General features: G+C 71.8%; 27 protein-coding genes and 1 pseudogene (2 of these 28 running past the window's edge). 25 read left to right on the top strand and 3 right to left on the bottom strand.

The genetic code is table 11. The features are described from left to right. The 3 genes and pseudogenes from ACFYY7_RS07195 to ACFYY7_RS07185 form a co-directional block, all read left to right on the top strand. Positions 1-344: the 3' end of a class I SAM-dependent RNA methyltransferase gene (locus tag ACFYY7_RS07195; protein WP_376625490.1), read on the top strand. Its footprint begins 985 nt before the window's first position; 344 of the gene's 1329 nt are visible here — the last part of the coding sequence; the start codon falls outside the window, past its left edge; the stop codon is at positions 342-344. Positions 345-663: 319 nt separating this feature from the next. Continuing rightward, positions 664-1008: pseudogene (locus ACFYY7_RS07190) on the top strand (transporter); the annotation flags it as partial. Between the two features lie 367 nt (positions 1009-1375). Next, positions 1376-3961, top strand: a complete 2586-nt coding sequence (locus ACFYY7_RS07185; RefSeq protein WP_388658139.1) for a DUF262 domain-containing protein — start codon at positions 1376-1378, stop codon at positions 3959-3961. Positions 3962-4145: 184 nt separating this feature from the next. On the opposite strand, the gene ACFYY7_RS07180 is transcribed toward ACFYY7_RS07185, so the two are convergent. Then, positions 4146-4271 carry a hypothetical protein gene (locus ACFYY7_RS07180; protein WP_388658437.1) on the bottom strand — a complete coding sequence of 42 codons (126 nt, stop codon included), beginning with the start codon at positions 4269-4271 and terminating at the stop codon, positions 4146-4148. A 201-nt stretch (positions 4272-4472) separates the two neighbouring features. On the opposite strand from ACFYY7_RS07180, the gene ACFYY7_RS07175 reads away from it, so the two are divergent. The 6 genes from ACFYY7_RS07175 to ACFYY7_RS07150 all read left to right on the top strand — a co-directional run bounded on the left by ACFYY7_RS07175 (position 4473) and on the right by ACFYY7_RS07150 (position 16351). Beyond that, a complete protein-coding gene (locus ACFYY7_RS07175; protein WP_388658136.1) occupies positions 4473-5666 on the top strand; it encodes a serine/threonine-protein kinase in 1194 nt (397 codons plus the stop codon). Between the two features lie 76 nt (positions 5667-5742). After that, a complete protein-coding gene (locus tag ACFYY7_RS07170; RefSeq protein ID WP_388658411.1) occupies positions 5743-8805 on the top strand; it encodes an SNF2-related protein in 3063 nt (1020 codons plus the stop codon). Between the two features lies 1 nt (position 8806). Continuing rightward, complete coding sequence (locus ACFYY7_RS07165) at positions 8807-11449, top strand: hypothetical protein (protein ID WP_388658133.1); 2643 nt, start codon at positions 8807-8809, stop codon at positions 11447-11449. Positions 11450-11531: 82 nt separating this feature from the next. Continuing rightward, positions 11532-13448, top strand: coding sequence for a Zn-binding domain-containing protein (locus tag ACFYY7_RS07160; RefSeq protein WP_388658409.1), 1917 nt, complete (start codon positions 11532-11534; stop codon positions 13446-13448). Then, positions 13445-15709, top strand: coding sequence for a UvrD-helicase domain-containing protein (locus tag ACFYY7_RS07155; protein ID WP_388658130.1), 2265 nt, complete (start codon positions 13445-13447; stop codon positions 15707-15709). The genes ACFYY7_RS07160 and ACFYY7_RS07155 overlap by 4 nt, the downstream gene beginning before the upstream one ends. Positions 15710-16006: 297 nt before the next feature. Further along, positions 16007-16351, top strand: coding sequence for a DsrE family protein (locus tag ACFYY7_RS07150; RefSeq protein ID WP_388658127.1), 345 nt, complete (start codon positions 16007-16009; stop codon positions 16349-16351). A 1098-nt stretch (positions 16352-17449) separates the two neighbouring features. Here ACFYY7_RS07150 and ACFYY7_RS07145 read toward each other — a convergent pair. Next, the gene (locus ACFYY7_RS07145) at positions 17450-17680 is read right to left on the bottom strand and encodes a MerR family transcriptional regulator (RefSeq protein ID WP_388658125.1); all 231 of its coding nucleotides are present in this window, start codon (positions 17678-17680) and stop codon (positions 17450-17452) included. Further along, positions 17677-18003, bottom strand: coding sequence for a hypothetical protein (locus tag ACFYY7_RS07140; protein WP_388658122.1), 327 nt, complete (start codon positions 18001-18003; stop codon positions 17677-17679). The genes ACFYY7_RS07145 and ACFYY7_RS07140 overlap by 4 nt, the downstream gene beginning before the upstream one ends. Positions 18004-19080: 1077 nt before the next feature. On the opposite strand from ACFYY7_RS07140, the gene ACFYY7_RS07135 reads away from it, so the two are divergent. From ACFYY7_RS07135 to ACFYY7_RS07060, 16 genes are all read left to right on the top strand, one after another. Next, positions 19081-20622, top strand: a complete 1542-nt coding sequence (locus ACFYY7_RS07135; protein WP_388658119.1) for an MFS transporter — start codon at positions 19081-19083, stop codon at positions 20620-20622. Between the two features lie 64 nt (positions 20623-20686). Beyond that, complete coding sequence (locus ACFYY7_RS07130; protein WP_388658116.1) at positions 20687-21295, top strand: TetR family transcriptional regulator; 609 nt, start codon at positions 20687-20689, stop codon at positions 21293-21295. A gap of 347 nt (positions 21296-21642) precedes the next feature. Beyond that, positions 21643-22098: a type II toxin-antitoxin system RatA family toxin gene (locus ACFYY7_RS07125; RefSeq protein ID WP_388658113.1), complete on the top strand. Its 456-nt coding sequence runs from the start codon at positions 21643-21645 to the stop codon at positions 22096-22098. Beyond that, the gene (locus tag ACFYY7_RS07120) at positions 22095-23378 is read left to right on the top strand and encodes an aspartate aminotransferase family protein (protein WP_388658111.1); all 1284 of its coding nucleotides are present in this window, start codon (positions 22095-22097) and stop codon (positions 23376-23378) included. Before ACFYY7_RS07125 ends, ACFYY7_RS07120 begins: the two co-directional genes overlap by 4 nt. A 6-nt stretch (positions 23379-23384) precedes the next feature. After that, positions 23385-23687 carry an acyl carrier protein gene (locus ACFYY7_RS07115; RefSeq protein ID WP_388658108.1) on the top strand — a complete coding sequence of 101 codons (303 nt, stop codon included), beginning with the start codon at positions 23385-23387 and terminating at the stop codon, positions 23685-23687. A 14-nt stretch (positions 23688-23701) separates the two neighbouring features. Continuing rightward, complete coding sequence (locus ACFYY7_RS07110) at positions 23702-24910, top strand: beta-ketoacyl-[acyl-carrier-protein] synthase family protein (protein WP_388658105.1); 1209 nt, start codon at positions 23702-23704, stop codon at positions 24908-24910. A gap of 28 nt (positions 24911-24938) precedes the next feature. Beyond that, the gene (locus ACFYY7_RS07105; protein ID WP_388658102.1) at positions 24939-25961 is read left to right on the top strand and encodes an NAD-dependent epimerase/dehydratase family protein; all 1023 of its coding nucleotides are present in this window, start codon (positions 24939-24941) and stop codon (positions 25959-25961) included. Positions 25962-26024: 63 nt separating this feature from the next. Then, positions 26025-26891, top strand: a complete 867-nt coding sequence (locus ACFYY7_RS07100) for a 3-hydroxyacyl-CoA dehydrogenase family protein (RefSeq protein ID WP_388658099.1) — start codon at positions 26025-26027, stop codon at positions 26889-26891. Beyond that, the gene (locus ACFYY7_RS07095; protein WP_388658096.1) at positions 26891-27571 is read left to right on the top strand and encodes an O-methyltransferase; all 681 of its coding nucleotides are present in this window, start codon (positions 26891-26893) and stop codon (positions 27569-27571) included. The genes ACFYY7_RS07100 and ACFYY7_RS07095 overlap by 1 nt, the downstream gene beginning before the upstream one ends. Further along, positions 27568-27843: an acyl carrier protein gene (locus ACFYY7_RS07090; protein WP_388658093.1), complete on the top strand. Its 276-nt coding sequence runs from the start codon at positions 27568-27570 to the stop codon at positions 27841-27843. The genes ACFYY7_RS07095 and ACFYY7_RS07090 overlap by 4 nt, the downstream gene beginning before the upstream one ends. Further along, positions 27836-28936, top strand: a complete 1101-nt coding sequence (locus ACFYY7_RS07085; RefSeq protein WP_388658091.1) for an acyl-CoA dehydrogenase family protein — start codon at positions 27836-27838, stop codon at positions 28934-28936. Before ACFYY7_RS07090 ends, ACFYY7_RS07085 begins: the two co-directional genes overlap by 8 nt. Beyond that, entirely contained in the window at positions 28933-29895 is a 963-nt protein-coding gene (locus tag ACFYY7_RS07080) for a 3-oxoacyl-[acyl-carrier-protein] synthase III C-terminal domain-containing protein (protein WP_388658088.1), read from the top strand. Before ACFYY7_RS07085 ends, ACFYY7_RS07080 begins: the two co-directional genes overlap by 4 nt. Before the next feature lie 35 nt (positions 29896-29930). Further along, positions 29931-31055: an HAD-IIIC family phosphatase gene (locus tag ACFYY7_RS07075; protein WP_388658086.1), complete on the top strand. Its 1125-nt coding sequence runs from the start codon at positions 29931-29933 to the stop codon at positions 31053-31055. A 52-nt stretch (positions 31056-31107) separates the two neighbouring features. Then, the gene (fabD, locus tag ACFYY7_RS07070) at positions 31108-34440 is read left to right on the top strand and encodes an ACP S-malonyltransferase (RefSeq protein ID WP_388658083.1); all 3333 of its coding nucleotides are present in this window, start codon (positions 31108-31110) and stop codon (positions 34438-34440) included. Beyond that, positions 34437-53435, top strand: a complete 18999-nt coding sequence (locus ACFYY7_RS07065; protein WP_388658080.1) for an SDR family NAD(P)-dependent oxidoreductase — start codon at positions 34437-34439, stop codon at positions 53433-53435. The genes fabD and ACFYY7_RS07065 overlap by 4 nt, the downstream gene beginning before the upstream one ends. Next, positions 53425-57671, top strand: the 5' end (the start) of a protein-coding gene (locus ACFYY7_RS07060) for an SDR family NAD(P)-dependent oxidoreductase (RefSeq protein WP_388658077.1). 9070 nt of this gene lie beyond the right edge of the window; 4247 of the gene's 13317 nt are visible here — the first part of the coding sequence; it begins with the start codon at positions 53425-53427; its stop codon lies off the right edge, out of view. Before ACFYY7_RS07065 ends, ACFYY7_RS07060 begins: the two co-directional genes overlap by 11 nt.

Here is a 57671-nt window from a genome sequence, read left to right as displayed (position 1 = left end):
CCGTCGAGGACGCCCGCCACAACCTGAAGGACCTGGACCGCGTCCGCATCGAACACGGCAAGGTCGACCAGATCCTCCCGCGCACCGGCATCACCGAGTGCGACCTGATCGTCCTCGACCCGCCCCGCGCCGGCGCCGGCAAGCAGGTCGTCAAACACCTCACGGGCCTGGGCGCCCGCCGCATCGCCTACGTCGCCTGCGACCCGGCGGCACTGGCGCGCGACCTGGCGTACTTCCGGGACGGCGGGTACCGGGTGCGGACGCTGCGGGCGTTCGATCTGTTTCCGATGACGCATCATGTGGAGTGTGTCGCGATCCTTGAGCCTGCCGAAAAGGGCCGCTGACCTGCAGGTTTGTTGAGTGTGCATTATGGGCGCTATGTGCGTTACGGGCGATATCTTGACGCATATCTGACGCACGTTTGACGCACGTCTGACGCACGCCCGGCTCGTTTGCTGACGCGTCGTCAGCAGCAGAGAGCCGCCCTTTCAACCGGTATGACATCCGGGCTGGAAGGGCGGCTTTCTGCTGTGCGGATACCCGTCGCGCTTCGTCTCTTGCTGCATCCGCGGTCAACGGAGACCCGCCACGCTCTGTAGTCGCTTCCCCGTGGGGAAATATGCCTGCGGTGCTGAGCGTTGGGGCCATCCACGGAGAGGGGAGGTGTCGGAGCTGCGGTTGTTCCAGACGGCGCACGGGGACGTGCGTGAGCTCGCACCACGGCTTGCTGAGGCCGAAGCGGACGTGCAGCGCCTTGTCGAGGCGAACGTGGAAGCTCTGTTGGGGGTCCGGTTCCTGGCATCCGAGTACGGCACGGGACCGGTCCATGCCGGCCGTATCGACTCGCTCGGGATCGACGTGAACGGGGCTCCCGTTGTGGTCGAGTACAAGCGCGGAACGGATCCGGGCGTGATCAACCAGGGGCTTTTCTACCTGAGCTGGCTCGTGGACCATCGCAGCGAGTTCGAGCAACTGGTCCGCGACAAGCTCGGGTTCCGCAGCGTCTCACGGGACCCGATACCGAGCTTCTCGGTCACCGCCTGCAAAGCGGCCGTCTCGTTCGGGTGGTCGTCGCGCACCTCGGCGACCATGCGCACCGCACGGCGGCGGAGCTCAAGCGGGTAGCGGGAAGGCCGTGCCATGACTCGATCCTTTCATGCAATCGAGCCTCTACTCGAACCCGGGCGGTTCACTCGTGGACCCGCTTCTGGACGGGCTTCTCCAGCTTGGCGAACTCCAGGAGGAAGTCCTTGTGGATTCCCGAAGTCGCCATGTGTGCCCCCGGGTTGTGCGCGTGCCGACGTTTCGACTGATCACCGTGCGGTATGGGGCGACAATGGCGGCTAGGCGTCGAGGGTTTGGGGAGAGGACGGGCGTGCACGCTCAGGAGACCACGTTCAGCAAGCTGGTCCAGGGGGAGCAGCAGTTTCAGGTACCGCTCTACCAGCGCACCTACAGCTGGCAGCGCGATGAGCTGCAGCAGTTGTGGGACGACGTGCAGGAGCTGGTCGAGGACCGGCAGGAAGGGCGTGCGGGCTCGGGTCACTTCCTCGGTTCGGTCGTGCTGGCGCCCGAGCGCGTCGTCGCGGGCGGGATGCAGCGCTGGCTCGTCGTCGACGGTCAGCAGCGGATGACCACCCTGATGCTCGCGTTCACGGCTCTGCGGGACCACCACCGGGACCGGGGCTCGGCGAAGAAGGCTGCCCGAATCAACGACCTCATCCTGGTCAATACCTACCAGGACGGCCACGACAGCTACCGGCTGCTGCCGACGCAGGCGGACCGTGAGGCGTACACGGCCTGCGTGGACAGCCTCCCGAAGGCCGGCGGTGCCGGGAACGTGGGCGCTGCCTACCGCTTCTTCGTCGCCGCCCTGGCCGACGGGGCGGAGAGCGGTGGTGAGGCCTGGGTGGACGCGGTCGAGTCCGTTCTCGGCGACTGCCTCTCGATCGTTGCGATCACCGCCGCCGAGGGCGACAACGTCTACCGCATCTTCGAGTCCATCAACAACACCGGCGTGGGGCTCAGCCAGAGCGACCTGCTGCGCAACTACCTCTTCATGTGCCTGCCGAGCAGGGGCGAGGACGTCTACCGTAAGCGGTGGCTCCCCATGCAGGAGTTGCTCGGTCCCGCTCATCTGGAACTGCTGGTCTGGCTGGACCTCGTCGTCGGAGGGAACAGCCGGGCCCGGCAGAGCGAGATCTACCGGGATCAGAAGAAGCGCCTGGAGCCGCTGAGCGGCGACGAGGCGGCGCTGGAAGTCGAGATCGCCCGGTTCGCCCTGCGCGCCGACCGTCTCATGCGGATCCTGGAGCCCGAGAGGGAAGGTGACCCCGGGCTGCGGGCGGTACTGGAGCGCTTGTTGCGTTGGGGCGGCCAGACTCACTACCCGCTGGCTCTGCACCTCCTGGACCTTGTGGACGAGGGCAGGACCACGGCCTCGGAGGCGGCGGAGGCGCTCGGGTTCGCGGAGAGCTACATGGTGCGGCGCCTGTTCGCGGGCCTGTCCACGACGGGCAGCAACCGGGTGTTCATGGAACTCCCGAAGGAGCTGGACAAGGACGGCTCCCCGGCCGAGGCGGTACGCCGGTTCCTTTCGCGCCCCCGTACGGGCGCTCGCGTATGGCCGGGCGACGACGCGGTCCGTGAAGCCGTCCGCACCCGTCCCTTCTACAAGACCGGACGCAGCAACCAGCGCTTCCAGATCCTGCGCCGACTGGAGGAGAGCTACGGTTCGAGCGAGCCCGTCGACTACGACAAGGCGCCGCTCACCGTCGAACACGTCCTTCCCCAGAGCCCGGCCCAGCAGTGGTTCGACCTGCTGGCCGAGGAAGTCGCGGACGGTGAGAGCCCCCAGGAGATCCACAACCTGCTCGTGCACACCCTCGGAAACCTCACTCTGTCGGGTGAGAACGCACGGCTCTCCAACCACCCCTTCCACCGCAAGCAGGAGCTGCTCGACTCCAGCGCGCTCCGGATGAACCAGGAGATCGCCGCACAGGAGCGCTGGGGCCGCAGGGAGGTCCTCGCCAGGGCCGAGGAACTGGCCGACCGGGCCGTGGGGCTGTGGCCAGGGCCTCTGGACGGAGTCGTGCAGTCGGACGACGAATGGGCCGGCTGGCGGGAGTTGAGGGAGATCCTGCTCGCCTTGCCGGCCGGGACCTGGACGTCGTACGGGGAGCTCGCCGCCCTCATCGGTACCAGCGCCATCGCGGTCGGCAACCACGTGGCTGCCAGGACGGGATTGCACTGCGCGTACCGCGTGCTGACCGCCGACGGCCGGATCGCGGGCGGGTTCCGGTGGACCGACGACCGGCACTCCGGGGACCCCAAGGTCGTCCTGGAAGCTGAGGGCGTGCCCTTCGACGAGAACGGCCGGGCCTCGAAGGCCCACAGGCTGAGCAGCACCGACCTGGCCGTCCTGGTGGGCAAGGAGCTGCCGGAAGAGACCCCGGCGGGGTCGGCCGCGTCGCAGACCGACGACGAGGCCGACACCCGCTTCGAAACGCTGCTGCGCGCCAACCAGACACCGGAGGTCGTCGAAGGCGTCCTGGCTGCACTCCGCTTCTGGGAGGAGCAGGGCGGCCACCAGGTCTACGGCAAGGCGAACGAGACCAGCTGCTTCCCGACCGTGGACGCGGGCGGGCCGGGCTCGCCGCGTGCTCTGTGGCCGATCGGTATCTACCCGGTGACCGGGACGGCGGAGGTCGTCTTCCAGTACCTCAAGCGGCGCCCGCCATTCGATGACGAGCCGCTGCGCCGCGCCCTGATGGAGCGGTTCAACGCCATCGACGGTATCGACCTCGCCGAAGCGAAGCTCGATCTGCGCCCCTCCTTCCCGCTGGAGGTCTTTGCCGCGCACACCGAGGAGATCCGTTCCGTACTGGAGTGGTTCATCCACGAGGTCGCCTTGGCGGAAGCCCGCCGTCCGATCGACGAGGACGCGCCGGCGGTGTTCTGACACGGCGGCGGCCGGGGCCAAAACGGCGTGAGCTTCGCGGGCCGGCACTGCTGCGCGTCAGCTCGGGACGACGTCGGCTACGAGACGTGGCTGGAGCGGGATCGGCTGATCTTGATGGACCGCGATCCGGAGGTGGTGGGGGTCGCCTCGCAGCCGTTCTGTGCCGGCAGGATGGCACTCGGCCTCACGCCCGCGCTTGCTTCGGCACGGTGAGGATCTCCGCTCCGTCGTCGGTGACGAGTCGGGCGGTGTCCGCCATGACCCGATCAGCGGGGCCGAACGCGTCGTCGGGCTCGTCGGCTCCACCCACCGCTCCCCGGAACGGCTGGCGTCCTGAGCGATGCCGCAGCGGCCCTGACGGCCGGGGCGGCGCCCGCCGCTCCCGTCGCGCGGGTACCCGCCCGAAGAGGCAGCACAGGGGAAGTGCGGCCTTGCATAGACTGACTCCGGTCCGGGTCTGCCCGCAGTCCGGAGCAGTGGTTGCAAGCCATACAGGGGGAGGCGTTGCGCCGTGGAACCACTTGGAGACAACGACCCGAAGTCGATCGGGGGCTTTGCGCTCGTCTGCCGGATCGGGGCCGGCGGCATGGGGCAGGTGTATCTCGGAGAGTCCGCGGCCGGCCATCAGGCTGCCGTGAAGGTCATCAAGGCCTCCGTGCTCGACGAGGACACCCGTGCCCGGTTCCTGTCCGAAGTGGACAGCATGCGTACTGTTTACGGGCCGTTCGTCGCCGGCTTCGTGGGCGCCGACGCGGCAGCGGAGCAGCCCTGGCTCGCCGTGGAATACGTCCCCGGCCCGGATCTGCGCACCTACGTCGCCGGGCACGGCCCCCTCCCTCTCGTCGAGACCGCCAGTCTCGGGGCGCTGCTGGCCGAGGGCCTCGGCACGGTCCACGATGCGGGACTGCTCCACCGCGACCTGAAACCGCAGAACATCCTGCTGTCCGAGTACGGTCCCAAAGTGATCGACTTCGGCCTCGCCGTGCTCGCCGAGCGTCGCACCATGCTGACGGCGACCGGCTTCGTCGTCGGCAGTGTGTTGTGCATGCCGCCGGAACAGGCCCGGGGCGAGCACCAGCTGGACCGGCCGGCCGACGTCTACGCGCTTGGCGCGGTGCTGCTGTTCGCCGCGACCGGACACTACCCGTACGAAGGGCCGACCTGGCAGGCCGTCGCGCTGAAGATCGAGGACCCCGCGACGCCGCCCGACCTGACCGGCCTGCCCCCGGAACTGGAGGGCCTGGTCACGGACATGCTGGCGCCGGCCCCTGCGGCCCGGCCGACGCTGCCGCAGGTCATCGAGAGACTCGTGCGGGTCATCCACGGGCTGGGCCTGACCGCCCTCCAGGCCAAGCGCCGGCTCGCCGGCCTGACCCCTGAGATCGTGGTGCCTCACCTGCCCCCACCCGCTTTCGAACCCGGTGGCGGTGACGCGGCCTACACACCCACGGTCGTCGACGCGGCAGCGGCCGAGGACGACGAGGAGACCGGCGCACCGGCGCCGACCGGGGCCGAGCGGCTCGGCCCCGGTGCAGAGCCTGACGAAGAGCCCGAGGACGCCGTCCCCGCCGCACCGACGGGGACGGTTTCCGAGCCTCGTGGAATCCCGCCCCGAGGCCGCGCGGCCACCGCAGTCCGCCCCGCGGCGCCCCTGCGGATCGCCGAGCGGATCCGTGCCTCCTACGCCCGGGAGGCACGCTTCTGAGCTGTGGCGTCACACCTCTCCGAAGCACGGCGGGCCGCCTCTGCCTCACGTGAAAGACTTGGCGTCGCAGGGCCGCATGCCGCAGGTGACGACGGAGGGACGACGGGTGACCGACCAGGGGGCGGAACCGAGGGAGACCCGGTTCCCGCCGGGGGCGCAGATCCTCGTACGCGACGAGGAGTGGCTGGTCCGCAACACCGCCCCGACCGATCACGACGGTGAGCGGATCGACGCGGTCGGCGTCTCGGAGTTCGTCCGCGACGAGGAAGCCGTCTTCTTCAGCGGCATCGACCGCGTGGAGCTGCTCGACCCGGAGAAGACCCGCCTGGTCCCCGACACGTCGTCGTACTTCCGGCGCAGTCGCCTCTTCCTCGAAGCGATCCTGCGCAAGACGCCGCTGCCCCAGTCCGAGCGGGGTCTGGCCCTCGCCGACCGCTTCCTACTCGACCCGCTCGTCTACCAGCAGCGTCCCGCCGAGCTCGCCCTGTCCATGCGCAACCTCCGGCCCCGGGTCCTGATCGCCGACGTCGTGGGCCTCGGCAAGACGCTGGAGATCGGGCTCACCCTCGCGGAACTCATCCGCCGCGGCCGGGGCGAGCGCATCCTGATCGTGACCCCGCAGAGCATCCTGGAACAGTTCCAGCACGAGCTGTGGACCCGCTTCTCGATCCCGCTCGTGCGGCTCGACTCCCTCGGCATCCAGCGCATCCAACGCGAGATCCCGGCCGGCCGTAACCCGTTCACGCACTACAAGCGCGTGATCATCTCGGTCGACACGCTCAAGAACATCGGCCAGTACCGGCACCACCTGGAGCGCATCCGCTGGGACGCCGTCGTCATCGACGAGTCGCACAACCTGATCAACCCCGGCAGCCAGCGGCGCGCCCTCGCCGAGATCCTCGCCCCGCGCACGGACGCCCTGCTGCTCGCCAGCGCCACCCCGCACAACGGGGACAAGCGCTCCTTCGCCGACCTGATCTCGCTCCTCGACCCGGCCGCCATCGCCGACCCCGACCACTACGACCCGGCCGAGGACCTCGGCCACCTCTACATCCGGCGGACCAAGATCAGTCCCGAGGTACGGGACGAGATGGGCACCGAGTGGCCCGACCGCGGCCCCACCGTCTCCCTCCACTGCGCCGCCGGTGAGGCGGAGGAGCGGATCTTCGCCGAGCTCGCCGAGCACTGGCTCCCCGCCCCTCGGGCGAGTACGGAGTTCGGCTCGGCCGACCAGGACCGCACCTCGGTCGCCACCGAGCAGCTCTTCGCCTACAACCTGCTCAAGACGTTCCTGTCCTCCCACGTCGCACTCGGCGAGACGGTCGACAACCGTGTCGCCACGCTCGGCGAGCGGGTCCGCAAGGCCGGGGAGAAGGGGCTGCGGCCCAACCCGGCCATCGCCCCCGAGCAGGCTGCCCTGGGTCGGCTGCGGGAGATCGTCGCGGGCATGGGCGACGGCACCGCACCCGGTGACTCCGCCAAACTCGACGCACTCGTCGAGCAGTTGAAGGACATCGGCGTGGGCCCCCGGTCCGCGACCCGGGCCGTGGTCTTCTCCGAACGCGTCCGCACGCTCACCTGGCTGGCCGAGGTCGTCCCGGCCCGCCTCGGCTTCCCGGTCGGGGCCGACGGCACGGCGAAGGCCGTCACCGTCATGCACGGCGGCCTCAGCGACGACGAACAGGCCAAGGTCCTGGAGGCATTCGGCCTGGCCGACAACCCGGTCCGGCTGCTGTTCACCGGCGACGTCGCCTCCGAGGGCGTCAACCTGCACCGGCAGTGCCACCACCTGATCCACTACGACATCCCGTGGTCGCTGATCCGCATCGAGCAGCGAAACGGCCGTATCGACCGGTACGGGCAGAAGCACGAGCCCCAGTTCCGCGCCCTGATCCTCACCTCCGCGATCCCCGGTGCCAAGGACGACCGCACGGTCGCCGAGAAGCTGCTCCTGAGGGAGGAGGAGGCGCACAAGCTGGACGGGACGGCCGAGGCCGTGTCCGGTCTCTACCGGGCCGAGGAGGAGGAGCGCCGACTCATCAGGGAACTGGTCCGCGGCGGCACGGTCGAGGACTTCCTGGAGTCCGCCCCGGCCGAGGACACCGCCCTCGCCGACCTGTTCGGCCAGGTGGGCACGATCACCGAGCAGGAACTGCCCGCACGCGCCGAGCTGATCTCGCTCTTCGAGGGGGACACGTCCGACTTCGTCGGCACCGCTCTCGACGAGGTCTACGAGGACCGCGCCGAGGGCCTGATCGGCTTGGCGTCCGGCACCGACGCCAAGGGCGGCGCGTACTTCTCGCTCTCCCCGGCCATGGCCCCCGACCTGCTGCACCGCCTCAAGGCCCTGCCGCCTTCCTACCTGAAGGAGCAGCGTGTCGCCGAGCGGATGCTGGTCACCTTCGACCGCACCCTCGCGCAGCGCAAGCTCACCGAGGCCAGGGAGAGCAGCGGCACCATGTGGCCGGAGGTCTCCTTCCTCACCGACATCCACCCGGTGGTGGAGTGGCTGACGGACAAGGTCCTCGTCGAGTTCGGCCGGCAGGAGGCCCCGGTCATCACCACTCCCCACGTCGAGGGGCCCGTGTTCCTCGTCCAGGGCATCCATTCCAACGCTCTCGGCCGCCCCACCGTGGTGCGGTGGATGGCCGTGACCGGGCTCGGCGCCGACGGCACCGGGACACCCGTGGTGCGCCCCATGGCGGAAGCGCTGCGGGACGCGAAGGTCGGCCCGAGGCTCGCCCGCACCGGCGGACCGCGCGACCCTGACCGGCTCCAGGCCCTCGTGCCGGCCGCCGTCGCCGCCGCCCGCGCACACCTGGAGACGGGAAGGGCCGCCTGGGAGGAACAGATCAGCGAGCCGCTCGCCACCTACCGCGACCATGTCGCCCAGTGGCGTACGGAGTCCCTGCTGCCCGGCATCACCGGCCGCCGCGAACGCCTCGTCGAGGAGACCGCCGACGAACTGGCCCGGCTGCTCGACCAGTTGCACACCACCGGCCGTCCGCTGCTGCGCGTCCTGGCCGTCCTCGACCGCCCCGGCGACCCGGACGCCCCCGGCACCGGGAACGACGCGGACTCCTTGGCCGAGCCGTTCACTTCCCACCCTCACCCGTCCGACGCCCAGGCGGAGAACTGACGTGACGTACGACTCGCTGGTCAACCACGGCGACTACCTCTCGGCCCACTATCTCGCCGAGGTCCTCCCGAAGGACCTCAAGGCCAAGGACGGCCTCCTCGCCCGCTGGGCCGCCTTCGAGGAGGAGGAACGCCGCCGCCACGCCGACGCCGTCGCCGAGGCGAAGCGCCAGGGCCTCGACCCCGCCTCCGTACCCCCGCGCGCCCGCACCCCCCGCGAGGGACTGCGCGCCCTGCGCGGCCCCTACTTCGCGGGCCGCGCCGCCCTCGCCGAGGACGCGGAAGCGCTCGCCGAACCCGACGCGCCCGAGCCCGAGGGCTGGCGGAAGCGGTACACCGAAGTCCATCTGGACACCCTGCACGCCCTCGGCTACACCGCCGCCCACGAGCAGACCGTCACCGTCCACCGCGCCGACCACGCGTACACCGTCCAGGTCGCCCACGCCGAACCCGGCCTGTACGCCGTCTCCTGCGGCTGGACCACCGAGCCCGACGCCGCTCTCGACCCGGACGGCGCCGGCCGTCTGCTCCACCCCGTCGCCCTGGAGACGTCGGCGACTCCTCTCGAAGATGCCAAGGCCGTCACCGACTTCCTCTTCGCCTGCGACACACCCCCGCGCTACGTCCTGCTGCTCGTCGGCGGCGTCATCGTCCTCGCCGACCGCCTCGCCTGGCACGAGGGCCGCTACCTGGCCGCCGACCTCGACGCGGCCCTCAACCGCCGCGACGACCGCCACGGCGGCGAACTCGACACCGTGGCCGCCCTGTTCGGCGCCGACTCGCTGCGCGTCCCCACCGAGGGCGGCACCGCGCCGCTCGCCGCCTTCCTCGACAAGTCCGGCAAGCACGCCGTCGGAGTCTCCACCGAACTGCGCGAGGGCCTGCGCCTGAGCGTCGAGTGGATCGCGGGCGAGGTCCTGGACCGCCTGCGCGAACCGGAGAACGGCATCACCCCGGCCGAACTCGACGACCCGGCCCGCCTGGCCAAGGAGCTCAGCCGCGAGGCGCTGCGCTACCTGTACCGGATCCTGTTCCTGCTGTACGCCGAGGCCGGCCCCGCGCTCGGCATCCTGCCCTCCGACTACCCGGAGTACGAGCGGGGGTACGGCCTCCAGCGCCTCGGCGACCTCGTCCTGCGCGACCTCGTCGGCGAGCGCTCCCGGCGCGGCTTCCACCTGTACGAGTCGCTGGACCTGCTCTTCGACAAGGTCGAGAACGGCCACCGCCGCTACGGCACCGAACCCGAGGACCTGACGGCCGAGGCCGCCGTCCGCGAGGCCGCCCGGGCCGAGCAGGAGGCGGACGGCCTCCTCGCCGCCGGCACGATCACCCGGGCCGAGCACACCGAACGCGTCCGCGAGGCCGACCGCGCCCGCCGCGCCGCCGCCCGCAGCACCAGCGCGGGACTGCGCTTCGAGGCCCTGCGCTCCGAACTGTTCACCAAGGAGGCCGTCCGCCTCATCTCGGACGACCAGATCGAGAACCCGGCGTACCGGGGCGGCGAGGGCGAGCGCCGCCGCCCGTTCCTGGACACCCGGCTGCGCAACGAGACACTGCACAAGGTGCTGCGCCGCCTGATGCTCACCCAGGGCAAGGGGAGGGAACGCGGCGGGTTCATCTCGTACGCCCAACTCGGCATCAACCAGCTCGGCGCGGTGTACGAGGGCCTGATGTCGTACACCGGTTTCATCGCCGAGGAGGAGCTGTACGAGGTCGCCAAGGGCGGCGACCCCTCGGGCGGCAGCTGGATGATCCCCGCCTCCCGCGTCCAGGACTACCGGGACGAGGTCTTCGTCCAGCGGACCAACGCCGAGACCGGCCGCCCGGAGCGGGTGGTCCACCCGAAGGACACGTTCGTCTACCGCCTGGCCGGCCGCGACCGCCAGACCTCCGCCACGCGTCTCCCGCGAGATCAGCCGTACCACCGCGCACGGCGCGCTCGTCGACCTCGGCCTGCTGCCGAACTACAGCCTGATCGACTCGGCCACCGAACTGGAGGCCACCCTCACCTGGACGGAGAAGCAGGGCGACGGCACCCGCAAGGACCACAGCAAGACCCTCCACCACAGTCGCCCCGCGCGCCTCGCCCTCTCCGAGTTCGCCCCCGGCAACCACTACTACGCCCAGGGCTACAAGCACCGTGTCACCGGACTGGACATCGGCAGTCCCGGCCGCCCGGCCTGGATCTGGTGGCGCGTCTGCCCCGACTGCGGGCACGTCCGCACCCACCGTGCCGAGCAGGACCCCTTGCCCTGCCCCCGCTGCCGGTCCGCGGCCATCGGAGACGTCGGCTGCCTGCACAAGGTCCTGGTGCCGCGCCGCGTCACCTCCCGGGACGAACGCGACGACGTCCGCGTCCGCGACGACAGCGACGAACGGGAGAGGCGGCACTACACCGTCGTGCCCGCCGTCGACATCGACGCGAAAGACGTCGAACAGGCGTGGAAGCACGAACACGCCACCTTCGGCTGGGAGTTCACCCGCCAGGCACGCATTCGCCACATCAACACCGGAGCCACCCGGGTGGACGGCGGCACCGACACGGCCTTCGCCGGGCGGGAGGTCCGCCTCAATCCCTTCTGGGTCTGCGACGCGTGCGGCTTCGCCGACCCCGACGGCGGCCCCGCCGCCCAGGACACCGGTGACCCGGCCGCGTACGGCAAATACCACCGGCCCTGGTGCCCCAGGAGGCGCGGCGGGGCGGATATTGCACGGCGGGGCGAGAAGGTGCTGCTCGCCCACGAGCTGCGCACCGACGCCCTGCGCATCCTCATCCCCGCCGTCACCGCCCACACCCAGGAACGGCTCGCCTCCTTCAAGGCGCTGCTGCTGGCCGGTATCGCCCGCAGCTACGGCGGCGACCCCGACCACCTCGCCGTCGTCACCGACTCCATGCCCGAGGAACGCGGCGAGGCCGCCCTGCGCCGTCACTTCCTCGTGCTGTACGACACGCTGCCCGGGGGCACCGGATATCTGCACCGCCTCGCCGGCCAGGACGGGCTCAGGGGTGTCCTGGAGGATGCCCGCCAGGTGATCGAGACCTGCGTGTGCGTCGGCCAGGGCCGGCCCGCGTGCCACCGTTGCCTGCTGCGGCACGTCACCGACGGCGAGTACGAACTCGTCTCCCGCGAGCACGCGCTGGACATGCTCGGTGACCTCTTCGGCCGCACCGCCGACCGGTGGAGTACCGAACCCGTCGCCACCGCCAGGGACATCACCCTCGTGCACCAGGTGGAGAGCGAACTGGAGGCACTCTTCCGGCGCGGGCTGCTCGAATGGGCCGAGCGGGTGGACGAGGTCAGCGTCCGCACCGCACTCACCGCCGACGGAACCAGGGACACGACCCTGCGCTTCACCGCACCCGACGGCACGGTCCGCGGCTGGCAGATGGAGACGCAGACACCGCTCGGCTTCACCCGGCCCGACGTCGTTTTCCACAGCACCGACGACGACCGGCGGGTGGCCGTCTACCTCGACGGCTACCGCTATCACGCGAGCCCCGAGCACCTCACCGCCGAGGACGACGCGGGCAAACGCACCCGCCTGCGGGCGGCAGGCTGGCAGGTCTTCCAGCTCACCTGGGACGACGTGCAGGCGTGGACCGGGCGGACGAAGCCGCAGGCCGACCCCGTCTGGAAGCCGTACCCGAACACCGCGCAGAAGACGGCCATGGACGTCCACCGGCGCATGCACGGTGGCGACACCCGGGACCTGTCGCGCTTCGTGTGGGCCAACCCCGTCGAGACACTGATCGGGTACCTCACCGACCCGGACCCCGACGCCTGGCGGCGCCGCACCCAGAGCGCGCTCGCGGGCTTCGCCGCCGTGTCGGCGACCAGCAGGGCGCTGGCCGACGGCGAGGAGACCGGCCGCAGGATCGGCGAGGCGCTGCACGGGCAGCGGCTCGCCGGAGGACAGGGCGCCGTCCAGATCATGGCGACCCGGGACACGTCAGGGTGTCCGCTCACCATCGCGCTCGACCTGCGCAGGGGACAGACCGGGGCGGTCTGGACCGCACTGACCGTGCTCGACGACAGCGCGGACGTGGTCGCGGCGGACGAGGCCGCACACCGGCGGCGCTGGCAGGCCTGGCTCTACTGGAGCAACCTGCTCCAGTTCCTCGACGCGGGCGAGGGAGACGGGGTCCAGCTCACAGCCGCCATGCTGCCGGGATTCGAACCGGCCGAACTGGCGGTCACCGGCGGCGTCGGGTGGCTCACCTCCCAGCGGCGGGCACACGAACCCGAGGCGGTCGGGCAGACCGCCGAGGAGGCCCCCGCGGCCGTCCGCGACCCCGCCTGGGACGAGGTCATCGAGTTCCTCATCGACGACCCCGGTCTCCCTGGCCTCGCCCGCGTCCTCGCCGGCCTCGGCCTGCCCGCGCCCGAGGCCGGCTACGAACTCGGCGCAGCCGCCTGGCCCGCCGAACTCGCCTGGCCTGCCCGGCGGATCGGTGTCGTCCTCGCACACCGGCCGGACCCGGGCAGCAACCGGGACATCGACGCCGAACAACGCGACCGGGCCTACCGGGACGCGGGCTGGCAGGTCCGCACCGCGACGGAATGGGACGCCGGCGAACTCGCCGGGCTGGTGCGCAAAATCGCCGGTCCGGCCACGAACGAACACGAGGAGAACGAGCGATGACGGTTACCGGCGCGCCCAGGACCGGCGTGACCCTGCGCCTGCTGGACAAGGCCGACAAGGAAATCGTCAAACTGGACCGCGCCGTCCTCGGCGCGTTCTACAAGTTCCAGCACGACTTCCGCCGCAACCCGGACGCCGGCGGCTTCGACCTCAAGCAGCTGGAAGGCCACGACCGGCTCTGGTCGGCGCGCGTCAACCGCGAGTGGCGGGCCCTGATGATCCGCCTGGGCGGTGACGACTGGCTTCTCGTCTCGGTCAAGCACCGCGGCCACGTCCACAAGAACCTGGACCGGCTCAACTACGGCATCAACCACATCACCGGTGCCATCGAATACGTGGACCTCCAGGTCGTCGAGGAGCACGTGCAGCGCCGCGAACCCGCGCCGCTCGCAACTCCCGCTCCGGAACCCGCCCCCCACAGGCCGGTGGAAGAGCGCCTGTTCGCCGCGTACACCGACGAACAGCTCGCGGCCCTCGGCGTCGCCGAACCGCTCATCCCGATCGTCCGGAAACTCACCACGGACGACGAGCTGCTCGGCCTCGCCGAGTACGCGCCCCGCCACACCGGTGAAGTCCTCCTGCGGCTGCGCGACGGGGTTCCCTACGAAGCGGTCATGGACCAGGTCACCGCGCCCGTCGCCGTGAGCGAACCCGAGCAGAACCTCGACACCGACGACTGGCAGGCGGCCGTCGACCGTTCCCAGACCGTGGTGATCACCGATGACGAGTTCCTGCAGAGCATCCTGGAGGAGGGCGACTTCGGGCGGTGGAAGATCTTCCTCCACCCCACCCAGGAGAAGCTGGTCCACCGGCGCTACTCGGGCCCGGCCCGGGTCGGCGGCGGGCCGGGGACGGGCAAGACGATCGTCGCCCTCCACCGTGTGTGCCATCTGGTGCGGGCGCTCCCGCCCGGTCGTAACAAGCCCGTCCTGCTCACCACGTTCAACAAGAACCTCGCCGCCGACCTGCGGGCCCGGCTCCTCTCGCTCGGCGGCCCCGACGTACTGGCCCGGGTCGACATCGCCCACGTCGACCAGCTCGCCACCCGCCTCGTCAGCGAGGCCGACCCGGGCAGCGCCAAGCGGCGGATCGACGACACGGCAGCCTTGCGCGAGTGGCGGGAGCTGCTGGTGGAGGCAGGGGAGAACCGCTGGAGCGCCGAGTTTCTCAGCGACGAGTGGAACCAGGTCGTCCTCGGCCAGGCCGTGACCTCCCGGAGCGACTACTTCGCCGCACGGCGCGCGGGCCGAGGACGCAGCGTCACACGCGCCGAGCGAGCCGGCATCTGGCAGCTCGCCGAACGTTTCACCCAGCGCCTGGAGACCAAGGGGCTGGAGACCCACCGCCAGGTCGCCGAGCGAGCGGCCCGGCTGGAGATCGCTCGCAAGGCCAGAATCGACCGGCGATCCGAGGAACGCGACGACCGCGGGGGCCTGGACAACCTCCACGTCGAGGCCGGCTCCGGTGCCTGGCTGCGCTACCGCTACCGGCACATCGTGGTCGACGAGGCGCAGGATCTCAGCGCCGCCCACTGGAAGATGCTGCGCGCCATGGTGCCGGCCGAGCCCGACGACATCTTCCTCGTCGGCGACACGCACCAGCGGATCTACGACAACCAGGTCACACTCGGCAGCCTCGGCGTCCACATCCGCGGCCGGTCCTCCCGATTGACCCTCAGCTACCGCACCACGCGGGAGATCCTGAGCGACGCCATCCGGGTCCTGGACGACGCGGACTACGACGACCTCGACGGCAGTGCCGAGACGATCGCCGGATACCGCTCCGTCCTCCACGGCTCGAGCCCGTCCCTGCGGGGCGCACGCAGTTGGGACGAGGAAATGGACCACGTCGTCGAGCAGCTGCGCGACTGGCACGACGTGCCCCGCGAGTCCACGGCGATCTGCGTCCCCACCAACGACATGGTCACCCAGCTCGCCGACCGCCTCGCCCGACGCGGCATCACCCCGACGGAGATCACACAGGACGGACCGCGGAACGACCAGGGTGTCCACATCGGCACCATGTACCGATTCAAGGGACTGGAGTACCGCTGCCTGATCATCGCCGGGGTCTCCGAGGGACTCGTACCCCGCACCTCCGTGGACGCGTGGGAACGCACGGACCCGAGCCGCCACCAGCGTGAGCTGGACCGGGCGCGCTCGTTGCTCTTCGTCGCGGCCACCCGCGCCCGTGACGCGCTCGCCATCACCTGGCACGGTGAGCCGAGTCGCTTCCTGGCACCGCTGCTTCCGCCCCGGTGAAAGGGCGCACTCCTCTCCACCGGCGTTGCTGACCGTTGAGGCGTGATGTCCTTGGAGCTGTCGGAGTGTGATCGATGCGGTGGGCCGTGCCGCCGGGAACAACGCCTGAAGCCAGGATGGTCCGCTTGTGGTTGCGGCGGCGTGCGGACGGAGTGCTGGTGGACGTCATGACCCCCCTGGCCAACCTCGCCAACCGGCCGACCCGTACGGAGTGTGTCCGCCACCGCACGGCGATCGTGGAGGCGTCAAATAGAAGTCGGCGCGGCCGTCGACTCCGGTTGTGGGAGGCTGTGTTGCATGCCTACTTCCCGAGCGGCCACCGTCCGCGTCGTCGTTGCCGCTCCCCAGCCCGACCGCGTCGCACGGGCCACCACGAACCTACTGGCCGCAGCGGACCACCCGCTGGACGTCGAGATTGTCCTCTACGGCGCGGGCGTCGACCTGATCCTCGACCGGATCCCGCCCGCCGAAGCGGCGGCGCTGCACGAAGCCGGTGCCCGTGTACTGGTCTGCGCCAACACCCTCAAGGGCCGCGGGCTGACAGCGGAGGTTCTCCCTCCGTGGGTCGGCGTCGTGGACGCGGCTGTCTGGCATCTTGCCCTGCGGCAGCACCAGGGGTGGTCGCTCGTTCCGGTCTGGTGACGGGTCGGCCGCTTCAAGCACCGTCACCATGGGCCCGCCCTCGGCCATCAGTCGCAGTCCCTCTCCGCGGACCTTCTCGGCCCGCGAGCGCGGCCGGCTCCTCCAGCAGCCCGCTGGACGTGTCGGCCGTGACGCTCATATGACGCTCCTGCCGTCCCGGAAGATCCACGGAGAGCCGAGGAACCTCGCCTGACCTGGTATTTTTCCGATCCCGTCCAGGCCGACATGATTCCGATGACGCACCACGTGGAGTGCGTGGCGATTCTGGAGCCGGTCAAGAAGGATGCCTGACCTGCGATTTTACCAGTGCGAATGATGTGCGGTGCGGGTGTTACGGGCGATGTCCCGACGCTCATCTGACGCTCGTTCAGCATGTTTCCTTACGTATCGTCAGCCCTGGAAGGCCGCCTTTCCGGTCAGGCTGTACGCCCGATCGGGAGGCGGCTTCCGCGTTTGGCAGGTGGCCGACGGAAGGCTTGTCGGGGTGCTCACCGAGCCTCTCCTGCTTGATCACTCCCCGTAGTGGGCCTGGGAATGGGGTTGGCTGGGCGGCCGACCCCAGGGGCGCGGTCAGCCGCTCGGGCCAAGGCGCGAGCATCCCCGCCGGCGTTCGCGGCGACCGCGAGCTCACGGCGGAGGTGGTCGGCGTAGGGGCCAGGGCCGTGCGAGGGCGATGATGGCGCCGTGGTGACGCCGGCCGTCCTGACCTCGAACGGTGGAGCTCCGAGTGCCGAGGAACCTCCTGATACCGGTGACCGGCTGACCGCTGTCACCGGGCTCGCCGTGCTTTCGTTCGACGCGATGGCGTAAGGCCTCGCGGCCATCGTTCTCGTCCTGGGACGGTCGGCGCCTCGCCCCCGCATGGCAGCGACTCGGCATGCTCATCCGGCAACAACTGAATGCGTGAGGAAAGCGTCCGGTGCGCTGCCACCTTCAAGTCCGAATGGCGCGCAGATGCGTCGAGAAGCTGCACGTACAGAGTTACGGGCGATTACTTCCGCTGACCTGACGCACGCCCGACGGATTCTCCGACTGGGCGTCAGTGGCGAGAAGCCGCCTCCCGGGCCGGGCTGTGTGCCCGGTCGGGGAGGCGGCTGTCTAGCCCGCTTCGGGTGGGCCGGCCGCGCCCTTGGTCTTGCTCGGCCTGCTGCGGGCGACGGCGAGGTCGAGTAGCTCGTCGATCGCGTACTCGGCCCTGCCGGGGCTGCCGTAGCGGGTCAGCTTGCCGCGGCTGGCCCACTTCCGGATGGTCGCTTCGGTCACCCCCGCCGCCATGGCTGCCAGTTGGGTCGAGACGGTGATCTTCCCCTTGGCGGAATGACGGGTCATCGCCCCGTCGCCTCGTCCCCGCCGGCGCCCGCGGCAACCGGTTCCCCGATGCGGTTGAGCCGACGGGCCAGGAGCAGCCATTGGTGGGGAGGCCAGACATGCCCCGCGTCGCAGCGCACGTCCGGGGACGGACCCTCCCCGGTCGAGGGCGTCTGCGCGTACATCTGGCTGTCACATCCCGGGTGCACACAGGGCCCGAGGTCGATCTGCGGGGCCGAGTCCGGGCGGGCGGCCTTTTCTGCCGCACGTACCAGCATGGCTACTTCGTGGGTGAAGTCGCTGGCTGCGGAATGGGTGATCAGCCAGTCGAGGTGACGTGCCAAGAAGCGACTCAGGCTCCGGGTGGTGCGCTCTGTGGGTTTGCATATGCCTCGTTCAGTTGCCACCAAGGCAGCCCAGGAGGCCAGTACTCCCAGCATCTCGGACCGTGCTCTGACGGCCTCGGTATTGAGCGGAATACCGGAGCGCCGGATACCGCTGACCCGCTCGCCGAACCGGAGGATCGGGCGGGCCAGAGCGAGTTCGCACTCCTCGTACAGGGCGGGGAGCCCCGCGAGGTCGTGCCGCAGGCGATCGCTGCAGCTCCGACAGATGAGAGGCGCAGAGCCGTCACTGCGATGACCGGGGGGTGTGTTCGGGTCGCGCCGACAGTGCTGGGATGCGCACGACGGGCGAAGCGGAATATCCCCCATGGATTCCGCTTCTCGCGTTTCGGTCAAGGAAGGAGGTGAAGGCTGCTGCACGTGAGCTGATCCGTTTCATCAGAACAGATGTATCCGGACGCGTGAGTTTGCACAGGCGATGGATTTCGCGTGCCTGTGATCTCGCGTGACGAACCATAAGGCGGTCGAACTGGTGGGCTCGAACGGGTTTGTAGTTCGATTACTGTGACTTGCGTCACAGGGGCCGCGGCGCTGTGCCGTGGCGTCCTCTCACCGGGTCGGTCGCTTCGACGGAGTGCGGCTCGACCCTTCCGGGCCCGCGGTGAAAGTGGCTCGCGCATCCGTGATGGGGCGGTCGCCGTCGCATGGGGTCGGCGTGCCGGGAGCGGCTGGGTCGCGCCGTGGCGGGCCGGCTGTCGCGGTCCTTGAAGGCTCGAACTTTTGGGCATCGGCCGGTGGGTGGGTCGAGACCAGGTCCACGTGCAGCCATCCGTTTCGTCGGAACCGGCGCCTCAAAGCGCGGGCGGTTCCAGTGGTGTTGGGCTGAGGAGTCCGATAGGTGCATGACGACGATAGGGGGCGGAAGATCCGGGAGGCGAACGCCTTGACGGTTCTCGAATGGTGACGGCCGTCACGCCCCCGCCTTGTGAGCGCCCGTGCGCCCGGCGACTTGCCGCTTCCCTCCCGGCTGGTGTTAGTCTATAACATGTTAGTCGGTAACTAGAGCTTGGAGGGGCCATGGACCGTCAGAGGTCAGGCGGACAGTGGTGGTTGCTCGCTGTGCTGTGTCTGGCGACGCTGGTGGTGAGCCTGGACATCACGATCCTGAACGTGGCCTTGCCCACCATTTCCGAATCCCTGCACGCCACCACGGCCGAGTTGCAATGGATCGTCGACTCCTACTCCCTCGCGTTCGCAGGTGCGATGTTGCCCGCCGGGCTCTTCGGTGACCGGTACGGGCGCAAGCGGGTGCTCCTCGGCGGGCTGGGGATCTTCGCCGTGGCCTCCGTCTGGTCGGCGCTGGCCGACTCGACCGGTGCACTGATCGCCGCCCGCACCCTGATGGGTGCCGGTGCCGCCATCGTCATGCCCCTGACGCTGGCATTCGTCGCATCGACCTTCTCCGCCGCGGACCGCCCCAAGGCGATCGCGGTCATCACGGCGGCCATCGCCGGAGGGCTTCCGCTCGGGCCGATCGTCGGCGGCTTCCTGCTCGAGCACTTCTACTGGGGCTCGGTGTTCTGGATCAACGTGCCGGTGGTGGCGATCGCGGTGGCCGCCGGTGTGGTGCTGCTGCGGGAGTCCCGCAATCCGGCGGCAGCACGGCTGGACGTGCCCGGCGCGCTGCTCGCGGTGGGCGGCATCGTGGCGCTGATCTACGGCTTCATCAGCGCCCCCGAGGTGGGTTGGAGTTCGGTTCGCACCGTCGTCCTGCTGGTGGGTTCCGTCGTGCTGTTCGCGGCCTTCGTGCTCTGGGAGCGCCGTGCGGCGGACAAGCTGGTGGACCCGGCGCTGTTCCGCAACGCGCGGTTCACCTGGGGCACGATGGCGGCCGTGGCGGTGTCCGTCGCGCTGTTCGGCGTGCTGTTCGTCGTACCGCAGTTCCTGCAGGCGGTGCACGGTCATGACGCGCTGGGCACGGGTCTGCGGCTCGTGCCCCTGATGGGGGGCCTGCTGGTGGCGGGCGGTGTGGCAGGGCCGGTCGACAAGCTGATCGGAACCAAGATCACCGTGTTGATCGGCCTGCTGGTCCTCGCCGTCGGCCTGGTGGTGCTCTCCCAGGTCACGGCCGACGGTGGCTACGGTCCGATGGCTACCGGCCTGACGCTGTGCGGTGTCGGTATCGGCGGGGCGATGGCGCCGGCCATGGATGCCGTCACGGCCGAGGTGGGCGACGAGGCAGGTGCAGGGGCGGCGGTCACCAACACCCTGCGCCAGATCGGTGGCGCGCTGGCCGTCGCGGTGCTGGGCAGCGTGATGTCCGCCGTGTACAGCGGCGGGCTCGGTGACGCGCTCCTCGGCCTGCCCGCCCCTGCGGCGGACGCGGCTCGCGAATCGGTGATGGGCGCGGCCGTGGTCGCCGACGGCATGGGACCGCAGGGCGCCCCGTTGCGGGCCGCCGCCGGAGCGGCTTTCGCGGACGCAATGTCGACGGTGATGCTGAGCTGCGCAGGTGTCGTGCTGCTCGGTGCGGCGCTCTGCCTGCTCTTCCTGCCCGCACGGGCCTCCGGAGCGGTGGCTTCGCTCGCGGTGGCGGACCGTCCCGTGATCGCGGGTTGACCGGCGCCGGGCGTGTGATCGCCGGAAGGGCTCCCCGGACCCCGCCGGGCGGGATAATCGACACATGAGCAGCGAGAAGGAGCCGTCGGACTGGCGGGCACGCAAGAAGGCGGCGACCCGCCAGGCGATCCAGGAACAGGCGTCACGCCTGTTCCTGGAGAAGGGGTTCGACGCCACCACCGTGGAGGAGATCGCGGCGGCGGCGGGCGTATCGCACATGACCTTCTTCCGGTACTTCCGGACGAAGGAGGATGTCGCAGCCGACGACGACTACGACCCGATGATCGGGGAACTTGTCGCGGCCCGGCCGGCCGGCGAGTCGGTCGTCCAGAAGATCCGGCAGGCCTTCGTGACGGGTCTGGCCCAGATCTACGACACCGACCGGGGCGCACTGCTCGCCCGCTACCGGCTGATCCTGGAGACGCCGTCGCTCCGCGCCAGGCTCTGGGAGAACCAGAACCTGACACAACAGCATCTCGTGTCCGTGCTGTCCGAGGCTTCGGGGCGGGACAAGGGCGACCTCGGGCTCCAAGTCGTGGTGGCGGCCTGCCTGTCCGCCGCCGCGACCGCCATCCGGGTCTGGGCCGAGAACGACGACAGCGCCGAACTTCCCGAGCTCGTCGACCGGGCCTTCGCCGCCCTCGAAGAGGGCCTGGGGGACGCGGGGTTCTAGGAGCCGGACCTTCCGGCGCCTCCTTCGCCCCGCGCCACCTGCGAAGTTGACAGATCATCGGCGCTTCTGTCACGCTTTTCGGACAGGGCACACGTGTGTCCGAGAACAGTTGGTCCACCCTCAGGTGAGGTACTGGAACCGGCCAGACTTCGGATCGCCCAGCTGTCGCGCACCGGCTTCATTGCCGTGCCGCGTTCACTCATCTCCCTCTTGCGTACAGCCGTACCCGCCGCGCCCAGGCGCCGGGACGCTCCCGTCAGACTCGCACCGCGCCCGTTCAGCGCTCCGCGGCCGTGTTCACGAACACGGCCGCGGAGCGCTTTTGCGTGGTTCGGAAAGGAACGCCAGTGCCCGTAGTTTCCACCCGCCACATCACGGGGGAGTCCCCGGAGAGGGTCTGGGCAGCGCTGCTGGACTGCGAGGCCTTCCCGTCGTACATGACGGAGGTCGCGGCGGTCGACGTACTCCGACAGGAGGGCGAGCGGCGGATCAGCCGCTGGTCCGTCCAGCTCCGGGGTTCCGAGCTGGAGTGGGAGGAAGAGGACCTCATCGACCCGGCGCGGCGCCGGATCGACTTCCGGCAGACCGAGGGCGACCTCGCCCGCTACACCGGGCACTGGCAGGTCGGTGCCGACGGCGCACGGACGACCGTGGAGCTGGAGGTCGACTTCGACCTCGGAATCCCGCTCATGGCCGAGATGCTCGACCCGATAGCGAAGCGCGCGCTGCGGGACTTCTCCCAGGCGGTGCTCGGCAGCCTGGGTGAGCGCGCCGCAGGCGCGGCGGCCGGAACCGGCCGATGACCGCGGCGGCCTCCGTGGACGCCGGCCGCGGCGCCGATGCCAAGGACACCTTCCGCCTCATCCGCCGCCACTTCTCCCCGGCGCTTTCGTTCGCCGGCAAGTTCGCCGGCCAAGGCGCCGTCGAGGTGTCCGCCGGCGGCAGCCGGGTGCAGCTCTCCGACGGGCGCAGCATGCTGGACTTCGGTTCCTACGCCGTGACGCTGCTGGGACACCGCCATCCGGCCGTGGTGGCCGCGGTGCAGGAGCAGCTCGGCACAATGCCGGCCTCGACCCGTTCGCTCGCGAACACCGTCCCGGCCCGTGCCGCCGAGCGGCTGGTGGAGTACCTCGGGGCTGCGCTGCCCCGGGTGTACTTCGGCAGCAACGGCGCGGACGCCGTCGAGGTCGCCGTGAAGCTGGCCAGGCTGGCCACCGGCCGGGACACCGTGGTCGCGGTACGCGGCGGCTTCCACGGAAAGACGATGGGCGCACTGGCACTCACCCACAACGAGCGCTTCCGCTCCGGGCTCGACGGTCTGCTCGGCGGCGTGGTGCACGTGGACGCCGACGATCCGGACGCGATCGCGCGGGTTGCCGCGGAACGGCCCGTCGCCGCTGTGGTGTTCGAGCCGGTGCAGGGCGAGAACGGCGTGATTCCGCTCGACGTGGAGGTGCTTCGCCAGTGGTGCGAGGATGCCCACGCGGTGGGCGCCTTCGCCATCTCCGACGAGATACAGGTGGGGCTGCGGCGCTGTGGCGCCCGGTCGGTCGCCCTGGCCGAGGGGCTCCCCGTCGACGCCGTACTGCTTGGCAAACCGCTCGGCGGCGGTGTGGTGCCGCTGTCGGCCGCCGTGTGCTCCGACGCTCTCTACCAGCCGCTGCTGTCCGACCCGGTCCGGCACACCGCCACCTTCGGCGGGATGCCGTTGTGCACGGCGGCGCTGCCGGCCGCACTGGACGTCGTGGAGGAGCACGCCGAGCACGGCGTCGCTCTCGCCGAGCGGATGCACGCCGCGCTCACCGACCTCCACCGGCGTCATCCGGACGTGGTGTCCGGGGTCCGGGGGCGGGGGCTGGCCTGGGGTCTCGACCTCGCCACGCCGGAGATCGCCGGCGAGGTACAGATCGGCCTCGCCGAACGCGGCCTGCTGGTCTCGCCCTGTCTGAGCCGTCCGGAGACGCTGCGGCTGCTCCCGCCTCTGGTGGCTTCGCTTGCGGAGATCGACCAGGCGGCAGAGGCGCTGGACGGAGCGGCCGCGCAGGCCCGGGCGCAGACCGGCGGCGGACGCGAAGAGCACTGAAACAACATGAGCACTGAAACGCACATATCCGTACAGGGGGAGAAGAGCATGGACCGGGACCAGGTGTCGCAGGTTGTCCGCGAGTGCATCGCGGTGGTGCTGGGTGTCGCCGAGAACGAGCTGGCCGAGGACACCGACCTCCGGGCCGAGTACGACATCGACAGCCTTGAGCTGACGGAGATCGGGGCACGGCTGGAGAGCGAGTTCGGCATCAGGCTGGCGCTCGATGAGCTGGGGCACTTCCAGAACCTCGGCGACGCGGTCGCGCTGATGCACAAGCGGCTCTCGCCGGAAGTGGCGACCATATGAGGACCCGGGTGGCCGTGACGGGGATCGGACTGAAGACCCCGGGCGGCCACCACCTCAAGGACGTCCTGAACTCGCTGCACGCGGGCAAGTCCACCGCGTCCACCGTGCCGGAGCTGCTTGAGGGCGGCTCGCCGGTCACCTTCGCGTGCACCGTGCCGCCGTTCGACCTCACGCCGTACTGCAGCCCCAGGGAGCAGCGGCGGATGGAGCGGCCCGCGATGCTGGCACTCGCCGCCGCCAGGGACGCGGTCGGGCAGTCCGGGCTGGACGTGGCCGCCGCGCCCGACGCGGTCGGGGTCGCGGTCGGCACCGGTTTCGGCGGCCTGAGCGCCGTCGAGCGGATCGTGGGGGAGGTCGGCCGGCGGCCGGACCAGGTGTCCCCCATGGCCGTGCCGCGGGTGATGCCCAGTTCCCCCGCCGACTGCATCAGCCTCAAGCTGGCCGCCCGGGGGTCCTCCCTCACCTACAGCGCGGCATGCGCCAGCGGGGCGATCGCCATAGGCGAGTCGATGCTGAAGATCCGCTCCGGTGAGCTGACCGCGGTGGTGGCCGGCGGGGTGGACGCCGGCGTGACACCCGTCGCGATGTCCGCCTTCGCCCGGATGCGGGTGCTCTCCACGCGCAACGACGACCCGGGGTCCGCCTGCCGGCCCTTCGACGAGGACCGCGACGGCTTCGTGATGGGCGAGGGGGCCGCTTTCCTGGTGCTGGAGAACTGGGACCACGCGATGGCCCGGGGCGCCACGATCCTGGGCGAGGTCGCCGGATACGGCAGCAACTCCGACGCCCACCATGTCGTCGCCCCGCTCGAGGACGGCTCGATGGCCGCCCGCTGCATCGACGCGGCGCTCGCCGACGCTGGGCTGGGCCCCCAGGACATCGGCCACATCAGCGCCAACGGTACCTCGACCTGGGGCAACGACGCGGCCGAGGCCCGCGCCATCGCGCAGTCCTTCGGCACACTGCGCCCGCCGGTGACGGCGGTCAAGGGTGTCCTGGGCCATCTGGTCGGCGGGGCCGGCGCGGTGCAAGCCGCGGTCGCGCTCGCGGTGGCGGCCGACGGCGAGGTGCCGCCGGTGGCCAACCACCACCGCGGCGAGGAGCCCGGGCTCCTCGATGTGGTCGCGGGCGCGCCCCGCCGGATCGCCAGGGCGGCCGCTCTCTCCAACTCCTTCGGATTCGGCGGACACAACGCCTGCCTGGTTCTGTCCCCCGGCCGATGACGCGCATACGTACGAGGGAAAGGCTTCGATGAAAGTCCTGCTGACCGGTTCCGGTGGCGTGGTCGGGAGTGAGGTGGCCGATCTGCTCGCGAGGGCGGGCGAGTCGGTCGAGGTGACCGCCGTGACGCGGCGGCCGAGCCGCCCCGGAGAGACCCGCTGGGTCCTGGGGGCCGAGCCGCCGCCGGCCGAGCTGCGCGAGCAGCACTGGGACGCGGTGATCCACAGTGCCGCCTCCACCCGGTGGACGATGACCGAGGCCGAGGCCACCGAGGCCAACATCCGCACCACCGAGGCCGTGCTCGAACTCGCCGACGGCGAAACCCATGTGGTCCACGTCTCGACCGCGTACGTCGAGGGTCAGGACGCCAAGCCGCTGCCCTCCGCCTTCGGCCGGCACCGCAACGGATACGAGTGGTCCAAGGCCGAATGCGAGGACCTGGTCCGTGCGGCGCACACCGGCCCGCTGACGATCGTGCGGCCGCCGCTGGTCTTCGGCCGTCGTACCGATGGTGCGATCTCCCGGTTCTCAGGCCCCTACACGATGGTGCAGGCGCTGGTCTCCGGGCTGGCCCCCGCCGTGGTCGGCGATCCGGACGGGTTCGTCGAGATCGCCCCGGTCGACCAGGTCGCCGAGGTGATCGCGGCCGCCGCGCTGGGGGCGGCGCCCGGCACTCCCGCAGTGGAGGTCATCGCGGCGGGGGACGGCTGCCTGAGGCTGTCGGAAATGATCGGCGTCATCTGCCGGACGCTCAACGACTGGCGCGAGGAGGAGGGCATCACGCCGGTGGCGTACCCGCCGTTCATCACGAGCCGGCGCTGGCACCGCTTCTTCCTGCCGCTTGCCGAACAGCACCTGTCCGAGGTGCAGTTCCGCGCCGTGGAGCTGCTGGGCATGTTCGAGGGCTACACCAGCATGCCGGAGCCCTTCCGGCCGACCCGGCGGGTCGCCGACCCGTCCGAGCTGCTGGCCCGCTCGGTGCGTTGGTGGGCGCAGGCCAAGCCCCGCCACGCGAAGCGGCTGCCGCGACAGTGGAGCCTCATCCCTGTCTAGACCGGCACGGGACCTGCACGAACCCCATCGAGTGATCGATTGCTGACAACTACGGAGGCTTTGGTGACGAGGGATGTGACGACCTATCGACTGGCCGTCCTGGGCGCGGGCGTGATGGGGGTCGGCATCTCGGTGCTGGCCCTCGGGCGTGGCGTTCCGGTGGTGCTGGTCGATGTCGACCCGGAGAGGCTGGACCAGGCCCGCGGCCGGGTCGAGCAGGAACTGCGGCTGGCCCAGCTGATGGGGGCCAGGGCCGAGGACGCCCCGGTCGGCGAGCTGGTGACCACCGGCTCGCTCGCCGACGTGGCCGGCGCCGACGCGGTGATCGAGGCGGTCACCGAGGACGCGGCGCTGAAGGTGAAGGCACTGACCGAGGTCAGTGCCGTGGTGCCCCGGGGCACCCTGCTGGTGACCAACACCTCGTCCATCCCGGTCGACGAGACCGCGCTTCAGGTGCCGCGCCCCGAGGACCTGGTGGGCGTGCACTTCATGAACCCCTCCTACCTGATCCCGACCGTGGAGGTCGTGCGCGGCTCCCGGACGGGCGACGCCGCAGTGGCGTCGGTGCGGGAACTGCTGGCGGTGCTCGACCGCAAGGGCGTGTTCGTCGGCGACGGCCCGGGCTTCGTCACCAGCCGGGTGCTGCACCGCATGATCAACGACGCGGTGCGGATCGTGGAGGAGGGCCGGGCGAGTGCCGAGGACGTGGACACGCTGATGCAGGACTGCCTCGGCCACCGCACCGGACCGCTGCGCACCGCGGACCTGATCGGCCTGGACAACCTGGCCGACTCGCTGCGGGTGCTGTACGAGCGCACCGGTGACGAGGGCTGCCGCCCGTGCGACCTGCTGCTTCGGAAGGTCCGCGACGGACACCACGGACGCAAGAGCGGCCGCGGCTTCTACACCTACACCGGGGTCCACGTCTGATGGCCGGACAGGTGGCAACGAGTCCGGAACTGCTGGACTACGTACGGGAGATGTCGCTCCGCGACGACGAGGTGCTGGCCGCACTCCGAGCGGAGACGGCCGGGATGCCGATGCTGCAGGCGATGCTGGTGCTGCCCGAGGAGGCGCAGTTGCTCGCTCTCCTGGTCCGGCTCACCGGAGCGTCCCGGGTGCTGGAGGTCGGCACGTTCACCGGCTACAGCAGCCTGTGCATGGCCCGTGCGCTGCCGCCCGGCGGGCGGGTGGTGACCTGCGACATCAGTGAGCGCTGGACCTCGGTGGCAGCGCGCTACTGGGAGCGCGCGTCGGTCGCGGACCGCATCGAGCTGCGGCTCGGTGACGCTGCCGAGACCCTGAAGACCCTGCTGGCGGAGGCCGGTCCGGACAGCTTCGACCTGGCCTTCATCGATGCCGACAAGGCCAACTACCGGACGTACTACGAAGACGCGCTGGTGCTGGTGCGGCCCGGGGGGACGCTCGTGCTGGACAACACCCTCTACTTCGGCAGGGTCGTGGACCCGGAAGCACAGGATCCGGACACCCTCGCCATCCGCGAACTCAATGCCCTGCTGCGCGACGACGACCGTGTGGAGATCTCCATGCTCCCGGTCGCCGACGGCATCACGATCGCCCACAAGAAAGCCGAGAGGAACCAGATATGACCGAGTCGCTGCCCACCCAGTTGTCCGCCCCCTCCGTCGAGGCAGAGCTGAAGGCATTCCTGGAGACGCGCACCAAGACCGTGTGGGAGTCCGACGCCGATCTGTTCGAGTCCGGGGCGGTGTCGTCGCTCTTCGCGATGGAGCTGGTGGTCTTCGTGGAGAACACCTTCGACGTCACCGTGTCCGGCCCCGACCTGACCCTGGCCAACTTCCGCACGGTACGCGAGATGGCCACCATGGTCCTCCGGCTGGCGGGCAGCGCCGGTGAGTGACGACCTCTCGAAGCTGGTCGCCGAGGCGGTGGGCGTCGAGGCCGCGGGCTGGGACCTGGCGGGCGTGATCCCGCGGGATCTGCTGCGCACGCTGGGTGCCCAGGGTGTGCTGTGCGCGGAGGTCCCGGCAGCCCTGGGCGGCCGTGGCCTCACCAGCCTGCGGAACGGTGAGCTCACGGCTGCGACCGGAGCGCTGTGCAGTTCGCTGCGGAGCGTCATGACCTCGCAGGGCATGGCCGCCTGGACCATTCAGCGGTTCGGCACCCGGGAGCAGCGTGCGGAGTACCTCGCCCGTCTCACCGGTGGTGAACTGGCCGCCGTGGCGTTCAGCGAGCCGCAGGCCGGCAGTGACCTGGCGGCGCTGGGCACCCGGATCCGCCCCGACGGCGACTCGGTCGTCGTCGACGGCCACAAGGTCTGGTCGACGGCCGCCGCCTACGCAGACCACCTGGTGGTGTTCGGCCGCTTCGGTGACGGCGCGGCCGCCGTGCTCGTGCCGGCCACCACGCCCGGGGTGCGGGTGGAGAAGGTCGCCGACCCGCTCGGCTGTCGGGCGGCCGGGCACGCCGGTCTGGTCCTGGAAGGCGTGCGGCTGCCCGCCGCCAACGTGCTGTCCGGGACCAGCCAGCCGCTGGGCCTGCTCACCACGATCGCGCTCAGCTACGGGCGGATGTCGGTGGCCTGGGGCTGCGTGGGCATCCTGCGGGCCTGCCTGCGGGCCGCCGCGGCACATGCCAAGTCCCGCGAGCAGTTCGGCAAGCCGCTGGGTCGGCATCAGCTGGTGGCCCGCCATCTCGCGGAGCTGTTGGTCGCCGAGCAGACCGCCACCCGGGTCTGCGAGCACGCCAGCCGCTGTTGGGACGACCGCTCCGCCGAGCTGACGCAGGCGGTGGTGCTGGCCAAGCACGTCGCGGCCGGCAATGCCGCCCGCGGGGCGTCCGTCGCCGTGCAGGTGCTCGCCTCGGCGGGTTCCCAGGACGGTCATGTGGTGGCCAGGGCGTACCGGGACGCCAAGTTGATGGAAATCATCGAGGGCAGCAACGAGATCAGCCAGCTGATGCTGGCGGAGCGCGTGCTGGAGGGGGTGGCATGACCATCGGCATCGGAGCCGTGCACTGCCTCCTTCCGCATCAGCGGGTGCCCGTCACCTCGCTGCCGGAGGTGTCCGGGCTGAGCGCGCAGGAACTGGAGTTCGCCGATCAGGCAGGTGTTCGTACCGTCGGCGTCTTCGAGGGCGTCGAGCCCACGGAACTCGCTGCCCGGGCCTGCCGCGAGCTACTGGCGGCGAACCCGGGCGAACCGGACATGATGATCCACATCGCCTCGCGCGCCCCTGACGTCCTGATCGGCTCGGACGCCTGCCACATCCAGGACGCCGCCAAGCTGGCCGGCACGTTTCCGCTCACCGTGGACGGTCTGGGCTGCGCCGGCTCCTCGGTCGCCTGGGGACTCGCCCGCGACCTGCTGCTTGCCGACCCGTCCCGGGAGAGCATCCTGATCACCTACGGCAGCCGGCCCACCGGCGCCGACCGGGTCCGCTACCCCGTCACGGTGATCGGCGACGGAGCGTTCGCCATGACCATGGTGCGCGGCGGCCGGCCGGTGCTGAAGGCCCACCGGCAGGAGGCCGACGGCAGCTTCCACGACCTGTTCAAGGTCGACTACAAGCGCACGCCGTTCGAGCAGTGGCGCGAGGAATGCTCCTCGCGCGACCGCTACAGCTTCGAACTGGCCATGCACAGCCGGACCCGGCTCGGCCGGCTCGTGGACGAGGTGTTGGCCGAAGCCGGTATCACGAAGGACGACGTCGCCGCGACGCTGATGCAGAACGTCACCGCAAGCGCGTACCAGTTCTACGAGCGCACGCTCGACCTGCCCATCCATCGGGTCTGCGGAGTGCATCTGGCGGAGCTGGGCCACCTCGGTGCGATGGACGTCGTACTCAACCTGGACCGTCTGCTCGCCGTGGGAGGGCTGGAGCGTGGGGACCACGTCGTGGTGCTGAGCAACAGCCCCGTGGCCGCGTGGACCGTGACCCTGTGGGAAGTCTGACCGGATCTTCCGGGAACTTGGGAGGGAAGAGGCTCGTGCAGGAGCAGCACACCACCGTCAAATGCCTGGTCTGGGACCTGGACAACACCCTGTGGAACGGCACCTTGCTGGAGGACGAGGAGGTGCAGGTCTCCGACGCCGTCCGCGAGGTGGTCGTCGCGCTCGACGCGCGGGGCATCCTCCAGTCGGTCTCCAGCCGCAACGACCACGAGCACGCCTGGACCCGGCTGGAGAAGCTCGGCCTGGCCGAGTACTTCGTCCTGCCGCAGATCGGCTGGGGGCCGAAGTCCGACTCGGTCAGGGCGATCGCCGAGCAGCTGAACTTCGCCCTGCCGACGATCGCGTTCATCGACGACCAGCCGGCTGAGCGGGCAGAGGTCGAGTTCAACCTGCCCGAGGTCCGCTGCTACGCCGCCGACCGGGTCCTGTCACTGCCGGGCCTCGGCGAGTTCAGCCCCGCAGTGGTCACCGGCGATGCCCGGCGACGGCGCGAGATGTACCAGGCGGGCTTCCGCCGTGACACCGAGCGTGACGAACACCGAGGCAGCGACGAGGAGTTCCTGCGGTCCCTGGGGCTGGAGCTGCGCATCGAGCGGGCCGGGGACGAGGAGATAGCCCGGGTCGAGGAACTCACCCTGCGCACCAGTCAGATGAACGCGACCGGTGTGCACTACTCCGACGAGGCACTGCGCGCGCTGGTGGCGGACGAGCGGCACGAGGTCCTGGTCGTCACCCTGACCGACCGCTTCGGCCCGCACGGCGCGGTCGGTGTGATCCTGGTGGAGCGTCTGCCCGCCGTATGGCACCTGAAGCTGCTGGCGACGTCCTGCCGCGTGGTGTCGTTCGGGGTCGGTGCGGCGCTGCTGCGCTGGCTGACCGACGGGGCCGCCGCGGCCGGTGTGCACCTGGCGGCGGACTTCCGGCGTACGGAACGCAACCGGATGATGGAGGTCGCCTACCGCTTCGCCGGCTTCCAGGAACAGGCCTGTGCCTGCCTGGGGCCGCTGACGACGGTCGCCGACGTGCAGGCGCTGCACCTCGAACCCGCACGGCAGGACGCTCCAGGACACCTGCGGGTGCTGGCGCCCCGGCTGTTCTCCGCCGATGCCGATGCCGATGCCGGCGCCGACCTCACCGAGTGGGCTGCCGCGGACCACTGAGCTGCCGCCACCGATCGCACACCCATCCACCGTGTAAAGGGAGTTCCACGCAGTGCGGCAGAAGACCGTGCTCATGTTTGCCGGCCAGGGGTCCCAGTACTACGGGATGGGACGCGAACTCCTCTCCAGCGACCCGGCGTTCCGCAGGTCCATGTACACGCTCGACGGCGTGTTCGCCGACTTCGGGATGCCGGGGGTGCTGGAGGAGATCTACCGGGACGACCGGGGGCCGGCCGAGCGCTTCGACCGGCTCGCGTACACCCACCCGGCGATCCTGATGATCGAGCTCTCGCTGGTCGAGACGCTGCGCTCGCGGGGCGTCGAACCGGACTACGTACTGGGCGCCAGCCTCGGCGAGTTCGCCGCGGCCACCGCGGCCGGTGCGCTGACGGTGGAGGACCTGGCCCGGACGATCGTCCGACAGGTCCTGCTGGTCGAGGAGAACTGCCCCCCGGGGGGCATGGTCGCGGTCCTCGACGACGTCGCCCGGTACGAGCGCAACGAGGAGGCCCGGCCGGGGCTGGAACTGGCGGCGGTCAATTTCGACCGGCACCTGGTGCTGTCCGGACCGCTCGATGCACTGGCGGACCTGGAGAGCGGGCTGAGGAGACGGGCGGTGCCGTACCAGCGGCTGCCGGTCGGCTACGCCTTCCACTCCGCGCTGATGGATTCCGCAGCGGACGAGTACCACCGGGTGCTGTCCGGGCTGGAACTGCGCCGGCCGTCCGTGCGGGTGGTCTCCTGCGAGACCGCCAGGACGCTCGACCGGGTCGACACCGGCCATTTCTGGCGGCTGGTCAGGTCCCCGATCCGTTTCCAGGAGGCCGTACGCCACCTCGAATCACTCGAACCGGGCGGCCTTCGCTATGTGGACCTCGGGCCCTCGGCCACCATGGCCAACTTCGCCCGGCACAACTTCCCGAGCGGGTCCCTCTCGACGACGGTCCCGCTCCTCGACCCGTTCAACCCTGCCGGCCGGGCCCTCGACCGGATCACCAGTCTTGCCGGGACCGGCAGCGGTGCCGCGATCCGGAAGCAGCCGGCCCGCACGCAGCAGCTCGGCGTGAACCCTTCCCACGCACGTCCGTCGCATCGGGGTGTCACTGTGAAAGCCATTCTCTTTCCCGGCCAGGGATCGCAGTCCCGCGGTATGGGCGGTGAACTGTTCGGGCAGTTCTCCGAGCTGACCGCCGAGGCCGACAGCATTCTGGGCTACTCCGTCCAGCGGCTGTGCCAGGGCCAGGACCCGGACCGTTCGCTGGACGCCACGCAGTTCACCCAGCCCGCCCTCTTCGTGGTCAACGCGCTCTCGTACCTCGCCAGGGTGCAGACCGGTTCGTACCGCGCGGACTACTTCGCCGGACACAGCCTCGGCGAGTACAACGCGCTGTTCGCCGCCGGGGCCTTCGACTTCGCCACCGGGCTGCGCCTGGTACGCAAGCGGGGGGAACTGATGGCCCGGACGGCCGACGGGGGCATGGCCGCGGTCGTCGGACTGAGCGAGCCGGCCGTACGGGCCGTACTGGCCGCGCCCGGGCTGACCGAGATCGACCTGGCCAACTTCAACGGCGGCGACCAGATCGTGGTGTCGGGGCCGCGGGAGGCCGTCGAGTGTTCCCGGCAGGCCTTCCTCGACGCCGGGGCGAAGGCGTGCATCGTGCTGCGGGTCAGCGGCGCCTTCCACTCGCGCCACATGGCCCCCGCCCGGCGCGATTTCGAGGAGTTCCTGGGCGGCTTCGGCTTCCAGCCGCTGACCACGCCGGTCGTTGCCAACGTCACCGCGCGCCCGCACGCGGAGGGGACGATACGTGCCGCGCTGGCCGAGCAGCTGGTGCGGCCCGTGCGCTGGGAGCAGACCGTGCGGTACCTGCTGTCCGCAGGGGAGGCCGAGTTCGAGGAGGTCGGGCCCGGCACCGTACTGACCGGACTGGTGAAGAAGATCCGGGCGGCGCCCGTCGTCGTGCGCGACCCGCAGCCCGCCCCGGTGGCCCCGGCCGTGCCCGAGTCGGCCGGCTCCGGGCTGCGGGCCGAGGACCTGGGCAGCGCCGACTTCCGCGCCGCGTACGGCGTGCGCTACGCCTACGTCTGCGGCTCGATGTACCGCGGGATCGCCTCGGAGGAGATGGTGGTCAGGGCGGCGAAGGCGGGTCTCCTCGCCTTCTTCGGCACCGGCGGCCTGGACCGGAGCCGGATCGACGACGCCATCACCCGTATCTCCGGACAGCTCGGCGCCGACGGGCCGTACGGCATGAATCTGGTGCACAACCCGACCCTGCCCGGAGTCGAGGACGACACCGTCGAGCTGCTGCTCGCCCGCGGGGTGCGCAACCTGGAGGCCTCGGCCTTCATGAAGGTCACCCCGGCGCTGGTCCGCTACCGCCTGGCCGGTCTCACCAAGGGTGACGACGGCGAGGTGGTGATCGCCAACCGGGTCATCGCCAAGGTCTCCCGTCCCGAGGTGGCCGAATGCTTCCTCTCCCCGGCCCCCGAGCGGATCGTCAGCATGCTGGAGGAGCAGGGTCTGATCACCGCCGAGCAGGCCGCGCTGGGCTCCCGGGTGCCGATGGCCGACGACCTCTGCGTGGAGGCGGACTCGGGCGGGCACACCGATCGGGGCCAGTCGCTCGTCCTGCTGCCGACCATGGTCCGCCTGCGGGACCGGCTGGCGGCCGAGTACGGCCGCACCACCCGCGTCCGCGTCGGCGCGGCAGGAGGCATAGGCACCCCCGAGGCAGCAGCCGCGGCCTTCGTGATGGGCGCGGACTTCGTCCTCACCGGGTCCGTCAACCTCTGCACCGTCGAGGCCGCGATGAGTCCGGCGGCGAAGGACATGCTGGAGCAGATCAACATCCAGGACACCGACTACGCGCCGGCCGGAGACATGTTCGAGCTCGGGGCCCAGGTGCAGGTGCTCAAGCGCGGGGTGTTCTTCCCGGCACGCGCCCGCAAGCTGCATGAGCTGTACCGGCACCACGAGTCCCTCGACGAGATAGACGCCGCGACGCGCACGCTGATCGAGACCCGCTACTTCCGCCGCACCTTCGACGAGGTCTGGCGCGAGACCGAGGCCTATTTCGCGGCGCGGGACGCGCGCGAGGCAGAGAAGGCCCGGCAGAACCCCAAGCACAGGATGGCGCTCGTCTTCCGCTGGTACCTCGGCCACAGCCAGCGGATCGCCATGGACGGCGTGGAGGAGCGCCGGGTCGACTTCCAGGTGCACTGCGGCCCGGCGCTGGGGGCCTTCAACCAGTGGGTCAAGGGCACCGCGATGGAGAGCTGGCGGAGCCGTCACGTGGACGAGATCGGAATCCGGATCATGCGGGAGACCGCGACCTGCCTCACGGAGCGGCTGAACCTTCTGGTGAAGGCGGGCGGGGCGCGATGACGACGACCCACGACCCGGCCACGCCCTCCGAGGACCGCCGGATCGCGGTGGTCGGCATCGGCTGCCGCCTGCCCGGAGCCCGCGACCAGCGGCAGTACTTCGCCAACCTGCGCGCCGGCGTCCACTCCATCCGGGAGATCACCCCCGAGCGGTGGGACCCGGCCGAGTTCTACTCCCCGGACATCACCGCGCCGGGCCGCGCCGTCAGCAAGTGGTGCGGCACCCTCGACCAGCCCTACGCGTTCGACCACGGCTTCTTCCGGGTGTCCCCGAAGGAGGCCAGGCTGATGGACCCCCAGCAGCGCCTGCTGCTGGAGGAGACCTGGCACTGCGTCGAGGACGCCGGTATCGCCCTGGGTGCGCTGCGTGCCGCCCGGACCTCGGTGTACGTCGGGGTGATGGGCCGGGACCACCTCCAGCTGGCCGCCCAGCCCGGCACGGAGGTGGAGAGCCACTCCGCCCTCGGCGCCTACGACTGCCTGCTGGCCAACCGGATCTCGCACGCCCTCGGCCTGCGCGGCGCCAGCCTGTCCGTCGACGCGGCGTGCGCCTCCTCCCTGGTGGCGGTCCACACGGGCGTCCAGGCCCTGCTGGCCGGGGAGACCGACTTCGTCCTGGCGGGCGGGGTGAGCCTCAACCTGCACCCGTGGAAGTACGTCTCGTTCTCCAAGGCCCGCATGCTCAGCCCCGAGGGCCTGTGCAAGACCTTCGACCGGGACGCCGACGGCTACGTACCGGGCGAGGGCGCGGCCATGGTCCTGCTGCGCCGCCTGGACGACGCCGTCCGCGACGGGGACCACATCTATGGAGTTCTGGCCGGCAGCTCCGTCAACCACGGCGGTCACCGCCGGACGGTCACCGAGCCGACGGTCGAGTCCCAGCGCCTGGTGATCTCCGCCGCGCTGGAGCGGGCCGGTGTCGAGCCCTCGTCCATCACCTACGTGGAGGCGCACGGCACCGGAACCTCCCTCGGCGACCCGATCGAGGTCGAGGCGTTGCGTCAGGTCTTCACCGCCGACACGCGGCCGGCCGGCTCCGGACCCTGCTGGGTCGGATCGGTCAAGCCCAACATCGGGCACCTGGAGGCGGCGGCCGGAGTGGCCGGACTGATCAAGGTCCTGATGATGCTGCGGACCCGCCGGATACCGCCGAGCATCCACCTCACCACTCCCAACCCGCTGATCGACTTCGAGGGCGGTCCGTTCCGCTGGACCACCGAGGAGATCGAGTGGGCGCCCGCACGCCGGGGCGCGCCGCTGCGGGCGGGCCTCAGCTCCTTCGGCATGGGGGGCGTCAACTCCCACCTGATCGTGGAGGAGTACCGCCCCAAGGGCCGTCGGCGCGCGGCCCGCCCCGCGGATGTCCTGCGGGAGCACCCCTTCGTCCTCTCCGCCCGCTCGCCCGAGTCCCTGGACCTGCTGCTGTCCGCCTGGCGGAAGACGGTGGCCGAAGAAGGCTGGGCGGACGAGCCGGCCGGCGACATCTGCGCCACGCTGGCCACCGGCCGGGAGCACCTGCCGTACCGCGTCGGCGCGGTGGTCCGCTCGGCCGATGACATCGCCGCCCTCGTCGCGGGTGCCCGGGCCGGGCAGGCGTCGGCCACGGAGCCGCGATTCCGGCTCCGGGTCGCCGGAACCCCCGGACTGCCCGGCCGCAAGGAGCTCGGTGCGCTGCTCCGCTCTGCGCCGTACGTGAACACCGTTCAGGCGTTCACCCAGGAGTCGCCCGAGGCCGCGGCTGCCGTGCGTGCGCTGAGCTCCAGCGAGCGCGGGCCGCGGGAGACCTGCTTGTTCGGCTATCTGACGCTGCGCGCCCTGCTGGACCTGGGCCTGCGTCCGGCGGACGTCACCGCCGGCGGTACGGGGCTCTGGCCCGCGCTGGCGGCGGCGGGCGCCCTCGACTGGCGGTCGGCGTTGGCTCTGGCGGAGGGGTCGCAGGGTGCGGACGCAACCCTGCGGGCGCCGCGCATTCCGTTCGTGGAGCCTGTCACCGGCCGGGTCCTCCAGCCCGTCCTCGTCGACCGCGAGTACGTCGACGGTCTGCTGGACGGTCTGCTGGTGCCGGACGAGGACATGGCGGGTGTGGCCGGGCAGGCCGCGAACCTGGTGGACGGTCAGCACACCTTCCGGGCCAACCTCGACGAGTGGAACCGTCTGGTCGCCGCGCGCGGCCTGGGCGAGGCGCTGCTGCCGATGGACGGCGCCGGCCTCGTGGCCGCCATGGAGGAGGAGGGAAACGGCCCGCGCGCCCTGGTCCGGGCCCTGGCCCTGCAGAACGCGCTCGACCGGCTCCACGGCAAGTGGGGCCTGCCGCAACGGCGGGCGGTGCACGAGCCGCGCGCCGTGGAGTTGCTCGACCTGCTGGCCGACGGCGTGCTCACCCCGCAGAGCCTGCTCGCCCTGATCCACGGCGATGACGCGGAGCGGGCCGAGGCAGTGGCCGAGGCGCAGAGCCGTGCCCACCGGGTCGTCTCCTCCGGGCGTGGTTACCGGCTGCTGCGTGCCCACGGCGCCCTGCCTGCCGGTCTCGAAGCCGCCGAGGGCTGGGCGGAGGCGGCGAACGGTGCCGACCTGCCCGCCGCCCCGGAGGGCACGGTGACCCTCACCGTGGGCACCCCCGAGGACTCCGGCGACCTCGTCATCGGAGGCATCGAGGACGCCTCCGACCTCGTCGCACCGCTCACCCGCCTCTGGCTGCACGGTGTCCCGGTGGACTGGCGGAGCTTCTACGCCGGACGGCCCGTACACCGGCGTCCGCTGCCCACCACGGAGTTCGTCCGTACCGAGCACCGGACCCCGGTGGCCGCCGTCGTGCCCACGACGGTGCCCGCGTCGGCGGCCGCCGCCGAACACCGGCTGATCGAGGTGCGCGGGGATTGGGAACACCGTGAGATCACCGGCTCGCGAGTGGCCGGCACCTCCGTGCTGGTGATCGCCCCGTCCGGGAACCTCCGGGCCCAGGCCGAACGCGCCCTGCCCGGACGGCGGCTCCACGTCGTCGGCTTCGGCTCCGCATACCGGCGCGAGGGCGATACCTGGACCGTCCGGCCGACGGAGGAGTCCGACTGGCTCCGGCTCGTCGCCGACCTCGCCGATCGGGGCGGACTGCCGCGTTCCATCGTCCGGATCACCGGCGACCTGGCCGACGGCAGCCTCGACGAGCGGCTGGCAGCCGGCACCGAGGCCACCTTCCTGCTGGCCAAGGCGGTGGCAGCGGTCCGCGACGAGGAGCCGGTGCTGATCCTGGACGTCCAGCCGCACACGGGTGCCGGGCCGGCGCCCGAGTACCTCGCGGTCGCCGGGCTCGCCCGCTGCCTGCGCCGGGAGAGCAGCAGGATCCGGCTCCGCGTCATGGCCGTGGAGGGGGGCGCGAGCGAGCCGTCGGTCTGGGAGCGGATCGCGCGCGAGCTGTCGGCGGACGGGACCGCGGACATCGTCCGCCACCGGGGCGCCGACCGGCAGGTACGCAGCTTCGTCGAGACCGGTCCGGCCTCGGGCGAGGGTCCGGGAATCCGTCCCGGCGTCTATCTGGTCACCGGAGGGGCGGGCGGGCTGGGCCGCCTCGTCGCCCGGCATCTGCTCGCGAAGGACGGCGTGCGGGTCGCCCTCGTGGGCCGTTCCCCGCAACCCGGGGACCTGCCGGAGCTCGGATCCCCGGACCGGCTCGCGTACTTCGCGGCGGACGTCACGGACCTCGCGGCCACCGAAACCGTGGTCCGGGCCGTGCGGGACCGCTTCGGGCCGGTCAACGGAGTGATCCACGCCGCCGGGGTGCTGCGCGACGGCTTCCTGGTGAACAAGACCCTGGACGACTTCCGGACCGTACTCGCGCCGAAGGTGCGGGGAGCCGTCAATGTCGACCTGGCGACCCGTGACGAACCGCTCGACCTGTTCGTGCTGTTCTCCTCCGTCGTCGCCGTCGCCGGCAACCTGGGGCAGGCGGACTACGCGGTCGCCAACGCGTTCCTGGACGCCTTCGCGGACGAGCGGGAGCGCCACCGCGCGGACGGCAGCCGGCCTGGCCGCACGCTCTCGATCGGCTGGCCCCTGTGGTCCGGCGGCGGCATGGCGGTCGCCAATGGAGCCGACACCGTGTTCCGTCTCGCCGACGGTCTCGCTCCGATGCCGCAGAGCGTCGGACTCGCGGCGCTGGACCGGGTGCTCACCGGCCCGGCCGGCACCCGCACCCTGGTCTTCGGCACCCCCGGCAACGCCCTGCGACTGGTCGCGGGCGTGCCTGGAGCGCCGCAGGCCGTCCCGACCGCCCGTCCCGGCTCGGCCACGGCCGAGAAGCTGGCGGTGCGCTATGTCACCGAGTTGTTCTCGCAGCTGCTGGAGATGCCGGAGAGCACGATCGACCCGGACCTCGGGCTCGACCAGTACGGTGTCGACTCGATCTTCATCAGCCAGTTCAACGCCAGGATCGAGCGGGAGCTCGGCCCGGTGCCGCAGACCCTGCTCTTCGAGAGCCGAACCCTCGGCCAAGCCGCCGGCCGGATCGCGGGGGAGCGGGCGGCGGAACTCGCCTCCCACTACGCCGAGACCGCCCCGGCGGACACGACCGCCCCGGCGGTGAGCGGCACGCCGGTGCCCGCGGCCGAGGTGTCCGAGCGGCCGACGGGACGGCAGGACATCGCCGTCATCGGTCTGGCGGGGCGGTACCCCGGCGCGCCCGACCTCGACCGGTTCTGGCACCAGCTCGCCGAGGGCCGCGACAGCATCACCGAGATCCCGCGCGAGCGCTGGGACTACCGCGAGCGCTACACCGACGACCCGGAGCAGGCCCTCGACGGCGGCATGTATTGCAAGTGGGGCGCCTTCCTCGATGGTGTGGACCGGTTCGACCCGCTCTTCTTCAACATCTCGCCGCGTGACGCCGAGCTGATGGACCCCCAGGAGCGCCTGTTCCTGCAGACCGCCTGGGAGGCGTTCGAGGACGCCGGCTACCCGCCGCACCGGCTCGGCGACCCCGCCGTCCCCGGTGACCGCGCGGTGGGCGTGTTCGCCGCCGTCACCACCCAGTCGTACCTGCTCTGGGGGCCGGACCAGTGGCGGGCCGGCAACCGCGGGATTCCCACCTCCACCCAGTGGTCCCTCGCCAACCGGGTCTCCTACTGGCTGGACCTGCACGGCCCCAGCATGCCCGTGGACACCGCCTGCGCGTCCTCACTGAGCGCGGTGCACCTCGCCTGCGAGAGCCTGGACCGGGGCGAGTCCCGCCTCGCTCTGGTCGGTGGCGTCAACCTCTACCTGCACCCGAGCAAATACGACTGGCTCTGCCAGATGCAGATGCTCACCCGCACCGGCAAGTGCCACACCTTCGGTGCGTCCGCCGACGGCTTCGTGCCGGGCGAGGGCGTCGGGGCCATGGTGCTGAAGCCGCTGCGCGAGGCGGTGGCCGACGGCGACCGCGTCCTGGGTGTGATCAAGGGGACGGCCGTCAACCACGGGGGCCGCACCAACGGCTTCACCGTCCCGGATCCGCGCGCGCAGGCCGAGGTGATCACGGCCGCGCTGCGTGCGGCCGGGGTGGACGCCGACAGCATCGGAGCCTTGGAGGCACACGGCACCGGTACGGCGCTGGGCGACCCGATCGAGATCGCCGGGCTCGCCCAGGCGTTCGCCGGCACCGGTCCCGGCACGGTCGCCATCGGTTCGGTGAAGACGAACATCGGCCACCTGGAGAGCGCGGCCGGAATCGCGGGCCTGACCAAGGTGCTGCTCCAGCTCCGGCACCGGCAGCTCGTGCCCTCTCTGAACTCCGAACCCGAGAACCCGAGGATCGACTTCGGGGCCACGCCGTTCCAGGTCCAGCGCACCCTGGCGGACTGGCCCGCCGAGCAGCGCCCCGACGGCTTCGAACTGCCACGCCGTGCGGGCATCAGCTCGTTCGGCGCAGGAGGAGCGAACGCACACGTGATCATCGAGGAGTACGCGGGACAGGAGGCGCCGCGGGGCGCTCAGGACGGAGAGCACGTGGTGGTGCTCTCGGCCAAGAGCGCCGAACGCCTGCGCGCTCACGCGGGCCGGATGGCGGGCGAACTGCGCGCACGAGCAGGTGAGTTGCGCATGTCCGAGGTGGCTCACCAGCTCCAGGTGCGCCGCGAGCCGCTGCCCGAGCGGCTGGCGGTCCTGGCGGACGACCCGATCCGCCTCGCCGGGCAGTTGGAGGCGTTCGCCGAGGGCCGGACACCCGAGGGTGCGTTCTGGTCCACCGGCACGGTCGCCACCGACCGGGCGGCAGCCCGGGAAGCCGTACCGCAGGTGCTGGCGGATCGTGATCTGGCAGGGCTGGCGCGCTGCTGGGTCGCCGGGGCGGCGGTTCGCTGGGAGGTCCTCTACGCTGCGCCGCTGCGCCATGTCACGCTGCCCGCCTACCCGTTCGCGCAGGAGCGCTACTGGCTTCCGGAGCTTCCGGAGCTTCCGGAGGCCGCCGGGAGCGAGGCCGCGGCCGCTGCTGTCGAGGGGCGGCATCCCTTCATCACGGAGACCTCGGCCGAAGGCACCGCGTTCGCGGTGGAGTTCACCGGTCGCGAGTTCTTCCTGGACGACCACCGGGTCGACGGCGAGCCGGTCTTCCCGGCCGTCGGCTACCTGGAGATGGTGCGCGCCGCCGTCGCCGCCAGGGGCCGGCGGGTACGCCGGCTCCGCAACAACGTCTGGTCCTCCGCCATCACGGTCGCCCGGCCCCAGCGGATCCGGCTGGAGCTGAGCGACACCGAGTACCAGGTCTTCAGCCTCGCCCCGGACGGCGAGCGGATCGTCCACGGCCAGGGGAAGACCGACCTCGCCCCGGACGGTGCGACGGAGGACCTGGACGAGACCCTGGACCTCGACGCCATCCGCGGCCGGCTCACCCGCGAGCTCACGGCCGCCGAGTTCTACCCGCGGATCCATACGCTCGGCCTCCAGCTCGGCCCCGCGTACCAGGGCATCGAGAAGCTGTACATGAGCGAGGACGAAGTCCTCTCGGAGATCAGCCTGCCCGGGCACCTGCATGGCAGTGCCGCGCCGTTCGGTCTGCACCCGTCCGTGCTCGACTCCGCCCTTCAGGGCTGCCTCTGGCTGATCGAGGCGCGCGAGGGGCAGGGCAGGCTGCACCTGCCGTTCACCATCGGCGCCATCGATGTGGGTGCCGGCACCCCGACCCGGTGCTACGCCCATGTCGCCGTACGCAGCTGGACAGCCACGGCCAAGAAGGTCGAGGTGCGGATCGCCGACGAGCGCGGCCGGGTCCTGGTGCGGGTGCGGGACTTCTGGCTACGGCCGTGGCACACAGCGACTCCTGCGGTTCCCGCGGTATCAGCGGCCCCCGAAGCCGCTGCGGTGACGCCCGAACGGCCCGCGCAGGGCGCGTACTTCCGTCCGGAGTGGGTGGACGCCGTGGCAGAGCCCGGCTCCGGGACGGGGCCCGTCCTGGTGCTGGCCCCGACCGTGGCGGCCGGGCAGCGGATCGCGGCCCGGCTCGGTGCCGAACGATGCACGGTGGCCACACCGGGCAGCGAGTTCCGGGCCACCGCCGACGGCGGTCACCGGTTGCGGCCCGATGCCGCGGAGGACTTCCGGTCCCTGCTCGCCGTCCTCGGAGCCGAAGGCCGCGCCCGGGACGTCGTCTTCGCGTGGCCGTCCCGCCCCTTCGACGGCCGGGCCGAGAGCCTCGACGCCCAACTGGCCGATGGGCTCATACCGTTGTTCCACCTGGTCCGGGCGCTGCTGCGGGCCGAGGACAAGTCGCCGGTCCGGCTGATCTGCGTCCACCCCTGCGATATGGCCGGGCAGCCCGCGTACGAGGCGCTTGCCGGCTTCCTGCGCACGGCCGGGCGGGAGAGCTCCCGGCTGACCTACCGCACCGTCGGACTTCCGGCCGGTGAACTCGCCGAACTGGCGACGGGCTCCGGCCCGGCGGCGGACCGGCTCGCCGCCGAGCTGGACGTCCGGCACCGGCAGGACACCGAGGTCCGCTACCAGGACGGCGTCCGTCGGGCCCGGCGGTGGAGTGCGGAACTCCCGTCGGTGTCCGCGGGCTCCGGCCCCCTGCGCCGGGGCGGTGTCCACGTGATCACCGGCGGTGCGGGCGGCCTCGGCGCGCTCGTGGCCCGGCACCTTGCCGGCACCGTCGCCGCGCGCCTGGTGCTGGCCGGCCGCTCCGCTCCCGACGAGCGGACCGACCAGCTGCTCGCCGAGCTGCGCCGCCTGGGCGGTGCGGCCGAGTACCTGCGGGCCGATGTGTCCACCGCCGAAGGCGCGGCCGCCGTGGTGCGTGCTGCCAACGAGGCGTACGGCCCGGTCAACGGCGTGTTCCACAGCGCGGGCGTGCTGCGCGACGACTACCTCGTCAAGCAGGACCTGGCGCGGATGGACCAGGTGCTCGCCCCGAAGGTGCGGGGCGTCCTGCACCTCGACGCGGCGACCGGCGGTGAGTCGCTGGACGTCTTCTGCCTGTTCTCCTCGGTCGCCGGTCCGCTCGGCAGCGCCGGACAGGCGGGTTACGCGTACGCCAACAGCTTCCTGGACGCGTTCGCCCACTGGCGGGAGGAACAGCGGAGCCGCGGCACCCGCGCCGGCCGCACGGTCTCCGTGAACTGGCCCCTGTGGGCCGAGGGAGGGATGGGCGTGGACGAGGAGGTCAGGGAGTGGCTGCTGGCCAACCTCGGCCTGCGTCCGCTCAGTACACCGACGGGCCTTGCCGCGCTCGAAACCGCTCTGGCCGGCCCGGCGGGGCAGGTCCTGTTCGCCGAAGGAGATGGAGTCAAGGTGGCGTCACAGCTGCGGGCGCAGCCCCTCGGCACGGCCGAGCCGGTTGCGGTTCAGGATCGGTCCGCGGACCGCGGGGTCCCGATCGCCGCGCTGCGGGAGATGCTGGCCGGTGAGGTGGCGGAGATCGTCAAGCTCGATCCGGCCCGTATCGACCCCGCAGCCCAGATCGGAGACTTCGGGTTCGACTCGCTGTCCTTCAACCGGCTCGCCAACCGGCTCAACAAGAGCCTCTCGGTCGACGTGTCACCGGCGGTGTTCTTCGAGTACACGACCGTGGCAGAGCTCGCCGAGCACCTGGCCGAGACCTACCCGGACGAACTGACGGCCCGCCTGGACACCCCCGCCGCCGCGGCACCGGCCGCGGAACTCCCCGGGGCGGCACCGGTCCAGGCCCCCACGGCGGCACCGGCCCAGGACCCGGCCGCGGCGGTGGTGGCCGAGGCCGGCCGTGCCCCCGGCACGACGCGGGAGCCGATCGCCGTCATCGGCATGCACGGCATGATGCCCCGCTCGGCGGACCTCGACGAGTTCTGGCACCACCTGGAGGCAGGCGACGACCTGGTCACCGAGATCCCGGCCGACCGCTGGGACTGGCGCGAGTTCTACAGCGAGTCCCTCGACGGCGGGAACAAGACCAACAGCAAGTGGGGCGGCTTCCTCGACGACGTCGCGTCCTTCGACGCCCGGTTCTTCGGGATCTCGCCCCGCGAGGCCGAGCTGATGGACCCGCAACAGCGGCTCTTCCTGCAAACCGCGTACAAGGCGGTCGAAGAGGCGGGCTACCGGCCGTCGGATCTGGCGAAGGGCCGCACCGGCCTGTTCGTCGGTGCCGCCACGCACGACTACTACGACCTCATGCGCCAGGCCGGAGTCCCGGTCGAGGCGTACACCACGACCGGCCTTTTCCACGCGATCCTGGCCAACCGCGTCTCGTACCTGCTCAACCTCAAGGGGCCGAGCTTCCCGATCGACACGGCCTGCTCCAGCTCACTGGTGGCCGTCCGCTCGGCGATCGAGGCCATCTGGAGCGGCAGTTGCGAGACCGCCATCGCGGGCGGGGTCAACCTCCTGCTGGCGCCGATGATCTACATCTCCTTCGCCAGGGCGGGCATGCTCAGCCCGGACGGGCGATGCAAGTCGTTCGACGCGAGCGCCAACGGCTACGTACGCGGTGAAGGAGCCGGCGCACTGCTGCTCAAACCGCTGTCGGCGGCGCTCCGCGACGGGGACCACATCCACGCCGTGATCCGCGGCAGTGCGGTCAACCACGGGGGCCGGGTCAACACGCTCACCACGCCCAACCCGAACGCACAGTCCGAGCTGATCGTCCAGGCGTTCGAGGAGGCCGGGGTCGACCCGGCCACCGTCGGGTACATGGAGATGCACGGTACCGGAACCGCCCTCGGTGACCCGATCGAGGTCAACGGCCTCAAGAAGGCGTTCCGCGAGCTGCGCGACCGCGCCGGGCTGCCCCGGCTCACGGAGCCGCGCACGCTGATCGGCTCCGTCAAGTCCAGCATCGGCCACCTGGAGGCGGCCGCCGGCATGGCGGGGATCTTCAAGACCATCCTGTCGATGAAGCACGGCAAGCTGCCCGCGAGCCTCCACCTGGAAGAGGTCAACCCGCACATCCAGCTGACCGGCAGCCCGCTGCGCATCGTCCGGCAGGCGGAGGCGTGGCCGCGCCCGATCGGTGCGGACGGCAGCGAGCTGCCGCGCCGGGCGGGGGTCAGCTCGTTCGGGTTCGGCGGGGTCAACGGCCATGTGCTGCTGGAGGAGTACCTGCCGGTGCCGTCCGGGCGTCCCGAGGACGGGGAGCGGCGTGAGCACGTGTTCGTGCTGTCGGCCCGCAGCGAGGAGCGGCTGCGCGAGTACGCCCGGATCCTGGCCGGTGTCCTCGGGGCGGGCGATTCACACGGGTACGCCCCACGCGGCGGATCCGACCGCTCCCGGACCGTGTCGGAACTCGCCGAGATGACCGCCGAGTTGCTCGACGTGAGGCCGCAGGACGTGCCCACCGACGAGCCGCTGGAGGACCTGGGCCTGGGCACGCTGCGGCTCGACCGCCTCCGGGACCGCATCGCCGATCGCTACGCCGGGGGCTCCGGCCTCGGCCACGTGCTGGTGCGCAGCTCCCTGGCCGAGCTGGCCGGCGAGCTTACCGGCGCACGCGACGGGGAGCCGGTGGCGCCGCTGCTCGACATCGCCTACACCCTGCAGCTCGGACGCGAGGCGATGGAGCACCGCCTGGCGGTGGTCTCCGACTCGGCCGCCGTTCTCGCGGCCGGGCTGAGCCGGTTCGCCACGACGGGTGAGGCCGGCCAGGGGGTCCTGTACGGCACCGCCGAATCCGGCGCCTCCGGCGCCGCCGAGTCCGACGAGCCCCGCGCGCTGGGCCGGCACTGGGTGCGCGGCGGCGTCGTCGACTGGGCGCGGTTGTACGAGGGCCGCAGGCCCCGTCGGCTCTCGCTGCCCACCTACCCCTTCGCGCCGACCAGGCACTGGTTCCGCACGCCTGCCGCGTCTGCCGCGCCTGCCGTGCCTGCCGCGCCGCCCGCCGTGCCCGCCGTGCCCGCCTCCGGCGGGACGGCGGCGCACCCGCTGATCGACGGCCCCCTGGCCGACGGCGCCGGATCCCGCACGTGGCTGAAGGTCTCCGACCCGGTGGTCGCCGAGCACCGGATCCACGGACGGCCCGTTCTGCCCGGTGTCGCCCACCTCGAAATCGCCTTCGCCGCCCTCGGCGGCACGCGCGTGCCGCGGTACCGGCTGACCAGGGTCACCTGGCTGAAGGCGGTCACCGTGGACGCGCCCGGGCGCGAGCTCGCGGTACGGCTGAACGAGCGGGTGGGCGGAAGCGTCGAGTACCTGCTGGAGTCCGAGCAGGACGGCGTCACCACCACCTTCTCCCGAGGCGTCTTCGAACCCGTGGAGCCCGCCGCCCCGCCGGCCGGCGTCCCGCTGGACGAGATCCGGCGCCGCTGTCCGCTGCCCCTCGACCAGGAGACCGTCTACCGGCGGTTCCGTGACGAGCTGGGGATCGACTACGGCCCGTTCTTCCGTGGCCTGCGCGAAGCCCTGATCGGCGACGGCGAGGTGCTGGCCCGGGTCGCGCTCGCGCCGTCGGACCGCGGTGCCGCGGACGCCTACCGGCTCCACCCCACCGTGATGGACGCCGCGCTCCAGGCCATCACCGTGCTCGACTTCTCCGCCCCCGCCGGGGCCACCCGCACGCGGCTCCCCTTCTCGCTGGAATCCGCCGAACTGCTGGCGCCGGTGCCCGCGGCCGGGTACGTCCACGTGCGCTCGCTGGGCCGGGACGGCTTCGACGTCGCGATCCTCGACGAGGACGGCCGGGTCTGCGTCCGGCTGGGCGAGGTGACGGTGCGGGAGCAGAAGGACCCCTTCGACCGCTTCTTCTTCGAGCCGTACTGGAGCCCCCAGCCGGCCCTGCCCGTGGAGCCCGCGGAGCTGTCGGGCGGCTGCCTGATCGTGCACGGCCCCGGCTCCTTCGGGCTGGCGGGCGAGCTGACCGGCCGGCACGGCACGTTCCATCAGGTGGAGCTCGGCTCCCGCACCAGGCGGCTCGGCGAGCGGGCCTGGGAGGTCGACGCGGGGGATCCCGCATCGTTCGCCGAGTGCCTGCGGCAGCTGGGCGAGTTCCGGCACGTCTGGTTCCTGGGCGGGCTGCTCGGACGGCCGGCAGCCGAGGCGGACGGCCGTCCTGCCGACCGGGTCGCGCTGACGCTCTTCTGTCTGGCCAAGGCCTTGGCCGCGACCGACCGGGTGCAGGCCGTCAAGGACCTGAGGATCGTCGTCAACGATGTGCACGACGTGGACGGCCGGCGCATCGCCAACCCCGGCGCCGCAGGGCTGATCGGCCTCGCGAAGACGCTGGCCAAGGAGTTCCCGCAGCTCGCCGTGGCCTGCGTGGACATCGGCGTCCCGGCCGGGGCCACCCTGTCGGCCGCCGAACGTGCGCGGCTGGTCGACGCGCTGGCGGCCGAGCCCGCGCAGCGGGCCGGTGAGGAGGCCGTACTGCTCGGCGCCCGCCGCTACGTCAAGCGGTTGCGCGGTCTGGAGCTGCCGCCCGCGGCGCAGCCGGTCTTCCGGCAAGGCGGCACGTACCTGATCGTCGGTGGCGCCGGCGGCATCGGGCTGGCCGTCGCCGAGCACCTGGCGCGTACGGCTGCGGCCCGGCTGGTGCTGGTCGGCCGCAGCCCGGAGAGCCCAGCGATCGCGGCCGACCTGGCCCGACTGGAGGCGTCGGGCGGCGCGGCCGTCTACCTCAGCGCGGACGTCACCGACCCCGCGGCGATGCGCGCCGTGATCGCCGGGGCCAAGGCCCGGTTCGGTGCGCTGCACGGGGTCTTCCACGCGGCCATGGTGCTGCGTGACGGCATCGTCGAGCGGATGGACGACGAGATGTTCCGGGCGGCCCTCGCCCCCAAGGCGGAGGGCAGCCGGGTACTCGGCGAACTGCTGGCCGACGAACCGCTCGACTTCCTCCTCTTCCTGTCCTCGGCGCAGTCCTTCACCGGTTCCGCCGGCCAGGGCAACTACGCCGCCGCCTCGACGGCCCAGGACGCCTTCGCGCGCGCCCTGGCGAGCCGTACGGGATACCCCGTCCAGATCGTCAACTGGGGCTTCTGGGGCACGGTCGGCGGCGTCGCCACACCCGAGTACCGTGCGCGGCTGGCCGCGCGAGGCTTCCATTCGATCGCGCCGGACCAGGGGATGGCCGCGATCGAGCGCATCCTGGCGGGTGAGCGACGGCAGGTCGTCGCGTTGAGCGCCGACGAGCACGTACTGGCCTCGATCGGACTGCGGGACGCGGATCGCGACGGCCCGGCGGCCCCGGCCCCGGTGGCGGTACGGCCGCTGGAGGTCACGGCCGAAGACCGGGCCGAGCGGGTCGCCTTCGACGAGTTCATCGCCGCGGCACTGCTCGGCGCGCTCCAGGGCATGGGCCTGTTCCGCTACGCCGGACAGAGCCACGGCCGCGCCGGACTCGGGGACCGGGTGGGTGCGCTGCCCACCTACCGGCGGCTGATGGACGGCCTGGTGCGCGTGCTGGAGGCACAGGGCCTGGTGTCGGTGGACGCGGAGACCGTGACCGCCACGGACGGCATCGAAGCGGTGGCGACCGATGCCGCGTCGCTCGCCGCCCGGGAGGCATCGCTGCGGTCCTCGTACGCCAACCTCGACGCGCGGCTCGACCTGGTCGTCGGCTGCATGGGCAGTCTGCCGCAGGTGCTGACGGGCGCGGTCCGGGCGCCCGAGGTGCTGTTCCCCGGTGCCGCCACCGACCGGGTCGCCCGGATCTACCGCGGCGAGAAGCTGACCGACTACTGCAACCGGCTCGTCGCCGAGCAGGCGGCGCGGCGGGTGCGCGCCTGGGTGGACGGGGGACGGCCCGGCGGCCGTTTCCGCATCCTGGAGATCGGCGCGGGCACCGGCGCCACCACGCGGGCGGTCCTGGACGCGCTGCGTCCGATCGGCGGGGAGGTCGACTACGACTTCACCGACCTCTCGGTGCGCTTCCTGCGCGAGGCCGAGCGCGGTCTGGACGCCGGTGGCGTGCGGATGGCCTTCCGCGAGCTGGACATCGAGCGGCCGGCGGCGGAGCAGGGCTTCGCCAACGGGGCGTACGACCTCGTCGTGGCGGCGAATGTGCTGCACGCGACGCGGGACCTGGACGCCGTGCTCGACCGGGCGCGGCAGTTGCTCGCGCCGGCCGGGCACGTGGTGCTCACCGAGGTCACCCGGATGCTGCCCTTCCACACCGTCACCTTCGGCCTGCTGGACGGATGGTGGTACTACGGGGACGAGGCGCGCAGGCTCGCCTCCTCGCCTCTCCTGGACGAGGAGATGTGGCGTCGGCGCCTCGAACACGTCGGGTTCACCCGCGTGGGTGTGCTCGGCTCGGGCTCGTTGCCGGGCGAGCTGTCCCAGCGGGTGATCACGGCCGAAGCCGGGGCTGGCGCCCCGGCCGTGGCTCCGTTGCCGGCCGTGGCCTCCGTCGTGGCCCCGGCCGTGGAGCAGCCCGTGGTGCGGGCCGTGGCGTCCGCGCCGGCCGCGCGGAGCGGTGAGCCGCTCGTCGAGCGGGTGGCGGAGCTGCTCTCGGAGCTGACCGCCGACTGTCTGGGCATGCCGGTGGAGGAGCTCGACCGGGCGAAGCCGCTGTCCTCGTTCGGCGTGGACTCCATCGTCGGGGTGGAGCTGATCAACCGGCTCAACGACGCGTTGGGTGTGGTGCTGAAGACGATCGTGATCTTCGACCACCCGACGGTGGCGGATCTGGCGGCGTTCATCACCGACCGGCACGGTCCCGCGATCGCGGACCGCTTCGGCGTGGAGCGCGCCGTCGAGCCGACCGCGTCCGGGGCTTCCGGGCCGGTGGTGGAGCCGGTGCCCATCGCGCCTGTGCGGGGCGCCGGTTCCGAACCGGCCGCCGCAACCGCACCCGTTGCCGGGCCCGCACCCGTCGCCGCGGACTCCGTGGCGACGGTCCCGGACGTGGTGTCCGGCCTGCGGGCGGTCCGCTTCGAACGCCCCGGTACCTACCGGGACCTGCGGATCGCGGCGCTCGCCCCGCAGGAGCCGGGTGCGGGGGAGATCGAGGTCGAGGTCAGGGCGTTCCCGGTCAACTTCTCGGACTTCCTGCTCGCCAGAGGCCTCTACCCGATGATGCCCGACTTCCCCTTCACCCCCGGTGTCGAGGTCTCCGGCGTGGTCCGGCGCGTCGGGCCCGGCGTGACGCGCCTGGCCGTCGGCGACGAGGTCATCGCACTCACCCGCCCCGAGATGGGCGGCCAGGCCTCGGTCGTCCTCACCGACGAGAACTTCGCCGTGCGCAAGCCGGCGAACGTCACCCACGAGGAGGCGTGCGGCTTCCCGGTCGCCTTCCTGGCGATGTGCCTGGCCTTCGAACGGGCCGGAGTGCAGCCGGGTGAGCGGGTGTTGATACCGGCGGCCACCGGCACCAACGGGCTGGTGGCCGTGCAACTGGCGCAGTCGGCCGGGGCCGAGATCATCGCGACGGCCGGGGCGCAGCACAAGCTCGACCACCTCGCGCGGATGGGTGTCCGCGACGCGATCGACCACCAGCGGCAGGACGTCGTGTCCGAGGTCCTGCGCCGGACCGGCGGCAGGGGCGTCGACGTGGTGGTCAACACCCTCGGGGACGGGGCGACCCAGCAGGGTCTGAACGTCCTCGCACCGGAGGGCCGGTACGTGGAGATCGCCGTGTTCGGCCTCCAGGCGTCCGGCGGGATCGACCTCTCCAGGCTGGTCGACAACCAGAGCTTCCACAGCTTCAACACCAAGAAGTTCTTCGTCCGACACCCCGAGAAGCGCATCCCCTACCTGGAGAAGATGGCCTCTTGCCTGGAGGCCGGCACGGTCCGTCCGACCGTCGCCCGGGTGCTTCCGTTCGCCCGGGTCGTCGAGGCGTACGAGGCCAAGGAGGACCGGGCCGTCATCGGCCGGGTCGTGGTGTCGGTCGAGCCGCCGGCCGACCCGGCCCCGGCCGCCCCGGCGGCCGTCGTACGCTCCGCCCCCGCCGGGCGGGAGACCGACATCGCGGTGATCGGCATGTCGGCCCGCTTCCCCGGCGCCGAGGACGTCTCGGCGCTCTGGGACAACCTCGCGGCCGGTGTCAGCTCGGTCGGCGGCGTCCCCGCCTCCCGCTGGGCCGAGGAGCGGTTCTTCGACCCGGACCCGGAGCGGCTGGACACCACGTACTGCCGCAACGGCGGCTTCATCGACGGGGTGGACCGGTTCGACGCGCCGTTCTTCTCCATCTCCGGCAAGGAGGCGGCCCAGACCGACCCTCAGCAGCGCCTGTTCCTGGAGGAGGCGTGGAAGGCCCTGGAGGACGCGGGTCGTCCGGCGTCCGCCATGGACGGCCAGGACTGCGGGGTCTTCGTCGGTGTCGGGCCGAGCGAGTACCTGACCCGGATGAACAAGGCCGGCACCGTCAAGGAGGCCCAGTCCTTCTGGGGCAACGAGGCCTCGGCCCTGGCCGCGAGGATCTCGTACTTCCTCAACCTCAAGGGCCCGAGCATCGCGGTCAACACCGCGTGCTCGTCCTCCCTGGTCGCCCTGCACCTGGCCTGTCGCAGCCTGATCGCCGGGGAGTGCGGGACAGCCATCGCGGGCGGCTCGTTCCTGACCCTCTCCCCGGACTACTTCATCGTGGCGAGCAACGGCAACATGCTCTCCCCCGAGGGCCGCTGCAAGAGCTTCGACGACTCGGCCGACGGCTTCGGGCCGGGCGAAGGCGTCGGGGCGATCGTGCTCAAGCCTCTCGCGGACGCGCTGCGCGACGGCGACCACATCCACGGAGTCATCAAGGGCACCGCGGTCAACCAGGACGGCCGGACGAACGGCATCACCGCGCCTAGTGGCCTCGCCCAGACCGAAGTCGAGCTGGCCGCCTACCGGCAGGCCGGTATCGACCCCGCGACCATCGGCTACGTCGAGGCACACGGCACGGGCACCCCGCTCGGCGATCCGATCGAGGTCGAGGCCCTCACCAACGCGTTCCGCAAGCACACCGATCGGACCGAGTTCTGCGCGATCGGCTCGATCAAGACGAACATCGGGCACACCGCGGCGGCCGCGGGCATCGCGGGGATCATCAAGGTCCTCCTCAGCTTCAAGCACCGCCAGATCCCGGCCTCGCTCAACTTCGAGAAGCCGAACCGGCTGATCGACTTCGAGGGGACGCCGTTCTACGTCAACACCGCGCTCCGGGACTGGACGCCCGAGCCTGGCAAGCCCCGGCGGGCGGCGGTCAGCAGCTTCGGCTTCAGCGGCACCAACGCCCACGCCGTGCTGGAGGAGCCGCCGGCGGTACGGAGGCCGGTGCCCGCCCCGAGGCCCGTGGTGGCCGTCCCGCTGTCCGCGCAGACCTCGACCGCGCTGCGGGCCCGGATCACGCAACTGGCCGACTGGCTGGACGGTGCCGGCGCCGAGGTCTCGCTGACCGAGATCGCCTACCAGCTCCAGGTGTTCCGCGACCACTTCAGGGAGCGGACGGTCTTCCTGGTCCGCACCCGGGCCGAGCTCGCGGACGCGTTGCGCGGCCTGCCGCACACCGGCGCGGACGTCCCGGAGCTCGACGGTACGGCTGCCCGCTACCTGGCCGGCGAGACCGTCGACTGGGCGCAGCAGTGGGAAGGGCAGACCTGTGGGCCCATTCCGATGCCCACGTACCCCTTCGACCGCCGGCGGTACTGGTACACCGAGCACGACACCGTCTACTCGGCGGGTCGCCGGCCCGGCCCGGAGTTCCGCCCGCTGGACGCCGCCCCCGGCGAGCACCGTCTGCGGACCACCCTCACGGGGGAGGAGTTCTTCCTCCGCGACCACCGTGTCGGCGACCGGCTGATCCTGCCCGGGGTTCTGGTCCCTGAGCTCGCCGAGCAGGCGATGGTGACGGCCGGGCTCAAGGCCGGTGCGGTGCGCAACCTCGCCTGGCTGCGGCCCGTCGTGGCCGACGGCAGGCCGGTCGAACTCACCTTCCTGCTGCGCCCCGAAGCGGCCGGAACGCGCTTCGAGTTGAGCACCGCGGCTCCGGAGGGCGAGCTGTTGCACGCCACCGGCCTGGTCATGCCGCCGGACGGACAGGCCGTCAGCTCGTGGATCGATCTCGATGCCGTACGCCGGGCCTGTCCCGAGCGGATCACGCTGGACGAGCACTACGGCAGACTCCGAGGGATGGGCCTGCACCACGGGCCGTCGCTGCGCTCGCTGCGCGAGGTCCGGGTCGGCGGCACGACAGCGCTGGCCCGCCTGCGGCTGCCCGAGGCCGCCGGCGACACACTCGGCTCCTTCGAACTGCACCCCGCGCTGCTGGACGGTGCGCTCCAGGTCCTCGGAGCCTTCCAGGGGCTCGCGCCTGAAGGCACGGCGGTGCCGTTGCTCCCGGTCTCGGCGGGGGAGCTGACCCAGTACGGGGCGCTGCCCGCCAAGTGCTACGCACATGTGGTCGCCCACCCGGCGGCCCGGTCCGCGGACTCGTTCCGCACATTCGATATCCAGCTCGTGGACGACGAAGGCCATGAGCTCGTCGCGCTGAGGAATCTCACGATCAAGCTGCCCGGGGGCGGCCACGCCGCCGCTCCGGCGGAGTCGCAGGACGGACTGCGGTCCCTGCTGCTCCGGCTGCACGCCGGCGAGATCGACGAGACGCAGGCCGAGGCGGCTATGGAGGCTTACCTTGCAGAGTGACATCCACGGCCGCAAGGCCGTCCTCGCGAAGACAAAGTCGGGCGAGCTCGCCGTCGACGAGGCGCTGCGGCTGCTGAAGCTCTCCGCTGGTGCGCCGGCGTCGAACGAGCCTGCCGCGGAGCCGGCCGCCGAGCCTGCCGACGAGGAGCCGCTGCTGCGGCGCCTGGAGGCCTGGCTCGCCGGGGTCCTCGCGGCCGAGGCGCGCATTCCGCTTGCCGACGTCCGGCCCGCGGAGCCGCTGGACCGGTACGGCTTCGACTCCGTGATGGCGCTCAATGTGGTGCGCGCCCTGGAAACGGACTTCGGCTCCCTGTCGCCGACCCTGCTGTTCGAGCACCGGACGGTCGCCGCACTGGCCGGGTACCTGGCCCTGGAGCACCGTCCGGCCGTCGAGCGGCTGCTGCCCGGTGTCCCCGGTGCCGTCGGTGCCGTCGGTGCCGCGCAGGGCCGGTCAGCCGGGCCTGTGCCGCGCGTGCCGGCCGCCCCGGTCCCGCGGGCGGACGCGGCCGGGGCCCCGGCCGTCCCGGCCGGCGGCGAGATCGCCGTCGTCGGGCTCAGCGGGCGCTTTCCGCTCGCCGACGACCTCGACGAGTTCTGGGCGAACCTCGAAGCCGGTCGCGACTGCATCACCGAGATTCCGGCGGACCGCTGGGACCACAGCCGCCTCTTCGACCCCGAGCCCGGCAAGCCCGGCCGCAGCTACACCAAGTGGGGCGGCTTCCTTCGCGACATGGACGCCTTCGACGCCGAGTTCTTCCGGATATCCCCGCGTGAGGCCGAGCGGATGGACCCGCAGGAGCGGTTGTTCCTCCAGGAGGCCTGGCACGCGCTGGAGGACGGCGGATTGACGAAGAGCCAGGTGGCGGGCTGCCGGGCAGGCGTCTACGTCGGAGTAATGTACGCGCAGTACCAGCTGCTCCAGGCGGAGCAGGGAGTCCTCGGCAACCCGCTCCACCTCGGCTCCTCGTACGCCTCCATAGCCAACCGGGTCTCGCACTTCCTCGATCTGCGCGGACCCAGCATGGCCGTGGACACCATGTGCTCGTCCTCGCTCACGGCGCTTCACCTGGCCTGCGAGGCGCTGCGCCGGGGCGACATCGAGATGGCGCTGGCAGGCGGCGTCAATCTGAACCTCCACCCGAACAAGTACCTCGACCTCAGCCAGGGCCGGTACGCCTCGACCGACGGCCGCTGCCGCAGCTTCGGAGAGGGCGGCGACGGATACGTTCCGGGCGAGGGCGTCGGCGTGGCGGTACTCAAGCCGCTGGCCGCCGCGGTCGCCGCGGGGGACCGGATCCACGCCGTCATCCGGGGCACCGCGCTCGGCCACGGGGGCCGGACCAACGGCTACAGCGTCCCCAACCCCACGGAGCAGACCCGCCTGATCGCCGAGGCCTACCGCCGGGCCGGTGTCGACCCGAAGGCCGTCACGTACATCGAGGCCCACGGCACCGGCACCTCGCTCGGCGACCCGATCGAGATCGCCGCGCTCGACCGCGCCCTGGGTGAGCCGGCCCCCGGAGCCGGGCCCCGGTCCATCGGCTCGGTGAAGTCCGGCATCGGCCACCTGGAGGGTGCCGCGGGCATCGCGGGCCTGGCCAAGGTGGTGCTCCAGCTGAAGAACCGCCGGCTCGTCCCCTCCCTGCACGCCGAACGGCTCAACCCGCACATCGACTTCGACGCCACCGGACTGCGGGTCCAGCGGACGCTGGAGGAATGGACGTCGGAAGGCGGGCCGAGGGCCGCGGGGCTCAGCTCCTTCGGCGCGGGCGGCGCCAACGCGCACGTGATCATCGAGGAGTACGTCCCCGCAGCGCAGGCACCGGCCACCGGACCGGACGCGGGCCCCGAGCTGATCCTCCTGTGCGCCCAGAACGAGGAGCGGCTGCGCGTCTGGGCAGGCATGCTCGCGTACCACCTGAGCCGCCGCGACACCACCGGGCGCGCCCGGCTCGCCGACGTGGCCCACACGCTGCGCACCGGCCGGGAGCCGCTGGACGAGCGGCTCGCGCTCGTGGTCGAGAGCATCGACGAACTGACCGCACGCCTCCGGCAGTTCGCCTCCACCGGCGAGGCCGAGGGGGTCGTACGGGGCAATGTCCTGCGGGACGGCCCACCGGCCGTGGCCGCCGCTCCGGCCGGGCGCGCGCCGGAAGACCTCCGGCCGGCCGAGCTCGGCCGGCTCTGGGTCCAGGGTGCCGAGCTCGGCCGGTCCGCCGCGCGGCCCGTGCCGGCCCGCCAGGTCGGGCTGCCCGGCTACCCTTTCCTGCGCGAGCGGCACTGGCCCGAACTCGTCGAGGCCGGTGCGCCCGGCCGCCCCGGGCCGCACCCGCTGCTCGGCGCCAACGCCTCCACCTTCGACAGGCAGCGCTTCGTCACCTCGCTCGACCCGTCCTCGCCCTGGCTCCGCGACCACCGGATCTCCGGACGGGCGGTGCTACCCGCGGCGGCGCTCCTGGAGATGGTGCTCGCCGCCGGCCGGCTCTCGGGCCTGGGGGACCGGCTCCGGATCGAGGACTCGGTCTGGGAGGCGCCTGTCGACCCGGTCGCACCGTACGAGCTCACCGTCGAACTGGTACGGGAAGACGGGCACATCTCCTACACCGTGACCGGAACCACCGACGGCGGGGACCGGCGCGGCCACGCCCATGGACGGCTCGCCGTGGCGGACGGACCGGCCGCGGCGCCACTGGACCTGGCCGCCCTGCGCGCGCGGTGCGGGGAAACCCTCGACGGCGAAACCTGCTACCGGATCTTCGCCGAGCGCGGCCTCGGGTACGGCGGGGCGATGCGAGCACTCGACCACGTCGCCACCGGCGACGACTTCGCCCTCGGCCGGGTACGGCTCGGCGTGGGCGGCGACCGCACGTCCGGCTACCTGCTCCACCCGGCCCTGCTCGATGCGGCATTCCAGACGCTGCTCGGCTTCGACCGTGAAGGACCGGCCAGCGGGGCACCCCGCGTTCCCTTCGCGGTGGACCGGGTGGAGGCGACCGACGCCCTGCCCGAGCAGGGCTGGGTGCTCGCCCGGGCCCGCGGCACCGCGCGGGACGAGTCGGGACGGCCGCAGGTCTTCGACCTGTCGCTCGCCGACGACGAAGGGCGGGTCCTGGCCGAGATCACCGGACTCCTGGTCCGGCCGGCCGTAGCACCCGCGGCACACCGCACGGTCCTGCTGCGCCACGAGTGGCGCCGGACCGAGCCCCCGGCGGCGGGCAGGGCCCCGGGAGGGATCCTCCTCCTGGAGAGCGGACCGGCCGTGGGCGACGCCCTGGAGGCGCGCGGGCTGACGGTCGTCCGGGTCCGCCCGGGGGAGCGTTTCACCGACCTCGGCGACGGGCGGTACCGGATCGACCCGCGTGACGACGCCCAGTACGAGCGGCTGCTGGACGCCGTGCTCAGCGGCCCGGCCGCCGTCGACACGGTGGTCCACGCCTGGGCGCCGAACCCGTCCGACGCCGACGCGGCTCTCTCGCAGGAGCAGCTGGACCTGGGATTCCACTCCCTGCTGGCCCTGTTCCGGGCCTGGGTCGGCCGCTCCTCCGCCACGGGCCTGCGCCTGGTACACGCCCATGCACCAGGGGCGGTCGCCCCGGGTGCGCTCGCGGCCTTCGGCCGCGCGCTGGCCGCCGAACACCCGGCCTGCTCCCACACCTCCGTCGAACTCCCTGTCGGACCCGGCGGGCAGCCCGTGGACGTCGCCCTGCTGATGGCAGAACTGGAGGCCGACCTTCCGGGAGTCACGGAGGTCCGGCACCTCGACGGTGTCCGGTACGTGCGCACCCTGGCCGAGTTCGCTCCGCAGCGCTCCGGTGCCACGGGTCTGCGCGAGCACGGGGTCTACCTGGTCACGGGCGCACTTGGCGGACTCGGCCGCGTCCTCGCCGGCCACCTGGCCCGCCGCTGGAAGGCCCGGTTGGTGCTCTCCGGCCGCTCGGCCCTCGACGAGCGCGGCGAGGCATTCCTGGCCGGGTTGCGGGAGGCCGGTGCCGAGGCCGTCTACCTGGCGGCCGACTGCGCGACCGAGGAGGGCGCGCGCCGCCTGGTCGGTGAGGCCCGCACGCGGTACGGACGCCTCGACGGTGTCGTCCACCTGGCCGGAACGCTGCGCGACGGGCTGGTGCTGCGCAAGCGGCGGGCCGATGCGGAAGCCGTACTGCGCCCCAAGATCTGGGGCGCTCACCACCTCGACCGGGCCACGGCCGCCGAACCGCTCGACTTCTTCGCGCTGTTCTC

This window comes from Streptomyces sp. NPDC001933 (assembly GCF_042890955.1).
Lineage (GTDB): Bacteria > Actinomycetota > Actinomycetes > Streptomycetales > Streptomycetaceae > Streptomyces.
The sequence above is the reverse complement of the archived record's forward strand: the minus strand, read 5'-3'. Positions and strand labels throughout refer to the sequence as shown.

Bases quoted from the DNA above. Each gene is read 5' to 3' on its own strand.
- ACFYY7_RS07150 (WP_388658127.1), top strand. From the start codon at position 16,007: ATGCCTACTTCCCGAGCGGCCACCGTCCGCGTCGTCGTTGCCGCTCCC.
- ACFYY7_RS07095 (WP_388658096.1), top strand. From the start codon at position 26,891: ATGGCCGGACAGGTGGCAACGAGTCCGGAACTGCTGGACTACGTACGG.
- ACFYY7_RS07135 (WP_388658119.1), top strand. From the start codon at position 19,081: ATGGACCGTCAGAGGTCAGGCGGACAGTGGTGGTTGCTCGCTGTGCTG.
- ACFYY7_RS07155 (WP_388658130.1), top strand. From the start codon at position 13,445: ATGACGGTTACCGGCGCGCCCAGGACCGGCGTGACCCTGCGCCTGCTG.
- ACFYY7_RS07145 (WP_388658125.1), bottom strand. From the start codon at position 17,680: ATGACCCGTCATTCCGCCAAGGGGAAGATCACCGTCTCGACCCAACTG.
- ACFYY7_RS07130 (WP_388658116.1), top strand. From the start codon at position 20,687: ATGAGCAGCGAGAAGGAGCCGTCGGACTGGCGGGCACGCAAGAAGGCG.
- ACFYY7_RS07120 (WP_388658111.1), top strand. From the start codon at position 22,095: ATGACCGCGGCGGCCTCCGTGGACGCCGGCCGCGGCGCCGATGCCAAG.
- ACFYY7_RS07105 (WP_388658102.1), top strand. From the start codon at position 24,939: ATGAAAGTCCTGCTGACCGGTTCCGGTGGCGTGGTCGGGAGTGAGGTG.
- ACFYY7_RS07170 (WP_388658411.1), top strand. From the start codon at position 5,743: ATGCCGCAGGTGACGACGGAGGGACGACGGGTGACCGACCAGGGGGCG.
- ACFYY7_RS07065 (WP_388658080.1), top strand. From the start codon at position 34,437: ATGACGACGACCCACGACCCGGCCACGCCCTCCGAGGACCGCCGGATC.
- ACFYY7_RS07090 (WP_388658093.1), top strand. From the start codon at position 27,568: ATGACCGAGTCGCTGCCCACCCAGTTGTCCGCCCCCTCCGTCGAGGCA.
- ACFYY7_RS07080 (WP_388658088.1), top strand. From the start codon at position 28,933: ATGACCATCGGCATCGGAGCCGTGCACTGCCTCCTTCCGCATCAGCGG.
- ACFYY7_RS07115 (WP_388658108.1), top strand. From the start codon at position 23,385: ATGAGCACTGAAACGCACATATCCGTACAGGGGGAGAAGAGCATGGAC.